General features: G+C 65.5%; 40 protein-coding genes, 3 pseudogenes and 1 riboswitch. Of the genes and pseudogenes, 27 read left to right on the top strand and 16 right to left on the bottom strand.

Features of this window, described 5'->3' with window-relative positions; translation table 11 throughout:
- A partial coding sequence (locus AC0GNR_RS16560; protein WP_472900050.1) for a helix-turn-helix domain-containing protein occupies window positions 1-178 on the bottom strand: 178 nt, incomplete at its 3' end.
- A gap of 54 nt (window positions 179-232) precedes the next feature.
- Window positions 233-1243, bottom strand: a pseudogene (locus AC0GNR_RS16555) (monovalent cation:proton antiporter-2 (CPA2) family protein); the annotation flags it as partial.
- Between the two features lie 81 nt (window positions 1244-1324).
- Between AC0GNR_RS16555 and AC0GNR_RS16550 the strand changes: the two are divergent.
- From AC0GNR_RS16550 to AC0GNR_RS16515, 8 genes are all read left to right on the top strand, one after another.
- Window positions 1325-2323, top strand: a complete 999-nt coding sequence (locus AC0GNR_RS16550) for a KpsF/GutQ family sugar-phosphate isomerase (RefSeq protein ID WP_472902003.1) — start codon at window positions 1325-1327, stop codon at window positions 2321-2323.
- 132 nt (window positions 2324-2455) lie between these two features.
- Window positions 2456-3022, top strand: a complete 567-nt coding sequence (locus AC0GNR_RS16545; protein ID WP_472902002.1) for a KdsC family phosphatase — start codon at window positions 2456-2458, stop codon at window positions 3020-3022.
- The gene (gene lptC / locus AC0GNR_RS16540) at window positions 3019-3681 is read left to right on the top strand and encodes an LPS export ABC transporter periplasmic protein LptC (protein WP_472902001.1); all 663 of its coding nucleotides are present in this window, start codon (window positions 3019-3021) and stop codon (window positions 3679-3681) included. The genes AC0GNR_RS16545 and lptC overlap by 4 nt, the downstream gene beginning before the upstream one ends.
- A gap of 29 nt (window positions 3682-3710) precedes the next feature.
- The gene (locus AC0GNR_RS16535) at window positions 3711-4520 is read left to right on the top strand and encodes an SDR family oxidoreductase (protein WP_472902000.1); all 810 of its coding nucleotides are present in this window, start codon (window positions 3711-3713) and stop codon (window positions 4518-4520) included.
- A gap of 124 nt (window positions 4521-4644) precedes the next feature.
- Window positions 4645-5607, top strand: a complete 963-nt coding sequence (locus AC0GNR_RS16530) for a sodium-dependent bicarbonate transport family permease (RefSeq protein ID WP_472901999.1) — start codon at window positions 4645-4647, stop codon at window positions 5605-5607.
- Window positions 5608-5621: 14 nt separating this feature from the next.
- Complete coding sequence (locus AC0GNR_RS16525; protein ID WP_472901998.1) at window positions 5622-5924, top strand: P-II family nitrogen regulator; 303 nt, start codon at window positions 5622-5624, stop codon at window positions 5922-5924.
- 134 nt (window positions 5925-6058) lie between these two features.
- Window positions 6059-6421 (top strand): c-type cytochrome, encoded by a 363-nt coding sequence (locus AC0GNR_RS16520; RefSeq protein WP_472901997.1) that lies wholly within the window; start codon window positions 6059-6061, stop codon window positions 6419-6421.
- Between the two features lie 7 nt (window positions 6422-6428).
- Window positions 6429-7691 (top strand): FCSD flavin-binding domain-containing protein, encoded by a 1263-nt coding sequence (locus AC0GNR_RS16515; protein WP_472901996.1) that lies wholly within the window; start codon window positions 6429-6431, stop codon window positions 7689-7691.
- 153 nt (window positions 7692-7844) lie between these two features.
- Here the strand turns inward: AC0GNR_RS16515 and AC0GNR_RS16510 are convergent, their stop codons facing one another.
- Both AC0GNR_RS16510 and AC0GNR_RS16505 read right to left on the bottom strand, forming a co-directional pair.
- The gene (locus AC0GNR_RS16510) at window positions 7845-8291 is read right to left on the bottom strand and encodes an RNA recognition motif domain-containing protein (RefSeq protein WP_472901995.1); all 447 of its coding nucleotides are present in this window, start codon (window positions 8289-8291) and stop codon (window positions 7845-7847) included.
- Window positions 8292-8579: 288 nt separating this feature from the next.
- Window positions 8580-11543 carry a hypothetical protein gene (locus tag AC0GNR_RS16505; protein WP_472901994.1) on the bottom strand — a complete coding sequence of 988 codons (2964 nt, stop codon included), beginning with the start codon at window positions 11541-11543 and terminating at the stop codon, window positions 8580-8582.
- A gap of 193 nt (window positions 11544-11736) precedes the next feature.
- Window positions 11737-11809: riboswitch (SAM riboswitch) on the top strand.
- A gap of 72 nt (window positions 11810-11881) precedes the next feature.
- Between AC0GNR_RS16505 and metX the strand changes: the two genes are divergently transcribed.
- Both metX and metW read left to right on the top strand, forming a co-directional pair.
- Window positions 11882-13057: a homoserine O-succinyltransferase MetX gene (gene metX / locus AC0GNR_RS16500; RefSeq protein WP_472901993.1), complete on the top strand. Its 1176-nt coding sequence runs from the start codon at window positions 11882-11884 to the stop codon at window positions 13055-13057.
- A 2-nt stretch (window positions 13058-13059) separates the two neighbouring features.
- Window positions 13060-13641: a methionine biosynthesis protein MetW gene (metW, locus tag AC0GNR_RS16495; protein ID WP_472901992.1), complete on the top strand. Its 582-nt coding sequence runs from the start codon at window positions 13060-13062 to the stop codon at window positions 13639-13641.
- A gap of 5 nt (window positions 13642-13646) precedes the next feature.
- On the opposite strand, the gene AC0GNR_RS16490 is transcribed toward metW, so the two are convergent.
- Window positions 13647-14348, bottom strand: a complete 702-nt coding sequence (locus AC0GNR_RS16490; RefSeq protein WP_472901991.1) for a transglutaminase domain-containing protein — start codon at window positions 14346-14348, stop codon at window positions 13647-13649.
- A 322-nt stretch (window positions 14349-14670) separates the two neighbouring features.
- On the opposite strand from AC0GNR_RS16490, the gene AC0GNR_RS16485 reads away from it, so the two are divergent.
- From AC0GNR_RS16485 to AC0GNR_RS16430, 12 genes and pseudogenes are all read left to right on the top strand, one after another.
- Window positions 14671-16404, top strand: a complete 1734-nt coding sequence (locus AC0GNR_RS16485) for a methyl-accepting chemotaxis protein (RefSeq protein ID WP_472901990.1) — start codon at window positions 14671-14673, stop codon at window positions 16402-16404.
- A gap of 20 nt (window positions 16405-16424) precedes the next feature.
- On the top strand, window positions 16425-16949 hold the full coding sequence (locus AC0GNR_RS16480; protein ID WP_472901989.1) for a chemotaxis protein CheW: 525 nt from the start codon (window positions 16425-16427) through the stop codon (window positions 16947-16949).
- Between the two features lie 19 nt (window positions 16950-16968).
- On the top strand, window positions 16969-18903 hold the full coding sequence (locus AC0GNR_RS16475) for a methyl-accepting chemotaxis protein (RefSeq protein WP_472901988.1): 1935 nt from the start codon (window positions 16969-16971) through the stop codon (window positions 18901-18903).
- A 171-nt stretch (window positions 18904-19074) separates the two neighbouring features.
- Window positions 19075-19452, top strand: a pseudogene (locus AC0GNR_RS16470) (transposase); the annotation flags it as partial.
- Window positions 19453-19778: 326 nt separating this feature from the next.
- On the top strand, window positions 19779-20288 hold the full coding sequence (locus tag AC0GNR_RS16465) for a hypothetical protein (RefSeq protein WP_472901987.1): 510 nt from the start codon (window positions 19779-19781) through the stop codon (window positions 20286-20288).
- 290 nt (window positions 20289-20578) lie between these two features.
- Window positions 20579-21100: a chemotaxis protein CheW gene (locus tag AC0GNR_RS16460; protein ID WP_472901986.1), complete on the top strand. Its 522-nt coding sequence runs from the start codon at window positions 20579-20581 to the stop codon at window positions 21098-21100.
- Window positions 21101-21137: 37 nt separating this feature from the next.
- Window positions 21138-23324 carry a methyl-accepting chemotaxis protein gene (locus tag AC0GNR_RS16455; protein WP_472901985.1) on the top strand — a complete coding sequence of 729 codons (2187 nt, stop codon included), beginning with the start codon at window positions 21138-21140 and terminating at the stop codon, window positions 23322-23324.
- Between the two features lie 30 nt (window positions 23325-23354).
- Window positions 23355-25097 (top strand): methyl-accepting chemotaxis protein, encoded by a 1743-nt coding sequence (locus tag AC0GNR_RS16450; RefSeq protein ID WP_472901984.1) that lies wholly within the window; start codon window positions 23355-23357, stop codon window positions 25095-25097.
- Between the two features lie 85 nt (window positions 25098-25182).
- Entirely contained in the window at window positions 25183-26622 is a 1440-nt protein-coding gene (locus AC0GNR_RS16445; RefSeq protein WP_472901983.1) for a methyl-accepting chemotaxis protein, read from the top strand.
- 46 nt (window positions 26623-26668) lie between these two features.
- Window positions 26669-28255 carry a methyl-accepting chemotaxis protein gene (locus tag AC0GNR_RS16440; RefSeq protein ID WP_472901982.1) on the top strand — a complete coding sequence of 529 codons (1587 nt, stop codon included), beginning with the start codon at window positions 26669-26671 and terminating at the stop codon, window positions 28253-28255.
- A gap of 209 nt (window positions 28256-28464) precedes the next feature.
- Complete coding sequence (locus AC0GNR_RS16435) at window positions 28465-29964, top strand: M20 family metallopeptidase (protein WP_472901981.1); 1500 nt, start codon at window positions 28465-28467, stop codon at window positions 29962-29964.
- A 61-nt stretch (window positions 29965-30025) separates the two neighbouring features.
- The gene (locus AC0GNR_RS16430) at window positions 30026-30877 is read left to right on the top strand and encodes an alpha/beta hydrolase (RefSeq protein WP_472901980.1); all 852 of its coding nucleotides are present in this window, start codon (window positions 30026-30028) and stop codon (window positions 30875-30877) included.
- A 104-nt stretch (window positions 30878-30981) separates the two neighbouring features.
- On the opposite strand, the gene AC0GNR_RS16425 is transcribed toward AC0GNR_RS16430, so the two are convergent.
- From AC0GNR_RS16425 to AC0GNR_RS16410, 4 genes are all read right to left on the bottom strand, one after another.
- Window positions 30982-31473 carry a YidB family protein gene (locus tag AC0GNR_RS16425; protein WP_472901979.1) on the bottom strand — a complete coding sequence of 164 codons (492 nt, stop codon included), beginning with the start codon at window positions 31471-31473 and terminating at the stop codon, window positions 30982-30984.
- An 83-nt stretch (window positions 31474-31556) separates the two neighbouring features.
- Window positions 31557-32732, bottom strand: coding sequence for an MFS transporter (locus AC0GNR_RS16420; protein WP_472901978.1), 1176 nt, complete (start codon window positions 32730-32732; stop codon window positions 31557-31559).
- Between the two features lie 72 nt (window positions 32733-32804).
- Window positions 32805-33548 (bottom strand): 16S rRNA (uracil(1498)-N(3))-methyltransferase, encoded by a 744-nt coding sequence (locus AC0GNR_RS16415; RefSeq protein ID WP_472901977.1) that lies wholly within the window; start codon window positions 33546-33548, stop codon window positions 32805-32807.
- Window positions 33549-33558: 10 nt separating this feature from the next.
- Complete coding sequence (locus AC0GNR_RS16410) at window positions 33559-34650, bottom strand: aminoglycoside phosphotransferase family protein (protein ID WP_472901976.1); 1092 nt, start codon at window positions 34648-34650, stop codon at window positions 33559-33561.
- Between the two features lie 237 nt (window positions 34651-34887).
- Between AC0GNR_RS16410 and AC0GNR_RS16405 the strand changes: the two genes are divergently transcribed.
- The 3 genes from AC0GNR_RS16405 to rsmA are packed head-to-tail and all read left to right on the top strand — an operon-like array spanning window position 34888 to window position 39551.
- Window positions 34888-37344, top strand: a complete 2457-nt coding sequence (locus AC0GNR_RS16405) for an LPS-assembly protein LptD (protein ID WP_472901975.1) — start codon at window positions 34888-34890, stop codon at window positions 37342-37344.
- On the top strand, window positions 37337-38722 hold the full coding sequence (locus AC0GNR_RS16400; protein WP_472901974.1) for a peptidylprolyl isomerase: 1386 nt from the start codon (window positions 37337-37339) through the stop codon (window positions 38720-38722). Before AC0GNR_RS16405 ends, AC0GNR_RS16400 begins: the two co-directional genes overlap by 8 nt.
- 34 nt (window positions 38723-38756) lie before the next feature.
- The gene (gene rsmA, locus AC0GNR_RS16395) at window positions 38757-39551 is read left to right on the top strand and encodes a 16S rRNA (adenine(1518)-N(6)/adenine(1519)-N(6))-dimethyltransferase RsmA (RefSeq protein ID WP_472901973.1); all 795 of its coding nucleotides are present in this window, start codon (window positions 38757-38759) and stop codon (window positions 39549-39551) included.
- Between the two features lie 264 nt (window positions 39552-39815).
- Here rsmA and AC0GNR_RS16390 read toward each other — a convergent pair.
- From AC0GNR_RS16390 to AC0GNR_RS16360, 7 genes and pseudogenes are all read right to left on the bottom strand, one after another.
- Window positions 39816-40211, bottom strand: a pseudogene (locus AC0GNR_RS16390) (barstar family protein); the annotation flags it as partial.
- Between the two features lie 52 nt (window positions 40212-40263).
- Window positions 40264-40698, bottom strand: coding sequence for a guanyl-specific ribonuclease (locus AC0GNR_RS16385; RefSeq protein WP_472901972.1), 435 nt, complete (start codon window positions 40696-40698; stop codon window positions 40264-40266).
- Window positions 40699-40918: 220 nt separating this feature from the next.
- The gene (locus tag AC0GNR_RS16380) at window positions 40919-43219 is read right to left on the bottom strand and encodes an NADP-dependent malic enzyme (protein WP_472901971.1); all 2301 of its coding nucleotides are present in this window, start codon (window positions 43217-43219) and stop codon (window positions 40919-40921) included.
- Window positions 43220-43389: 170 nt separating this feature from the next.
- Complete coding sequence (locus tag AC0GNR_RS16375; protein ID WP_472901970.1) at window positions 43390-44349, bottom strand: 1-phosphofructokinase family hexose kinase; 960 nt, start codon at window positions 44347-44349, stop codon at window positions 43390-43392.
- 40 nt (window positions 44350-44389) lie between these two features.
- Entirely contained in the window at window positions 44390-44965 is a 576-nt protein-coding gene (locus AC0GNR_RS16370) for an MOSC domain-containing protein (protein ID WP_472901969.1), read from the bottom strand.
- Between the two features lie 4 nt (window positions 44966-44969).
- On the bottom strand, window positions 44970-46376 hold the full coding sequence (locus AC0GNR_RS16365; RefSeq protein WP_472901968.1) for an aminopeptidase P N-terminal domain-containing protein: 1407 nt from the start codon (window positions 46374-46376) through the stop codon (window positions 44970-44972).
- A 72-nt stretch (window positions 46377-46448) separates the two neighbouring features.
- Entirely contained in the window at window positions 46449-47156 is a 708-nt protein-coding gene (locus AC0GNR_RS16360) for a nucleotidyltransferase family protein (RefSeq protein WP_472901967.1), read from the bottom strand.
- A 206-nt stretch (window positions 47157-47362) separates the two neighbouring features.
- On the opposite strand from AC0GNR_RS16360, the gene tkt reads away from it, so the two are divergent.
- Both tkt and gap read left to right on the top strand, forming a co-directional pair.
- Window positions 47363-49477 (top strand): transketolase, encoded by a 2115-nt coding sequence (tkt, locus tag AC0GNR_RS16355; RefSeq protein WP_472901966.1) that lies wholly within the window; start codon window positions 47363-47365, stop codon window positions 49475-49477.
- Between the two features lie 41 nt (window positions 49478-49518).
- Window positions 49519-50507: type I glyceraldehyde-3-phosphate dehydrogenase (gene gap / locus AC0GNR_RS16350; protein WP_472901965.1), on the top strand; the 989-nt coding region annotated here is incomplete at its 3' end.

The raw sequence follows: 50507 nt of genomic DNA, 5'->3' as shown, positions 1-50507 counted from the left end.
TCGCACCCCAGCCGCCAGCGTCAAACAGATCGATAGCCGTTCGCACTGTCGGGTAGCTCAGCCCCGTCATCGTGACGATCTGCATGATCTTGGTGCCTTGTCTGTACAGCCTCACGACCTGTTTGCGTCGTTCGTGAAGTTGCTCCAGTGTCTGACTTCTTGCGCTTTCTTTTTCCATGACACTCTGATCGCGAAAATCAGACAAAGTTCAGACTTTAACGGGCCTTATCTATAGGTACAAGCCCACGCGCAACGACACACCGGTGCTGGCACCAAACAGGCGGGTCAGGCCGGTGATGAGCGCGAGCTTGAAGGCGAGCGACAGTGTGAGCAACAGCAGCACCAGCGGCCAGCGCTCGATCACCAGCCACCAGTCCAGCATCATGCCGATGGTGATGAAGAACAGGCCGAGCAACACGTCGTGAAACGGACGGATGTCGGTTTCCACCTGGTGCTTGTATTCGGTTTCCGAAATCAGCATGCCCGCCACAAAGGCGCCCAGCGCCAGCGACAGGCCGGCGTGTTCGGTCAGCCAGGCCAGCCCCAGCGTGATCAGCAGCAGGTTGAGCATGAAGAGTTCGTCGCTCTTTTGCCGCGCCACCAGCGTGAGCCACCAGCGCATCACCCGCTGACCGCCGGTGAGCAGCACACCCAGCAGCACCACGGCTTTCACCAGCGCCCAGCCCAGCGCTGGCAGCAGGTCTTCGGGCGCCGCGGCCAAGGCTGGAATCAGCACCAGCAAGGGCACCACCGCCAAGTCTTGAAACAGCAAAATGCCCACCACGCGCTTGCCGTGCTCGGACTCCAGTTCCAGCCGCTCGGCCAGCAGCTTGATGACGATGGCGGTGCTGCTCATGGCCATCACGCCGCCCAGCGCGAGAGCGATCTGCCACGACACGTTCCACCAGGTGGGCAGCAGCAGCGCCAGGCCCAGGGAGGCGCCGGTGGTGATCAGCACTGTCAGCAGCACCTGCGACATGCCCAGCCCAAACACGTGGCGCTTCATGCTGCGCAGCTTGGGCAGGCTGAATTCCAGCCCGATCACAAACATGAGAAACACCACGCCAAACTCAGCCAGGTAGCGCACACCGCTGGAGTTTTGCGCCAGCGCCAAGGCGTTGGGGCCAATGATCACACCCACCACCAGGTAACCCAGCATGGGCGGCAGCTTCAGCTGGCGGCAGGCCACCACACCCAGCACAGCGGCCAGCAGGTACAAGAGCGTGATGTCGAGCGAATTCATACCTTTGAATGGTAACGGGCGCCGGAGGCCATCAACCCGCGCCGGCGGGCGCCTGGGCGGTGCGGCGGCGATAATCGCGCCATGAGTTCACCCACCCCGTTTGACCCCCTGCGCGCTCGAGCGCTGGCCATTGAGACCCTGACCATTGAGGCCCTGGCTGTGACCGCCATGGCCGAGCGACTGGGTGACGCGTTTGCCCAGGCCACCCAGCTGGTGCTGAACAGCCAGGGCCGCGTGGTGGTGATGGGCATGGGCAAAAGTGGCCACATTGGCCGCAAGATCGCCGCCACGCTGGCGTCCACCGGTACGCCCGCCATGTTTGTGCACCCGGCCGAGGCCAGCCACGGTGACTTGGGCATGATCACCGCCGCCGACGTGGTGCTGGGCATCAGCAACAGCGGCGAGAGCGAAGAGCTCACCGTGTTGCTGCCGCTCATCAAGCGCATGGGCGTGCCCCTGGTGGCGCTCACCGGGCGCCCGCAGTCCACCCTGGGCCGCCATGCCGACGTGGTGCTCGATGCCTCAGTGGAAAAAGAAGCCTGCCCGCACAACCTGGCGCCCACCGCCAGCACCACCGCCCAGCTCGCCATGGGCGACGCGCTGGCCGTGGCGCTGCTCGATGCGCGCGGCTTCAAGGCCGATGATTTCGCCCGCTCGCACCCCGGCGGCGCGCTCGGGCGCAAGCTGCTCACGCATGTGAGCGACGTGATGCGCGCCAGCGCCGATGTGCCGCGCGTGCTGCTGGATGCCGACCTGATGACGCTGATGCGCGAGATCAGCGCCAAAGGCCTGGGCATGAGCGCCGTGGTGGACGCGGACGACCGCGTGCTGGGCATCTTCACCGACGGCGACCTGCGCCGCTTGATCGAAAAAACCGGCAGCAGCGCCGACTTGCGCAGCCTCACCGCGCGCGACGTGATGCACGCCAACCCGCGCACCGTGCGGTCCGATGCGTTGGCCGTCGAAGCCGCCGGCCTGATGGAGGCCAGCCGCATCACCAGCGTGCTGGTGGTGGACGGGGCGGGCCAGCTGTGTGGTGCGCTCAACAGCAACGATTTGATGCGCGCGAAAGTCATCTGACCCCCCGCGCCGCGCTGCGCGCGTCACCCCCCCAGGGGGCGGCGCTGGCGGCCTGGCGGAGCCAGTTCCGCGGCGCCCTGGGTTGGCGTTTCTTCACTCGGTGCTTTTGTCCTCCCCGGTTAGCATTGCTACATGTCCCTTGATCTGCCGCCGCTGCGCCCCACCTTGAACTTCGACCCCGAGCTGTTGCTGCGTGCGCAGCCGGTGCGGGTGGTGTTTTTTGACGTGGACGGTGTGCTGACCGATGGGGGCCTGTATTTCACCGAAGCCGGTGAGACGATCAAGCGCTTTCACACGCTGGACGGCCATGGCCTGAAGCTGCTGCAGCGTGCCGGCATCACGCCGGCGGTGGTGACCGGGCGCGACTCGGCCCCGCTGCGCAAGCGCCTGGAGGCGCTGGGTGTGGTGCACGTGCGCTACGGCACCGAAGACAAGCGCCCAGCGGCCGAGTCCATCTTGACCGAACTGGGGCTGGACTGGTCGGCCGCAGCCGCCATGGGCGACGACTGGCCCGACCTGCCGATGCTGCGCCGTGCCGCGTTGGCGTGCGCCCCTCCCACCGCCCACGCCGAGGTGCTGGCGCTGGCCCATGTGGTCACGCAGTGCCTGCCTGGGGCTGGTGCGGTGCGCGAGCTGTGCGACCTGCTGCTGGTGGCCCGTGGCGCCTACGCCGGCGAACTTGAGGCAGCCGCCCGGTGAGCAGCCCTGCGCCACTGCAACCTCTCGGCCCCGCAGCGCCCAGCCGGTCTTCGGCCTGGCGGCCCGGGCGCGTCTGGGACCAGGTGTCCATTTACCTGCCGGTGTTGCTCATGGGCCTGATGGCGCTGGCTTCTTACTGGCTGCTGCGCGCCACGCCCGAAGCGGCCTTGCCTGCGGTTGCCCGGCCGGTTACGCACGAGCCCGACTATTTCATGCGCCGCTTTTCCGTCAAGGTGTTTGACGCCGACGGCGTGTTGAAGAGTGAAATTTATGGTGCCGAAGCGCGCCACCGTCCCGACACCGACTCGGTGGAGATTGACCAGGCCCGCATCCGCTCGGTGCAGGCCGACGGCTTGCTCACCACGGCCACCGCACAGCGCATCACCAGCAACGGCGCACAGACCGAGTTTGTGCTGGAAGGCGACGCCGTGGTGGTGCGCGAGGCCGGGCGCACGGCCGCCGGCGCGGTGCTGCCACGGCTGGAATTTCGTGGCGACCTGTTGCAGGTGTTCACCGAGCCGCAGCGGCTGGTGTCCGACCGCCCGGTGACTGTGGTGCGCGGCAACGACCGCATCAACGCCGACTCGCTCGACTACCAGGGCGATGACCGGGTGGTTTTGTTCAAGGGCCGGGTCAAGGCCCAGCTGTCCCCGCGCTGAGCCAGCGCCCTCCACCCCAAGCCGCTTCTATGCCCGACACGCCAGCGCTCACCCCAGCCCCTTTGGCGTTCATCACCGGCGCCTCCAGCGGCATTGGCCAGGCGCTGGCCGCCCGCTTTGCCCGTGCCGGTTACCGGCTGGCGCTGGTGGCCCGGCGCACCGCCGACATGCAGGCCTGGGCCGACGCGCAGGGCCTGGGCACCGAGCGCTGCCGCATCTATGGCGCCGACGTGGCCGATGTGGACAGCATCGTGGCCGTGGGCCACGCCTGCCTGGCCGCGCAAGGTGTGCCCGACGTGGTCATTGCCAACGCCGGCGTGAGCATCGGCATGGACACGGCCGAGCCGGACGACATCCACGTCAAGGCCCGCACCTTCGCGATCAACAACACCGGCCTGGCCGCCACCTTCCACCCCTTTGTGACCGCCATGACCGGGCGGGGCAGCGGTGCGCTGGTGGGCATTGCCAGCGTGGCCGCCATTCGCGGCCTGCCCGGGCACGGCGCTTATTGCGCCAGCAAGGCCGCTGTGGTGGCCTACTGCGAAAGCCTGCGCGGCGAACTGCGCGGCAGCGGTGTGGCGGTGGTCACCCTGCTGCCGGGCTATGTGGACACGCCGCTGACGCAAAAAAACCGTTACAGCATGCCGTTTCTGATGAGCGCCGAAGCCTTTGCCGACCGCGCGTTTGATGCCATACAGGCGCGCACCAGTTACCGGGTGATTCCCTGGCAAATGGGCGTGGTGGCCAAGCTGCTGCGCCTGCTGCCCAACCCGCTGTTCGACCGCCTGTTGTCGGGGCGCCCGCGCAAGCACCGGCAAGCCCCCAAACCCGGGTCGTGACCCCCTGAACAGTGGGCCATCGCGCACAATCGGGGTCCATGATCCCTGACACCCCCTTGGACCACAGCAACCCGACTGCGCCGGCCACGCAGCCCTTCCCCCTGTCGTTCATGGAGTCCGTTCCATGATCGATGTGGTGGTGCTTTTCTTCCTGCTCGGTGTTTTTGCCCGCCTGGTCAAGAGCGACCTCCGGCTGCCTGAAGCCCTGTACGAAACGCTGTCGATCTACCTGCTGCTGGCCATCGGCCTGAAGGGTGGCATCGAGCTGAGCAAGCAACCCCTGCTTGACCTGCTGCCGCAGATGTTGGCCTGCATGGCGCTGGGCTTTGTCATTCCGTTTGTACTCACGCCGGTGTTGCGTGCGCTGGGCCTGAGCCGGGTCGATGCGGCGGCCATGGCCGCGCACTACGGCTCGGTCAGCGTGGTCACCTTCGCGGTGGCCAGCGCCTACCTGGCCGCTCAGGGCGTTGAAACCGAAGCCCATGCCGCCTTGTGGGTGGCCATCATGGAAGCGCCGGGCATCGTGGCGGGCATTTTGCTCGCCCGGCTGGGTGCGCCCCCAGCGCCGGGCGGTGCCAAGGCCCGCATCAACTGGGGCGAGCTGGGTCACGACGTGTTTTTTGGCAAGTCGGTGCTGCTGCTGGCGGGTGGGCTGATGATTGGTACCGTCATGGGCGAAGCCGGCACCGCGCCCATTGCACCGGTGTTCATGGCGCCCTTCAAAGGCGTGCTGGCGCTGTTTCTGCTCGAACTCGGTCTGGTGGCGGGCGGCCGCCTGGGTGCCTTGCGCCAGTACGGCCTGCGCATCATTGGTTTTGCCCTGATCGCGCCGCCGCTGCTGGCGGTGGGCGGGGCGCTCACCGGGGTGCTGCTGGGTTTGAGCACCGGCGGCGTGGCCATCATGGCCACGCTGGCGGCCAGCGCCAGCTACATCGCCGCACCCACGGCCATGCGCATGGCCGTGCCCGAAGCCAACGCCGCCCTGTCCATCACCGCCGCGCTGGGCCTCACCTTTCCGTTCAACATCGTGCTGGGCGTGCCGCTGTACCTTGAGCTGGCGCGCTGGCTCCAAAACCTGTTCGCCTGAAGGCTGCACCCGCCATGGAAAAACACGCCCGAACCCTGCTGGTCATCATCACCGAGGCAGCCATTGAAAAGCGGCTGGTGGCCGACAGCCAACGGCTGGGAGCGCAAGGCTACACCGTGCACGATGTGCGCGGTGGCAGCCGCCTGAGCACGCGCGAAGCCCTGTGGGAGGCCGACCGCAGCATCGAAATGAAGCTCATCTGCTCCGCCGAGGTGGCCGATGCCATTGCGCGCCACGTGCTCGCCACCTACGCACCCCACTACAGCCTGACCTTGTTTTTCTCAGGCGTTGACGTGGTGCGAGCCGAAAAATTCTGAGCCTGCAGCCTGGCATGCGCCAGCCACTGGTCGCCTGACTGGCGGAGTTTGTCGGGCCGCGTTGTGCGGCCGGCTTGACATCGTGGCCGGGTGTTGCAACATGCAAACATCTGTCGTGCACACCCAGGTTTTACATGGCCAAGAACCACCAGCGCTTGATCGATCGCCCGCGTGAATGGGCAAAAAAGGGCCGGCGCATGGCGCTGATGGGCGCAGTGGCCTGGCCATTGGGTGCCTGGGCGCAAGCGCCAGCCTTAGACCCGGCCGCCTTCCAGGTCAAGCTGTGGGCCGCGAGCTGCATGGCTTGCCACGGCACCGACGGCCGTGCCGAGGGCACCGGCCTGACGATTGGAGGGCGCCCGGCCCAAGACCTGCTGGGCAAGCTGCTGGGCTACAAGAGCGGTAAATTGCCCGCCACGATCATGCACCAGCATGCCAAGGGCTACAGCGACGACGAGCTGTCGCGCATCGCGGACTATTTTTCCAGCCTGAAGTGAGACCGGCATGATCCAACGACGCGTTTTTCTCAAGGCTGGACTGGTTGCTGCTGCTGCAGTGGCGGCACCCCACGTGGCGGCGCAGGCCGGTGAGCGGGTGGTGGTCATTGGCGGTGGCTTCGGTGGTGCCACCGCGGCCCGGTATTTGCGCCGCCTCAACCCGGCGTTGCAGGTGACGCTGGTGGAACCCGCCGGTGAATTCGTCATGTGTCCCATGAGCAACCGGGTGATTCACGGTGGGCTGCAACTGCGTGATATTTCCCGGCCCTACAGCCGTTTTGTGGCCAACAACGGGTTGCGCTGGGTGCGTGCACGGGCGGACAGTATCGACCTGTCGGCGCGCGAGGTGCGTGCGGGTGCCGAGCGGCTGCCGTACGACCGGCTGATCGTTTCACCCGGTGTGGACTATGTGTACGACGGCATCGAGGGCCTGGGCACGCCAGCCCAGCAGGCCCGCGTGCCCCACGCCTGGAAGGCCGGCGAGCAAACCCAGCAGCTGCGCAACATGCTGCAGGCGCTGCCCGACGATGGCGTGGTGGCCATGACCATCCCCAAGGTGCCTTACCGCTGCCCGCCTGGCCCTTACGAGCGGGCCAGCCTGATTGCCCATTACCTGCAGACCCGAAAGCCCAAGGCCAAGCTGCTGGTGTTCGACGCCAATCCCGAGATTCAGGCCAAGAAGGGTCTGTTTGAAGCCGTCTGGAAAAGCCGCTACGGCGGCCGTATCGAATACGTGCCCAACGCCGACCTCAAGGGTGTGGACACCCAGGCGGGGGTTCTTGAATTTGACGTGCAGGGCAAGGTCAAGGCCCAGGTCATCAATGTGATTCCACCCCAGCGGGCCGGCGCCATTGCGCGCAGCAGCGGGCTGGCCAATGTGGCCAACCGGTGGTGCGGTGTCGATTTTCTCAGTTACGAGTCGACCGTGGCCCAAGGGGTGTACGTGCTGGGCGACTCGATTGCGGGTGCGCCGGGCATGCCCAAGTCGGGCCACATGGCCAACCAGGAGGGCAAGGTCTGTGCTGGCGCCATTGCCGCCCAGTCGCTCGGCATGGGCGTGCCCACGGAGCCCATCATTGCCAACACCTGCTACAGCTTTGTGTCGCAAAGCGAAGTGATCCATGTGGCGGCCGTGTACCGCTACGACGCCGCCAAGAAAATCATGGTGCCCGCCCCTGGGGCTGGCGGGGTGTCGGCCCAACCCAGCACCATGGAAGGCCTCTACGCCATGGCCTGGGCCACCAACATCATGAACGACACCCTGGGTTGAGCGGCCTGGTTGAGGGTTGGCTACGGATCGAGCCGGCCCCGCTACCCGACGCGCCATGAAAAAAGCCCCGCGGCATGCCGAGGGGCTTTTTTTCTTGCACCGACCGGCTGCGGGAGCTGGCTCGGTGCTGTTCAGAGCTGAGGCGCTGAGCGATTAATAACCGCCACGGCCACCGCCGCCACCGCCGTCACGACGGCCACCGCCACCGTAGGGGCTGCGGAAACCGCCGTCGCCGCCGGAACGGTCGCCACCGCCACCGTAGCCGCCACCGCCGGAACGGTCACCGCCACCACCAAAGCCACCGCCACCACCGCGGGGGCCGCCGAAGCCGCCGGTGCGGGGAGGACGTGCTTCCATCGGACGGGCTTCGTTCACCACCAGGCTGCGACCGCCCAGGGACTGGCCGTTCATGCCTTCAACAGCGGCTTGCGCTTCGGCGTCGTTGCCCATTTCGACAAAGCCGAAACCTTTGGAGCGGCCGGTGTCACGTTCCATCATGACCTTGGCGCTGTTGACAGAGCCGTAGGCGCTGAAAGCTTGCTGCAGGTCTTCGTCGCGGACGGTGTAGGGCAGGTTGCCCACGTACAGTTTGTTGCCCATGGTTGGGACTCCTAGTAACACTGATAAAAATAGCGATGGAGCCCCGTTAGCAAACAAAACCTGTAGCACGCGAAACCAACCGATCACTTGTCAAGCGAGCGTTTCGGACGCGCGCGCTGCGATTATGCGCGCAATGCCGCAGAAACAGGGACTATTTTTCGATGGCGATCGGCGCCCTTGTTGGCCGATGCGCCATAACAACACCCACGGTGCCAGGGCCCGGCAACGCGCCGGCGCCGGGCCTGTTTGGTCGCCGCGTTCAGCCCCGATCCTGGCGTGTGGGCGTGTTTATGTGCCGCTGGCTGTGACCGTGCAGCGCACCAAAAAGGTGAGTGCCGCCCCGGCCGGGAAGTTGCTCGCGATCACGCCCGACGGGCCCAGCAGGTCGGCGGGCGCGGCCGGGCAACTGGCTGCCACCGGGCCGCCGCCGCTGGCGCTGCAGGACGTGACGCTGCAACTGCTCAGGCCTGCGCCGGGCACATCGGTGAGCACGGCGCCGTCGGCGCTGGACGGGCCATTGTTGGTAAACACCACGCTGTAGGTGGTGGTGGTGCCGGTCACCACGGTGTCGGTGCCGTTGGTTTTACTCACGTTCAGGTTGGCGTTGCAGTTGAGCGTGGTGCTGGCGGTGCCGGTGTTGTTGGCGGGTGTGCTGTCGGCGTAGGGCGCCTGGAAACCGCTCACGGTGGCGGTGTTGATCACCGGTCCGCTGCAGGCGGTGTTGCTCACCCGCACGGTGCCGGTGATGGCCGCGAGATCGGTGCTGGCCGCGATGGGCAGTGGTGCGGTGCTGTCACAAGTGAGGGTCTGGCCAGCCTGCGAGCAGTTCCAGCCCATGGGCGCGACCGGGTTGGTGAGCGTGAGGCCGGCGGGCAGGGTGTCCACCACGCGCACCGCGCCGTTGGACAGCACACGGGTGGTGGTGCTGGTGTTGCTGGCTTCGGTGGCCTGGTTGGCGCTGAACGTCAGGTCGCTGATGGCGCGCCCGTTGTTGCGGGGTGTCAGCGTGTAGGTCAGCGTCTGGCCGGCGGTCACGCTGGCGGGTGCGGTTTTGGTGATCGACAGATCGCCCTGCAGGCACACGTCTTCCTGGCTCAAGCCGCTGGGCAGACCCGAATAGTTGCTGCCACCGACCGTGGTGCCTGGCCCGGGGTTGGTTTCGTAACCGGTGTTGGCGGTGCCGCCCACTTGGGCGCCATCCCGGTTGGCGGTGTTGTTCACCGCGGGCGTGATCTCGCGCCCGGCGGTGCTGCGCGTGGGGTCCAGGTACTTCACGCCGGCCGGATTGTGGAAACAACCCACCGGCGCGCTGGCCGGCACGTTGACGACAAAGCTCAGGGTGACGCTGCCGGGAATGTTGTTGGCCAGGCCAGGAAGGGTCAGGTTGGCCCAGACCGGAGCGCCGGCGGGGGCGCCGTTGGTGCTGAGGTTGGCTGTGGTGCCCGGACTGCCGGCCACCGCAGGCAGGCCCGGCGTGGCACCTTCCACAAAGCCGCCCCAGCTGCTGGCTGAAAGCGCGGGCGCGAACGTCAGCGCGCTGGTTTGGGCAAAGGTCCAGCCTGGCGGCAGCGTGTTGTCCACCAGGTCGGCACCCAGGGCCGCGCCGCCGCTGTTGCTCACCACAATGGTGTAGCTCACCGACGTGGCGCCGGCCGTGGTGACGGTGGGCGTGAGGGTGCGTTTGGTGACCGTGAGGTTGGGCAGGCACTGGGCGCTGGGCCGGGTACTGAACGAGCTGTCGCCCGGGGTGGTGTTGCTGCCGGGGGCGCCCGGGGTGGCGCCGTGGGCGGCACCGCCCACCGGGTTGCCGCCGGTGTTGGTGGTGCCGTTCAGCGCTCCGGGCACATTCACCGCCGTGGCGGCACCCGAACGAATGACCACGCCGCCCGCGCCGCCACCGCCGCCGGCGTGGGCCGGGCTGCCGCCCAGGTACGAGTCACCGCCCGCGCCACCGCTGGCATTGACGGTGACCCCGCCCAAGCCACCGCCCACGCTCATCAGCACCGCAGAACCACCCGCGCCGCCGCCGCCCGAGCCGTCGTTGAGGGGCTGTGTGCGGCCCGCAGCGCCGTTGGCGTTGACGGTGCCGGTACCGCTCATGCTGCCTGCGCGCACGACCACGATGCCACCGCCGGCCCCGCCGCTGGAGTTGATGGGGGTCGTACCGTCGTTGTTGCTGCCACCGGCGCCGCCACCGCCGCCCATCACCACCCGGTTCGGGGCTGCCGAGGCGAATGCGCCGCCGCCGATACCGCGCAGGTCGACGTCCGACGCGGTGAACACGCCGGCCCAGTCGGCGTTCTTCCAGCCATAGGCACCAAAGCCGCCGATACCGCCGTTGCCGCCACCGCCGCCGCCGCCGTTGTCGCGCCCGTTGTTTCGGTTGTCGCCGCCGCCGCCCGCGTTGCCGGGGGCGCCGCGACCCATGTCACCGTCGGCGTAGCCACCCCAGGTGTCGCCGAGGTCGCTGCGAACGCTGTTTTCCTGGTCAAGGACCCAGCGCGGCGTTCCCCCGATGCCTTCGCCTTTGGGTGCGTGCTGGTTGCTGGCAAATGTGGCCACGTAGTCTGGCGTGGCGTCGGTGTCCTGACCACCCGTCCACTGCACGCCGCCGCCGCCCCTGAAACCCCGCCCGGCCACATCCACCGTCTGGCCGTTCCAGTTCAGCGCGCCCGCCACGTCCAGCACCACCACGCCGCCTGTGCTGCCATTCCAATAGGGCGCGTTCACCGTACCGGTGAGGGTCAGCGCCGAATGCTGTGGCACGCGAATCACCTGGAACGTGCGGCGGTTGGTGGCGGTGGCGGCGTCCTGCACGTAGGCGGATGTGAGCGGGGAGCCGCGCAGGTCCAGCGAGGTGGAGGTGGTGCCTGCACCGGCGCGCACGTACTCGTAGCGCCCGGCCAGGCAGCTGCCGGCCGGGTCGGTGTAGCCGCGGCCGGTGCCGTTGCCTGCGCCGTAGTTGCTGGTGTTGGTGGTGTTCAGGTTGGCGCACTGCATCTGCATCACCACCACCAGGTCGCCGGGTGCCACGGCCGTGGCGGCGCCGCGTGACACGCCCAGCGCGATACTGGTGCTGGGCGCGCTGTAGCTGCCGGCGGCCGGCGGGTAGTAGGTGTTCACGGCGCCGCTGCTGGCGGCGGTACCGTCGCGGCCGGGCGCCGCACAGGTTTGGGCCTGTGCGCTCAAGGCGGCGCACAAAACCAGCGCCAATCCGGCGCGGGTCCATGCTGCTGGGTCGTAAAAATTCATGGTGGTGGGGTCTGGGGCAGCGGTGCCCCAAACGGGCGTCAGGCTAATACTAAATAGTGCGGATTGTTGCACTCAGGTCGGCGCCAAGCGGCTGGACGCGCCAGCCACAGCGCCGTTTGCGGGTTTTTCGCACGGCTTTGGCCATCCAGAGCCGCGTCTGCGCTGGGCTGCACGCGGCAGCGCTTCAATTTATACTCGCCCCAGCGCCGATTTGATCCAGATTGCGGGCGCTTTAGAAATGCCGCTAAAGGGGGGATTCCCGGCCTCGCCTTTGAAACACTCGTGTTGGGCGGCGCCGGGTTTTTGTTTTTTGGACCCTGCCCAGCAGGGAATGCCCAGTGATCGTCACGCCCCAAACGTTCCGATTTGACCAACCGCTGCCCTTGCGCAGCGGCGCCGTGCTGCCCTCCTACGAGCTGGTGGTGGAAACCTACGGCACGCTCAACGCCGACCGCTCCAACGCGGTGCTGGTGTGCCACGCGCTCAACGCTTCGCACCATGTGGCCGGCGTGCATGCCGACGCGCAGGGCCAGCCGCTGCCGCGCAGCGAAGGCTGGTGGCACAACATGATCGGTCCTGGCAAGCCGCTGGACACCGACAGCTATTTCGTCATCGGCGTCAACAACCTCGGCTCCTGCTTTGGCTCCACCGGCCCCACGCACACCAACCCCGCCACCGGCCAGCCCTGGGGGGCCGACTTTCCGGTCGTCACGGTGGAAGACTGGGTGGACGCGCAAGCCCGCCTGCTCGACGTGATGGGCATCCAGACGCTGGCCGCCGTGATGGGTGGCAGCCTGGGCGGCATGCAGACGCTGAGCTGGACGCTGCAATACCCCGAGCGCGTGCGCCACGCCGTGGTGGTGGCCAGCGCGCCCAACCTCACGGCCGAAAACATCGCATTCAACGAAGTGGCCCGCCGCGCCATCGTGACCGACCCCGATTTCTGCGGGGGCCACTACCTGCGCGAAGGCACTCTGCCCCGGCGCGGCCTGCGCATCGCCCGCATGATTGGGCACATCACGTATTTGAGCGACGACGTGATGAATGAAAAGTTTGGCCGCAAGCTGCGGGCGGTCGATGGTGAAGATCCTGTCGCGGTGGCCGAGCTGGCCTACCGCTACAGCACCCAGGACGTCGAGTTCCAGATCGAGAGCTACCTGCGTTACCAGGGCGACAAGTTCAGCGAATACTTTGACGCCAACACCTACCTGCTGATCACCCGCGCGCTGGACTACTTCGACCCCGCGCGCGAGCACGGCGGCTCGCTCAGCACCGCGCTGGCCCGCGCCAAGGCCAAGTTTCTGCTCATCAGCTTCACTACCGACTGGCGTTTTTCACCCGCGCGCAGCCGCGAAATGGTGAAGGCGCTGCTGGAAAACGGCCGCGACGTGAGCTACGCCGAAATTGACGCGCCCCACGGCCACGACGCCTTTTTGCTCGACGACCCGCGCTACCACCAGGCCGTGCGCGCTTACTTTCAGCACACCGTGCGCGCCAGCGTGGGAGGGAACTGACCATGGCCGAACACAGCGTGATGGAATCCATTGCCCGCCTGGTGCCGCCCGGCTCCCGCGTGCTTGACCTTGGTTGCGGTGACGGCGCCCTGCTGGCCCACCTGCAGGCCACCCGCGCCTGCACCGGCTACGGCGTGGAAATTGACGACGCCAAGGTGCTCGCCTGCGTGAAGCGCGGCGTCAACGTGTTGCAGCTCAATCTGGAAGGCGGGCTCACCATGTTTGGTGATGACGCGTTTGACGTGGTGCTGCAGATTGACACCTTGCAACACCTGCGCAACGCCCAGACCATGTTGCTGGAAACCGCCCGGGTGGGGCGCCTGGGCATCGTGGCGTTTCCCAATTTTGCCCACTGGCCCAACCGCCTGGCCGTGCTGCAGGGCCACATGCCGGTGACCAAACGCCTGCCCTACCAGTGGTACGACACGCCCAACATCCGCGTGGGCACCTACCGAGACTTCGAGGTGCTGGCGCGCCGCAACGGCCTCACCATTGAAGACAGCTTTGGCCTGCACGAGGGCCGCGAAGTGCGCAGCCTGCCCAACCTGCTGGCCAGTACCGCGGTGTTTCGCTTCAAGCGGTGAACCGGTCAGGGCGCGGCTGACGCAGCCCCTGTTTCGCGGGCGGCATCGGCAGCGAAGTCGCCGGTCACGGCGGAGCCGACCAGCAAGCCTGGATAAATTTCGGCAAACGTGGCCGCAATCTGTGCCAGCGGCAGATCGTCAAAAGGCCCACGCTCGGCCACGTACTCCATGTGCCGCTGGCCGCTGCGGTCAAACGGGTGGTAGAGCGAGTCGTGCACGCCGTCGAATTCCAGCGGCAGCAGCCCAAACTTGTCGCACAGCTCCACGTTGAAGGCGGGTGTGGCCTTGCGCCAGGCACCGTCCAGCCACAGCTCGGTGTAGCCGTGCCAGGCAAACACGTCGGTTTTCATGGTGTCGCGCAGCCGCTGGGTAGACAAATGGTTGCGCACATCGGCAAACCCCAGCCGCGCCGGTATGCCCGCCGCCCGCGCCACCGCTGCCAGCACCACCGCCTTGGGCACGCACCAGCCATGGCCTTGCTGCAAAGCCGTGCTGGCGCGCATGCCCTGGGCTGACAGGTCGATGCGGTAGGGGTCGTAGCGCAGCTGGTCGCGCACGGCCCGGTAGATCGACACCGCCTGGTCGCGCGCGGTGGCGCCCTGGGCGTGGGCTTGTGCAAACGCCACCACGGCGGGGTGTTGGCTGTCGATGCAGGACGTGGGGGCCAGGTGGCGCGCGTCGGGTTCGGTGTGGGGGGTGCTTGGCATAGCAAGCAAGGTACCAGAACGTGGCCGCCGAAGCGACACCCGCGCGACTGCCCGCGCGGGCCGTGCGCCACAGAAGATGCCAAAGGGGTGCCACCAAAGTGCCATTTGATTTGCATCAAGGTTTGGGAAATGCCTGGCCAAAGCGGGTCTTCTTTCTTATTTTCCGCACTTCAGTCCGCAGGGTTTGCGCCGATATTTTTTCCAGACAAACCGGAATTCAGGCCGCCAAGGCCCATGGGCATGCCGGTGCGTTGTGTGCGGGGCTTGGTGCCCGCCCGCTGCACACACCTTCACCTTCAGGCAGCTTCGGACAGGAAAAAACATGGGAAATGGTTCAACTTTTGGCATTGCCAAGCGCTTGTATGCGGTGAGCGTGGCGATTGCCGTGGCTTTGGCCGCCTTGGGCGCCTATGCCTACATCACGCTGCACAACGCCAGCGATCTGGCGGCGTTCACTGAAGAAAACCGGGTGGCCCAGCTCAATGCCATGGGCGAGCTTGAACTCAATGTGACCCAGGTGTCGCTGCAGATCCGCCACGCCATTTTGGCGCGCACCCCACAAGAGCAGCAGGAAGCGCTGGCTTACATCGCCAGCAAGCGCCAGAACATGGACGCGGTGCTGGCAGCCTTCGAGCAGCGCCTGTTTTCCCCCGAGGGCAAGGCGCATTTCGGCAGCTTGCCGCCGGTGTTGGCGGCTTTCTGGAAAGCGGGCGAAGCCAACGTTGCGCTGATCCAGCAAGGCCAGAAAGACGAGGCTTTTGCGTACCTGGTGGACGTGACCATTCCCGCTCGCAACGTGTTGCTCAAGGCCATTGTTGACGGCAAGGCGATTCAGGGCACGGGTTTGACGCAGGACATCAACCGCATTGAAAGCAGCGTGGTCATCACCTCCAACCTGATCACCGCTGCAGCGCTGGCCATTGCCTTGGCGCTGCTGGCTTTTTCGGCTTATGTGGCGGGGGTGTTGCGTGGCCGGGTGGCGTTGTCGCAGGCGGTGGCTGAGCGCGTGCGCGACGGCGATCTGAGTACCGACGTGCGCGACGACGCCCGCGACGAATTCACGCCCCTGCTGAGCGCCCTGCGCGATATGCAGGGCTCGCTGACCCGTGTGGTGTCTGGCGTGCGCCAGAGTGCTGACGGCGTGGCCACGGCCAGCGCCCAGATTGCCCAGGGCAACGCCGACCTCTCCAGCCGCACCGAGCAGCAGGCCAGCGCGCTGGAAGAAACCAGCGCCTCCATGGAAGAAATGGGCTCCACCGCGCGCCAAAACGCCGACAACGCCCAGCAGGCCAGCCAGTTGGCTACCAGCGCCAGCCATGTCGCCGTGCAAGGCGGCGAGGTGGTGAGCCAGGTGGTGCAGACCATGAAGGACATCAACGACAGCAGCAGGAAGATCAGCGACATCATTGGCGTGATCGACGGCATCGCGTTCCAGACCAATATCTTGGCGCTCAACGCGGCGGTGGAAGCCGCCCGCGCAGGCGAGCAAGGCCGGGGCTTTGCGGTGGTGGCGGGCGAGGTGCGCAACCTGGCGCAGCGCAGTGCCGAGGCGGCCAAAGAAATCAAGGGCCTGATCAACGCCAGCGTGGAGCGCGTGGCGCAAGGCACGGCGTTGGTGGACCGTGCGGGCTCGACCATGCAGGAAATTGTGGGCTCGATTCAGCGCGTGAGCGACATTGTGGGCGAAATCAGCAGCGCCAGCCGCGAGCAAAACGCGGGCGTGGGCCAGGTCAGTGAAGCCGTGACCCAAATGGACCAGGCCACCCAGCAAAACGCTGCGCTGGTGGAAGAAAGTGCGGCGGCCGCCGCTAGCCTGCAAAACCAGGCCCAGCAGCTGGTGCAGGCGGTCAGCGTGTTCAAGCTCTCGGGTGCGCCAGGCAGCATGGCCGCGGTGCGTGCTGCGCCGCAGCCCAAGCCGTTGCACGCCCAGCCCGCGGGCCGCACCCCGGCCTTGCCGCGCGCCACCCCAGCGCCGGCCCCTGCCGCAAAAGCCATCGAGTCCGCACGCGCCCCGGCCAGCAGCCGCCGCGACGCGGACGAGTGGGAAAGTTTCTAAACCCCAGCCCGGAGCACGCCATGGACATGCGTCACGAAGCCACCCACCTGGCCCAACAAGACAGCGCGCGCAAGGCCGCCGCTGCCACGGCCCAAAAAGCCGAATTCCTCACCCTGCGCCTGGGCGCAGAAGAGTACGGCATCGACATCCTGCGCGTGCAGGAAATCCGCTCCTACGAAGAGCCCACCCGCATCGCCAACGCGCCGAGCTTCATCAAAGGCGTGGTCAACCTGCGCGGCGTGATCGTGCCGGTGGTGGACCTGCGCATCAAGCTCGGCTGCAACACCGTCGAATACAACGGCCTGACCGTGGTGGTGGTGCTCAACGTGCACGGCCGCGTGGTGGGTGCGGTGGTGGACTCGGTGTCGGATGTGCTGGAGCTCAGCCAAGACCTGATCAAGCCCGCGCCCGAGATGAACACCACGGTAGACACCAGCTTCATCACCGGCATTGCCAGCGTGGGTGAACGCATGTTGATTTTGATGGACATCGACGCGCTCATGAGCAGCGCCGACATGGGCCTCATGGACACACACCACGCTTAATTTTTTCCAGGTTACTTTCATGCAACGCTTCATCGCCAACCTTCGTTTCGCCCACAAGTTCATCCTCATCGGCCTGGTGGCCCTGCTCATGGTGGTCGCACCCACGACGATCGCGGTGCGGGGTGAGATGAGCTACTTTCAAGCGGCCCGCAACGAGGCCAGCGGCATTGCGCCCGCGGGCGACGTGCTCAAGCTGCTGCAGCTGTCGCAGCAGCACCGGGGCATGTCGGCCGGTTACCTGGGCGGCAACGAAGGCGTGAAAGCGGCGCGCGAAGCCAAGCGCGGCGAGGTAGACGCTGCTTTGAACACGGCGCTGCTGTCGGTGGCCAGCCTGTCTTCCAGCCAGGCCAATGAACGGGCCCAGCGCATTCGCAGCGACTGGACCGCACTCGCCGACGCGGTGGGCAGCCGCGCGGTGGATGGTCCGCAGAGCTTTGCGCGCCACACGGCCCTGATCGCCCAGCAGCTGGACCTGCTGGAAGACGTGACCGATGTGTCGGGCATGACGCTGGACCCCGTGAGCGAAACCTATTTCATGATCCAGGCGGCGCTGTCTTATTTGCCGCAACTCACCGAAAGCCTGGGCCAGGCCCGTGCGCAAGGTGCCCTGGTGCTGGCGCGGGGTGAGGCCTCGCCCGAGCAGCGCGCCCGCCTCGCGGCGCTCAACAACCTGTCCCGCATGCACATGCGCAATGCCCAGAAAGACATGGAGAAAGTGTTTGCCGCCGCCCCCCACCTGCAGCAAACGCTGCAGGCGCCGGTGGCTGCTGCCTGGAAAGCCGCTGACGAAGCCTTTGCCCTGATCGATCAGCAGGTCGTGTTGGCTGAAACGCTCACCTACCCTTCAGCAGACTATTTCGCTGCCACGACCCGCCACATCGACGCGCAGTTTGCGTTGATCGACCGTGTGTTCAATGCGTTGTCGACCGAACTGCGCGACCGCGAAAGTGCCGCAGGTCAGAGCCTGTGGACGATGGCCCTTGCTTTGGCCGCGCTCGGCCTGCTGGGTGTGTGGGTCATGGTGCTGGTAGCCGGCACCACCACCCGCTCCATTGGGCAGGCGGTGCGCGTGGCCCAGGCCGTGGCCAGTGGTGACCTCACGTCGTCCATTGACACCAGCGCGCGGGACGAAACCGGCCAGCTGCTGCTGGCGCTCAAGGCCATGAACGACAGCCTGGTGCGCATCGTCTCCGAGGTGCGCCAGGGCAGCGACAACATCGTCACCGGCAGCAGCCAGATTGCCACCGGCAACGCCGACCTGTCGCAGCGCACCGAAGAGCAAGCCAGCAATCTGGAAGAAACCGCGGCCAGCATGGAGCAGCTGACCGCCACCGTGCAGCAAAACGCGGAAACCGCCCGCCAGGCCAGCGAACTGGCCCATGGCGCCAGCGCCGCCGCCGTGGCCGGTGGCGAGGTGGTGGGCCAGGTGGTGCACACCATGCAAGACATTGCCACCAGCTCGCGCCGCATCAACGACATCATTGGCGTGATCGACGGCATTGCGTTCCAGACCAACATCCTGGCCCTGAACGCCGCCGTGGAAGCCGCCCGAGCCGGCGAGCAGGGCCGGGGCTTTGCGGTGGTGGCCGGCGAGGTGCGCAACCTGGCCCAGCGCAGCGCCGCGGCAGCCAAGGAAATCAAGACACTGATTGGCGAAAGCGTGGAGCGTGTGGATGCGGGCACCGCCCTGGTGGAACAAGCCGGCCAGCGCGTGGGCAACATCGTGAGCCAGGTCAAGCGCGTGAGCGACCTCATCGGGGAAATCACCTCGGCCAGCGCCGAGCAGTCCAGCGGCATTTCGCAAGTGGGCGACGCCGTGGCCCAGCTGGACCAGGTGACCCAGCAAAACGCGGCCCTGGTGGAAGAAAGCGCGGCCGCTGCCGACAGCCTGAAGCACCAGGCCACCCAGCTGGCCGAGCTGGTGAGCGTGTTTCGGGTGGGTGCTGCGGCCTGACAAAGGCCCATTTGGGCAACGCGGAGCAAGTCCTTCGCTGTGCCCGCGCATCCCCCTTGGCGGTCGGCTGCGCTACAAATTTTTGCCATGGCCCCGCCCATGGCTTCGGTTTGCGCCATGCAATCCATCCCGATACGGAGCGCGTGAGCACCCGCGAAGACGCACTTTGAAGGCGTGATCGGGGGCATGCCGCCGGGGCGCGGCAACGCATGTGTGGAAGCCATGAATGGGCGGATGCAAAACGCCAAGCGCGCTGCACGCGGGTTCAGAACAAGCACGAACTTCAACGCGATTGCTTCCCTGCGTCTATTCAAGCTCAGGCACCTCACGGCCCACCCGCTTGAGCTCGCCGCACCACGTTTCGCGGGTGTGACCACGCGCAGCTGCAGAGGTCAAGCTCCATGCCATATGGCATGGATCCTCGCATGTGACCGTACCTCGCTAGCCCCGCTTTCATCTGAGCCTCGCTTCGTTGGTTCACCGCGAAGCATTCCCGTGTCGTTTGAGCATGGACAGGTGGGTCTCAGAGGGGGAAGCCATTGGCGCTGACTTCACCCGGTGGCGGGGTTGTGTGCAACAAGCGCTTCGGATCCATTTCGTCTTTTCACACCCGCGCCGCCGAGGTCTTGTCCTGCGATTTTTAAATGATAAAAATAATATATTGACATATTTAGGTATTTTATGTAAAGTGTCAACTTTTTAAGATATTAAAAATGCAATTGCAAACGCAAAACTCATCTATCGCCCGGTGGCTTTAATCCATATACCGGGTATTGAATCCCCGTCTTTGATAAGAGCAGCATTGCCCGCCAGGCATTCAAAAGATCTGGTTGTGGATTCATTTTTTCAGGTACCCAACGTGTGTACTTATTACGATGTTCGATTTAAATACCCGTGGCGTGGCGTGGCGTGGAGAGGGAATTTTTCCATCTGATGCGGTGGTGTTTGATCGGTTTACGGGGTACCGGCGCTTTTGTGTGGGTGTGAATGTGGATCACACTTTTTCGTACCTGAAAATTTATGATGAGCGCGGTGGGGTTCGTTTTGAAAGCGAGTTGTCCAATATTGAGTTGGCAGGTATTGAGTCCTTGATTCAATGGCGGCTCTCGACGCCAGCGGCTGTGTTGAACAGCATGGCTGTCGCTTGTCTGGGGCCTGAGTTGTCCATGGTGGGTGGCTCCAAACCAAAACGCGTTTCAAAGTTTTCAGTCAATGACGCCAGTTTTACCTTGCCCATGGCCCAATTGGGTCGTGATGCCTTGATTGAATCCGACTGTGTGGTGTTGATAGCGAAGTCATCACAAAAATGCGTCGCGCAAGCAGACAGGGGTCGAGAGTTGGTTGTTTTTGCCATGGCAGAGCAAGGGACCGACATGGTGCGCTGACTGCACAGGCAGGTGAGCGATGGGCATTCAAAAATGGAGACCGCCCGCAGATTCATTCCTGGCAACCGGTTCTCATTTTTTCCAGCACGTTTCGCCAAATCGACATCGGCAAGGTGGAGCCACCAGATCCTTCGGCGCGGGGTGAGGGGGCGTGGGCGGATGGTTCACTTTGGTACTCATGTCCTCTTAAGCTGGGGTAAGCCAGGGGTTTCGACTTTTTATTAGAGCTTCAGGTCTGGCGCGCCAAGCCGATAGTCCATGGACCAACCCGCTAATCGAGGACCCATCCCATGGACATGCGCAACGAGGCCACCCTGCAGGCCAACCACCACAGCGCGCGCGCTGCCGCCGCCAAAAAGGCCGAATTTCTGACCTTTCGCCTCGGCGGCGAAGAATATGGCATCGACATCCTGCGCGTGCAGGAGATCCGCTCGTTTGAAGAGCCCACCCGCATCGCCAACGCGCCGAGCTTCATCAAAGGCGTGGTCAACCTGCGCGGCGTGATCGTGCCGGTGGTGGACCTGCGCATCAAGCTCGGCTGCGACAAGGTGGAATACAACGGCTTCACCGTGGTGATCGTGCTCAACGTGCACGGCCGCGTGGTGGGTGCGGTGGTGGACTCGGTGTCGGACGTGCTGGAGCTGGCTGGCGACCTGATCAAGCCAGCGCCCGAGATGAACACCACGGTGGACACCAGCTTCATCACCGGCATTGCCAGCGTGGGTGAACGCATGTTGATTTTGATGGACATCGACGCGCTGATGAGCAGTGCCGACATGGGCCTCATGGACAGCTCGCAGAGCCTGCAGTAAGTCTGTTGAACCGCTCTGCCCCCACGAGAAGATCCGCATGAACACACCTCCTACCCGACACCGTTCGATTGCGCGTCGCGTCGCGCTCCAGGCGGTGGGCATGCTGGCCAGCGTGCTCTTGCTCATCAGCGTGGGCATGGCGGTGGTGGCCGAAGACCGTTCGCGCGAGCGCATCGTGGTGTGGGCCGGAGACAAGGCGCAGGCCGTGGCCGATTCGGTAGACGCCTTTGATGCCACCGCCCGCATGATGACCGACCGGGCCTACCGCCCGTTCCGTCAGAAGTTTGCGGAAAAACTGGAACTGGATGCCGAGGCTGGCCAGTTGAAAAGCTGGGGCATGTTGCTCAACAACGACTTTGCCGAGGTGGACACGTTTCACCAGCAAAACGGCGGTGTGGCCACCATCTTCATGCGCAAAGGCGATGACTTTGAGCGCATCACCACCTCGCTGAAAAAGGAAAACGGTGAGCGTGCCATGGGCACCCTGCTGGCGCGTGAGCACCCCGCCTACCCGCTCATGCTGCAGGGCAAAACCTACACCGGCCGCGCCGTGCTGTTTGGTAAGCCCTACATGACCCACTACGAGGCGGTGGCCAACGACGCCGGTCAGGTGGTGGGGATCCTGTTCATCGGGTTTGACATTGGCGACTTCCAGGCCTCGCTGACCCAGCTCGTCAACGAAGCGCGCTTTTTTGAAACCGGCGGCACCTATGTGATCGACCCGCGCAGTTCCAGCGCCGAGGCGGTGTTTGTGGCCCACCCCACAGCCGCAGGCAAAAAAGTGCTCGATGTGTTTGCCGATGCCGGTCCCGTGCTGGACCAGCTGCGCGATGCACCGCAAAACTTTGTGGACGGCGGTACGGCGCTCTTTCAGGCCGACATACCCAACCCATGGCGCGTGAAGCGCACCGCCAAGGCGGGCGGCTGGTGGGTGGTGGCCGAGGTGTCTGACGATGAAGCCATGGCCACGCACTGGGAAACCATCTACGCGTTCTGGGCCTTGCTGGCCGCCACCACGGTGGTGCTGGGGCTGGGTTTGTTCTGGCTGGTTCGGCGCAATGTCAGCCGTCCGCTGGCCGAACTGACCCAGGCCGTCACCAGCGTGGCCCAGGGCGACCTGACCCGCCCGTTCAGCACCGACCGCCACGACGACATTGGCCGCCTGGTGCTGGAGGTGGAAAGCATGCGCCAGCGCTTCCTGTCCATGATGCGCGAACTGCGCAGCGCGGCCGACAGCATCAACACCGCGTCGGCCGAAATTGCCAGCGGCAACCAGGACCTGAGCGCCCGTACCGAGCAAGCCGCCAGCAACCTGGAAGAAACCGCAGCCAGCATGGAAGAGCTCACCAGCACCGTGCGCCAAAGCGCCGACGCTGCGCGCCAGGCCAACCAGCTCGCGGCCAGCGCCTCTGAGATTGCGGTGCGCGGTGGCCAGGTGGTGGGCCAGGTGGTCACCACCATGAACGAGATCAACCACAGCAGCAAAAAGATCAGCGACATCATTGGCGTGATCGACGGCATCGCGTTTCAGACCAACATCCTGGCCCTGAACGCGGCAGTGGAAGCCGCCCGCGCCGGTGAGCAAGGCCGGGGCTTTGCGGTGGTGGCGGGCGAGGTGCGCAACCTGGCGCAGCGCAGCGCCGAGGCGGCCAAAGAAATCAAAGGCCTCATTGGTACCAGCGTGGACAAGGTCGAGACCGGCAGCCGCCTGGTGGCCGATGCGGGCCAGACCATGAGCGAGATTGTGGGCTCGGTGCAGCGCGTGAGCGACATCATTGGCGAAATCACGGCGGCCGCGGGCGAGCAAAGCGACGGCATTGGGCAGGTGAACACGGCGGTGAACCAGCTCGACCAGATGACGCAGCAAAACGCGGCGCTGGTGGAGCAAAGTGCGGCGGCCGCCGAGAGCCTGAAAGAGCAGGCCGCGCGCCTGTCGCAGGTGATCGCGATCTTCCGCACCGATGGCAGCGCCATGGTCAACGCACCCGCGCGCGCCGCGAGCACGTACGCCCACATCACGCCCACCCAGCGTGCGACCACCAGTTTCAAGCCCAGCGCCAAGCCCACTGCTGCGCTGGCCAAGCCGGCCGCACCGCGCATCGCGGCATCAGCGCCTGCTTCCGTTCCGGCTTCTTCTACAGCCCTCAAGCGGCCGCAGCCCGCCGCCAGCAAGTCCGCACAGTCCACCGCGGCCGGTGCTGAAGGCGACTGGGAAAGTTTCTGAATCCCACACCAATGCCCGTAGGTGAACACCATGCGATTCAACCAGCGCCTCTTGATAGCCTTCGTTGTGCCCTCGGTGCTGTTCGTGGGCGGTTTGACCGCCGCCATCGGCTCGCTGATCAACACGCAGCGTGAGTTTGATGGTTACTTTCAAACCGAAGCGGCCATTGCCAACGGCGTGCGTGAGATGTATGCCCAAGGCCTGCAGATGGGCCAGGCCATGCGCAACATCGTGCTGGACCCAGGCAACCTGACCGCTTACAAAAACCTGGACGGCGCCCGAGAGGCCTACGACAAGGCCTTTGACGAAAGCCAGCAGCTGGCCAAGGGGCTGACGGTTGAGCCAGCCATTTTGGCGCTGGGCGAGCTGCGAGCCACCCAGGGCCGCGCCCAGCAACAGGTGCTGGACACGCTCAAGACCGACCCGACCCAGGCCGGGGCCTTGCTTAACAAAGTCGAAACGCCGGCCTGGCGCCAGCTGCGCACCGCGCTGTTGAAGCTGCGCGATGACATGGGCGTGTTGTCGCATGCGACCCATGTCGCCGTCAACGCACGCGCCGACCGCATGCGTTGGATTTCCATGGGGCTGGCCGCGCTGGCCATGGCGGTTTCGGTGGTGCTGGGGATGCAATTGCGACGCACCTTGCGCCGTGAAATTGGGGGTGACCCGGCGGTGGTGCGAGCCACCTTGCAACAGATGGCCGGCGGTGATCTGACGGGCCATGTGCCGCCCACGCCGGAGCCGCAGAGCCTGGTGGGCGCACTGTCGTCCATGCAGGCGGCCATGCGCACCCTGGTGGCGCAGGTGCAGCAGTCGAGCGCCAGCATTGAAGTGGCCACCAGCGAAATTTCACTGGGCAACCACGACCTGTCAGCCCGAACGGAAGCGGCTGCAAGCAACCTGGAGCAAACGGCAGCCAGCATGGAAGAGCTCAACAGCACCATGCGCCAGAGTGCGGATGCGGCGCGCCAGGCCAGCCAGCTGGCGGTGGCCAACGCCGAAGTGGCTGCGCGCGGCGGTCAGGTGGTGGGCCAGGTGGTGGCCACCATGGAAGAGATCAACCAGAGCAGCAAAAAGATCAGCGACATCATTGGCGTGATCGACGGCATTGCGTTCCAGACCAACATCCTGGCGCTGAACGCGGCGGTGGAAGCCGCCCGCGCCGGCGAGCAAGGCCGGGGCTTTGCGGTGGTGGCCGGCGAGGTGCGCAACCTGGCGCAGCGCAGCGCCGAAGCCGCGAAAGAAATCAAGACGCTCATTGGCACCAGCGTGGACCGGGTGGAAGCGGGCTCGCGCCTGGTGGGCGAAGCGGGCAGCACCATTGGCGATGTGGTGGCCAACGCCCAGCGCGTAGCCGACATCATCGGTGAGATCACCGCCGCCAGCGGCGAGCAAAGCAGCGGCATTGGGCAGATCAACGCCGCGGTGAACCAGCTCGACCAGATGACGCAGCAAAACGCCGCGCTGGTGGAAGAGAGCGCTGCGGCGGCAGAGAGTTTGAAGGACCAGGCGGTCCGGTTGTCGCAAGTCATTGCGATGTTCCGCACCGGTGGCAGCAGCCCCACGCATCCGGTTGCCGCGCCGCGCGCCGGAGTGCCCAAAGCGCCGTTGTCCACCGTCCGCCCCGCTGCGCAAAAAACCGCGCCTCCCGTGTTGGCCGCACGACCGCCGGCGCGTGCCCTCCAGCGGCCGCCGGACCTGCAGACCGTTGCCTCCCAGCCAGGCAAGGCAGCTGTGGCCGCTGGCCATGAAGGCGACTGGGAAAGTTTCTGAACGGCCCGCTCGCAGGCGCTGGGGCTTGCCCCCGATGCCGGGCACTTTCTTTTCGACCAAATCACGATAAACCAGGGTTTTCGACATGAGCAACACAAACCAACGCAGACACGCCGACAACGGCCAGGCCCTTTTGGGTGACAAGGTGATGCTGGCCGCCATCGTGGTCAGCGCCATCGCCGCTGTGGTCATTGGCTTTCTGTATTACGAGCCTACGCTGGGCGTGATCGGTGCGCTGGCGTTTGCGGGCCTGGGCGCTGCGGTCTTCGCTGTGGCGCGCGGCACCATGGTCTCGCGCCTGGTGTTGGTGTTTGCGCTGGTGGCGCTGGTGGCGCTGCACATTCAACTGGCGCGCGGCGAAATCGAATACCACTTTGGCGTGTTCGTCACACTGGCGCTGGTGCTGGTGTATCTGGACTGGCGGCCCATCGTGTTCGCGGCGGGTTTGTTTGCGGTGCACCATGTGCTGTTTGACCGTTTGCAAGCCGCTGGCCTGGGCTTTTATTGCACCACCGAAGCCAACTTCTGGCGTGTGATGCTGCATGCCGGTTATGTGGTGATTCAGACCTCGCTGGAGGTGGTGCTGGCGGTGAGCATGGGGCGCACCGCCCGCGAAGGCGTTGAACTGGCCGGCATGGTGGCCGCGGTGGACCAGCCCGACGGCATTGCGCTGGACATGAGCGGCATGGACGTGACCACGCCGCGCGCGCAGGCCCTGAGGGCCGCGCTGCAGCGCATGCAGGTGGTGGTGGCGTCGGTGCAGGCCTCAGCCGTACACATCGAAGCCGCCAGCCGAGAAATTGCCAGCGGCAACAACGACCTTTCAGCGCGCACCGAGCAAGCGGCCAGCAACCTGCAAGAAACCGCCGCCAGCATGGAGCAGATCAACAGCACCGTGCGCCAGAGCGCTGACGCAGCCCGCCAGGCCAGCCAGATGGCGGTGGCCAACGCAGAAGTGGCCGCACGCGGTGGCCAGGTGGTGGGCCAGGTGGTGGCCACGATGCACGAGATCAACCACAGCAGCAAAAAGATCAGCGACATCATTGGCGTGATCGACGGCATTGCGTTCCAGACCAACATCTTGGCGCTCAATGCGGCGGTGGAAGCCGCCCGCGCCGGCGAGCAAGGCCGGGGCTTTGCCGTGGTGGCGGGCGAGGTGCGCAACCTGGCGCAGCGCAGCGCCGAGGCGGCCAAAGAAATCAAGACGCTCATTGGCAACAGCGTGGACAAGGTGGACGCCGGCTCGCGCCTCGTGGCCGAAGCGGGCAGCACCATTGACGAGGTGGTGGCCAACGCGCAGCGCGTGGCCGACATCATTGGCGAGATCACGGCGGCGTCTTCCGAGCAATCGGGGGGCATCAGCCAGGTGCACACCGCGGTGAACCAGCTCGACCAGATGACGCAGCAAAACGCGGCGCTGGTGGAAGAAAGCAGCGCGGCCGCCGAAAGCCTGAGAGAGCAAGCGCAGAACCTGGCCCAAGCCATTTTGGTGTTCAAGCCCAGCGGTTCGCTGCGCTTGGTCTGACTCTCGGTGCGTTGCCATCCAACCTCTGCTTGATCGGGACATTTCCATGGGACTCAACCACCTGATGCGTCAGTTTTCCATTCGCACCCGCATGCTCGGCGCCATCGGCGTGGTGCTGGCGCTGCTGGTGGTGGTGGGCGGTGCTGGCCTGTGGGGCATGCAGCGCTTGCACCAGCTGAGCCAAGAGTTTGTGAGCCATGCGTTTGAAGAAACGCTGATCCTCTCGCGCCTGCGCGTGGCCATGGCCGACCTGAGCCGCTACGAGAAGGACATGGTGATCCACTACGAATCGCCTGAACAACTGTCGCTGGCCAACATGCGGTGGGAAAAAGCCCGCGCCGAGATAGACAAGCAGATCGGCCACATGCTGGAAGGCGATGACGACGAGGACAACGCCTTGCTGCGCGAGATGCAACAACGGCTGGGCGTGTACGTGGCGGCGGTGGAGCCAGTGGTGGTGCAGATCAAGGCGGGTGGTTACGACAGCGCCACCGTGGCCAACCGCATGCTGGCACGCGCCCACGAGCAATACGCAACGCTGCTGGCCGACATGGCCCAGATTGAAAAAATCATCTTGGGCGAAGCGGCCAGCCTGCAGGCCGAGGAGCAGTCCACCAGCGACCAGACGCTGTGGCTGTTTGGCCTGGCGGTTGCGCTGGCGGGGCTGGTGGTGGTGCCCACCACGCTGGCCAACATGCAGAGCATTTGCCGCCCGCTGGACCACGCGCAGCGCCTGGCCACCGCCATCACACAGGGGGATCTGACCCAGACCATGGCCATCGATGGCAAAGACGAGCTTTCGCGCCTGATGCAGGCGCTGGGCGGTATGCAGGATGCCCTGGCGCGCATTGTGGGCGAGGTGCGCAGAAGCTCTGACGGCATTGGCACCGCCAGCGCGCAGATCGCTTCGGGCAACCAGGACTTGTCCACCCGCACGGAGCAAGCCGCCAGCAGCTTGCAGCAAACGGCCAGCAGCATGGAACAGATCAACGGCACCGTGCGCCAGAGCGCCGACGCGGCCCGCCAGGCCAGCCAGATGGCGGTGGCCAACGCCGAGGTGGCCGCGCGCGGTGGCCAGGTGGTGGGCCAGGTGGTGACCACCATGGAAGAGATCAACCAGAGCAGCCGAAAGATTGGCGACATCATTGGTGTGATCGATGGCATTGCGTTCCAGACCAACATCCTGGCGCTGAATGCCGCGGTAGAAGCCGCCCGCGCCGGCGAGCAAGGCCGGGGCTTTGCGGTGGTGGCCGCCGAGGTGCGCAACCTGGCGCAGCGCAGCGCCGAGGCGGCCAAAGAGATCAAGACGCTCATTGGCAACAGCGTGGACAAGGTCGACATGGGTTCGCGCCTGGTGGCCGAGGCGGGCAGCACCATCAGCGAAATCGTGGCCAACGCCGACAAGGTGTCGGCCTTCATCAGCGACATCACGACCGCCGCCAACGAACAGTCCAGCGGCATGGGCCAGGTCAGTGGCGCGGTCAGCCAGCTTGACCAGATGACGCAGCAAAACGCCGCGCTGGTGGAAGAAAGCGCGGCGGCAGCCGAGAGCCTGAAAGACCAGGCCGCCCGGCTCGCCGATGTGGTGCGCGTGTTCCGCTTGAGCGGCCGCACAGACCTGGCCACAGTCTGAGCGCCAGAGCGCTTTGAGCACTGCCCAAGGCGGCGTTTGAGGCGCTGCGAAGCCTGCCTTGACCCCATGACGGTGTCTGCGCACCTGCCAGCGGCACCGCATCGTGCCTATACTTGCGCCAGCTTCTGAAACCCCGGCCCGGTGGCTGCTGCCTCGGGACGCGGCCCGCCCGGTGCGCGCTGGGCTTTGATCCCCTGGAGACCGATGCCATGAACGCCCGCTTGCCCCAGCCCCTGCCGCTCGAACCCACGGCGCTGCAAAGCCATGTGAACGCCGCTTGGTCCAGCACCATCGTGCCCGAGCTGCAGCGCTACATCGAGGTGCCGGCCAAGTCGCCCGCGTTTGACGCCGACTGGGCCAGCCACGGTCTGCTCGACCGGGTGTTGCAGAGCGCCGCCGACTGGGTGCAGGCCCAGCGGGTGCCCGGCCTCACGCTCGAAGTGATTCGCCTCAACGATGCCCAGGGTGTGCCCCGCACGCCGGTGCTGTTTTTTGAAGTGCCCGCCAGCGCCGGGCGAGACGGCACGCCCGCCCCCGCTTCAGGCCAGACCGTGCTGATGTACGGCCACCTCGACAAGCAACCCGAATTCACCGGCTGGCGCAGCGACCTCGGCCCCTGGACGCCGAAAATTGTGGACGGCAAGCTCTATGGCCGTGGCGGCGCCGACGACGGCTACGCGGTGTACGCCAGCATCGCGGCGGTGCAGGCGCTCAAGGCCCAAGGCGTGGCGCACCCGCGCATCGTGGGTCTGGTGGAAACCTGCGAAGAAAGCGGCTCGGGCGACCTGCTGCCCTACGTGGACGCATTGCGCCAGCGGCTGGGCGACGTGGGCCTGGTGATCTGCCTGGACAGTGGCGCCGGCAATTACGACCAGCTGTGGCTGACCACCAGCCTGCGCGGCATGGCCAGCGGCGTGCTGAAGGTTGAGGTGCTGACCGAGGGCATCCACTCGGGCGACGCTTCCGGGCTGGTGCCGTCCAGTTTTCGCATCATGCGCCAGGTGTTGGACCGCCTGGAAGACAGCGCCACCGGCCGCCTGCTGCCAGCCAGTTTTCATTGCGAGGTGCCAGCCGAGCGCGTGGCACAAGCCAAAGCCACGGCCGCCATTTTGGGCGACGAGATTTACAAGCGCTTCCCCTGGGCACACCACGACTGCGGTGGCTCCACCGTGTTTGCCTTGCCCACCACCACCGACCCGGTGGACGCCTTGCTCAACCGCACCTGGCGGCCCACGCTCAGCGTCACCGGGGCCGACGGTTTCCCTGAGTTGCGCAACGCAGGCAATGTGTTGCGGCCTTACACCGCGTTCAAGCTCAGTCTGCGCCTGCCCCCGCTGGTGGACGCGCCCAGCGCCGTGCAAGAGCTCAAAGCCTTGCTGGAAGACAACGCGCCGTACCAGGCCCGCGTGACGTTTGAGGGCGAAGGCGCAGCCAGCGGCTGGAACGCGCCCACCACCACCCCGTGGTTTGAAGCCGCGCTGCAAGACGCGTCGCAAGCGCACTTTGGCGCAGGCTGCGGCACCATCGGCCAGGGTGGCACCATTCCGCTCATGAACATGCTCAGCAAAGGTTTCCCCACCGCGCAAATGATGGTGTGTGGCGTGCTCGGCCCCAAGAGCAACGCACACGGCCCCAACGAGTTTTTGCACCTGGACTACGCGCAGCGCCTCACCGCCTCGGTGGCCCAGGTGATTGCCCGCATGCCTTGACGGCAGGCGCGTTTCGCCAAAACCCGCGTACCCGGCCCCAACGCCTTCGCTTGCCCCCGCCATGTCCGACACCACCCAGGCCCCTTTCACCCTCGAAGACGGCCTGAACCTGGCCCTGTACGACTGGCCGCTGCCCATGCGCTGGCGCCCGCGTGGCGTGGTGCTGGTGGTGCACGGCCTGGGCGAACACGCCTGGCGCTACGACCCGCTGGCCCAGCGTCTGAATGAATGGGGCTTTTGCGTGCGCGCCTACGACCAGCGCGGTCACGGCGAGTCGGGTGGCGCCCGTGGCGTGATCCCGTCCGACACCGCTTTGCTGGACGACCTGGCCGAGGTGCTGGACGACACGCGGCGGCACATTGCGCGGCCCTGGGCCTGCCCGCTCATTCTCATGGGCCACAGCATGGGGGGGCTGGTGGCGTCCACCTTTGTTCAGCGCAACATCGCGCCGGTGGATGCGCTGGTGCTGTCGTCTCCCGCGCTGGACGCGGGCATCGGCCCCATGCAGAAAAAAATCATGCGGTTGCTTTACCGCTGGGCGCCCAACCTGGCGCTCTCAAACGGCCTGGACGCCAGCAAGATTTCACACAGCGCGGCGGTGGTGGATGCCTACGCGAACGACCGGCTGGTGCACGACCGCATTTCGGCCCGGTTGGCCCAGTTCATTGACAGCAACGGCCCCCGGGTGGTGGCCGCCGCACCGCGCTGGCATGTGCCCACCTTGCTCATGTATGCCGGGGCCGACCGCCTGGTGCGCCCCGAAGGCAGCCGCGCTTTTGCCGCCATGGCGCCGCGCGACAAGGTCACCAGCCATTGTTTTGAAGGGCTGTACCACGAGATCTTCAACGAGCAAGACCCGTCGGCTGTTTACGTTGCGCTCAAGGCCTGGCTGGACCAGCGTGCGCCCGCCTGAACGCCAACTGCCCCTGCACACGTTTCAAACAAAAACAGCCCCAAGCGGGGCTGTTTTCTTGCGGGTCGAAACGCTGCGTTCAATGGTCCAGCGGCCACACCCGATCAGCGTTTTTGCAACAGGCCGCCGAGCATACCCATCAGGTCGCCCGCGTTGCCGCCACCTTGGCCGCCCAGCAGGGCACCCAGAGCGCCCGTGCCGTTGTCGGTGGGCATCTGGCCTTGCGGTGTGAGTTTGTCGATCAGGCCCGGCAGCAGGTCGGCCATGGTGCCTGCGGCTTGCTGGGCGTTGCCGCCGAGTTGCTGGGCGATCATGCCCATGAGGTCGGGGCCCAGGGCGCCACCGAGCTGGTCGGCAGACACGGGCTGGTTGGCACCCGTGCCCACCCACGACTGGGCCGCTTCACCCAGGCCACCCTGTTGCAGCTTGGCCAAAATGCCTTGCAGGCCACCGGCGTTGTTCATCAGCGCACCCACGATGCCCATGAGCATCTGGGGGTCGAGCCCACCGGCTGCGCCCGTGGCGCCTGCCGACGCTTGGTTGCCCTGCAGCGAGCCCATCGCTGCGTTGGTGGCGGCGCCAATCAAAGAGTCCATCAAGCCCATGTCGTATCCCTTGTGTGAAGTGGAGCCGCAGCGGCTGCTGCGGCCCGGGCCCGGGTCAGTCGATGTGCCCCGGGTCAGGCCGCATTGTGGGCTTGGCGCCGCAGCCACGCAAGCCACGCCAGGGCCACGCCGGTGAGGGCTACAGGCACCAGCGAACCCACGTTCAGCCACTGCCAGCCCTGGGTGGTGACGAGGGCGCCCGAGGCGAACGACGTGACCGCCATGGTGGCAAAAACAAAAAAGTTGATGGCGGCCTGTGCGCGGTCTTTTTCCTCAGGTCTGTAGGCTTGAAGCGACAGCGTGGTGCTGCCCGTGAACAGGAAGTTCCAGCCCACGCCCAGCAAAAACAGCGCAATCAGGAACTGGTGCAGGTCCACACCCGAGAGCGCAATGGCAATGCAGGCGATGTTGAGCACCACGCCCACGCCCATGATGGTCAGCACCCCGAAGCGCTTGATCAGGTGGCCAGTGAAGAAGCCCGGTGCAAACATGCCGATCACATGCCACTCCAGCACCAGCGCGGCGTCGTCAAACTCAAAGCCGCACACCTGCATGGCCAGCGGCGTGGCCGCCATCAGCAGGTTCATCACGCCATAGCCCAGCGCCGCCCCTGCGGTGGCCACAATGAAAACCGGCTGGCGCATGATGACCGACAGCGGGCGCCCCGGGTCGGCATTCGCCTTTTTAGGTGGCAGCGGCGGAAATTTGAGGAACGACATGATCGCCATCGACAGCAGCGCCACCACGGCCAGCGCCAGGTAGGCACCGGCAAACGGAACGTCAAACAGGCTGCGTGTGCGGCTGGCCAGGTTGGGCCCCAGCACCGCGCCCACCAGGCCGCCGGCCAGCACCAGCGACACCGCTTTTTCGCGGAAATCGGGCGCGCTCAGTTCGGCCGCGGCAAAGCGGTACAGCTGGCCGTTGGCGCTGTAGTAACCCGCGATCACGGTGGCGCTCACCAGCAACCAGAAGTTTTTGTCAATGGCGGCCCAGAAACACAACAGGGCCGACGCAAACGCCACCAGCAAACCAATCTGGAACGAGCCCTTGCGGCCGTAGGCGCTTTGTGTGCGTGCCACCAGCGGTGTGGACAAGGCACCGCCCACCACATAGCCCATGACCGGCAAGGTGGCCATCCAGCCCAGCGGCGCCAGCGACAAGCCCACCAGCCCGTTGATGGCGATGAACACCACGTTGTTGGTGAGAAACAGGCCTTGCGCGGCGGCCAGCAGCCAGAGGTTTTTATTCATAAGCGGGTGTTTATACAGCGGCTGACCTGGGGGGGCTGTCCGGTGCGGGGCAGCCGCTTCAGGTGGGGCGCGTCAATGTGCTGCGAGCACCAGCGCAGCCAGCGCAGCGGTCTCGGCGCGCAGCACGCGCGGCCCCAGCGTGACCGGCACAAACCCGGTGGCCCGGGCCGCGGCGTCCTCGCTGGGGCTCAAGCCCCCTTCGGGCCCGCTGAGAAACAGCACCGGCGTTTGGGCCGGCTGGCTGGCCAGCACCGCCGCCAGCGGCTGAGAGCCATCAGCCAGCGACAGCACGCACCGCAGCAGGGGCGTTGCGGCGTCAACTGGGTCAGCGGGGTTGGCGGTCTTGAGCCAGGCGGTCAGTTCGGCCACCGGCATCACGGTGGGCACCCGGTTGCCGCCACACTGCTCGCACGCGGCGGTGGCCACGCCTTGCCAATGAGCCTGCTTTTTCGCGGCGCGCTCGCCGCTCAGGCGCAGCACGCTGTGGGCGGTGTGCAGCGGCTGCACGGTGGCCACACCGAGTTCGGTGGCTTTCTCCACCAGCCAGTCCATGCGGTCGTTGGCGGGCATGCCCACGGCCAGGTGCACGCGGCGGCTGGGCTCACATTCCCGGGTCTGGTGGCTGTCCACGCGCACCGCCACGTCCGAGCGGCCCATGCGCACAATGGTGGCGCTGTATTCGCCGCCGTCGCCGTTGAATAGCGTGATGATGCCACCGGGCTGCAGGCGCAGCACCTGCACATGGCGGGCTGCCGCAGCGGGCAGTTCCAGTTCGGTACCCGCAGCGAGCGGGACGGGGCAGTGAAAGCGCGGCATACCTGTGGCCTCAGACGCGGCCGAAGGCGTAGCCCGAGGCGGCTTCAAACCCTTCTACCTGGTCGATCACTTTGAGAAACGGACCCAGCTCGCGGTAGCGGTGTGTGGTGTTGCGGATGTAGTGGATGAAGCGGTGCGTGTCGGCTAGGTACTTGGGCTTGCCGTCGCGCAGGGTGAGCCGCGCAAAGATGCCCGCCACTTTCAGGTGGCGCTGCAGGCCCATCCATTCCACGGCGCGGTAGAAGGCGCCGAAGTCGCTGTGCCAGTCTTCAAAGTCCATCAGCCCGGCTTTGCGCGCCTTTTCCCAGTAACGAATGGTGATATCGATGACAAAGTCTTCCTCCCAGGTGAGGAAGGCGTCGCGCATGAGGCTCGCGATGTCGTAGGTGATGGGGCCGTACACCGCGTCCTGGAAATCCAGCACGCCGAGTTGCTGGGCCGGGGTGCTGCCGGGCTGGGCGGGGATCATCAAGTTGCGGGGCATGAAGTCGCGGTGCACATAGACGCTGGGTGCGGCCAGATTGCGCTTGACGATACTGTCAAACGCCTTGCTCAGCGTCTCGGCGTCTTTGCCCTGCAGTGTGGTCTGGCGGTGCTGGGCCAGGTACCAGTCGGGAAACAGCTGCAATTCGCGGCGAAGCAGCGGCTCGTCGTAAGCCGGTAGCACGCCGGGCTTGGAGGCGAGCTGCCAGGCCAGCAGCGTGTCCAGCGCCTGCAGGTAGCGGGCGTGGTTGGCGGCCGGGTTGTCGGGCTGTATTTGCTCCATCATGGTCTGCTTGCCCAGGTCGGGCAGCAGCATGAAGCCCAGCGGCTCGTCCCAGGCCAAAATCTGCGGCACCAGCAGGCCGGCGTCCTGCATCAGGCCGGCCACGTGCACGAAGGGCTGGCAGTTTTCTCTGTCGGGCGGCGCGTCCATGACGATGCGGCTCGCGCCATCCACCGTGTCCACCCGCAGGTAGCGGCGAAAGCTGGCGTCGGCCGAGGCCGGGCGCAGCGTGGCGGGCAGCAGGCCCTGGGCGCCGGCCAGGCTGTGCAGCCAGGCGTTGAAGGCGGTTTCGCGCTGGGGGTCGGCCCACGTAACAAGGGGTTGGATCGGGGTCATGGGAGTGGGCTGGTGCACAGCGACAGCCGCTGTGTGGGCATAGGATAATCGCCGCAGATTCTACAAACCCGCTTCGCGTGGCCCATGGGCGCCACAATGAGCGCTGCAACCCGCCTTTGTCTCACCAGCATCCCGCTGTTCTTTGTACTTTTCAGGCTCTGCTGCCGCGGGTCCGCCTCCTCACTCTCTGAGCCCTACGCCTTGAACCGCCGCCCCGCACCGCCGGTCCCTGCCCTTGTGGCCGGGAACCCCCTTGAACCCCGCTTCGTGCGGGCGCCGGTGGCGTGTGCCGTGCGCGGCTTGCTCGCCTGTCTGGCGCTGGGCGCGCTGGCCGCGCCCGGGCTGGTGTGGGCCCAGTCGGGCGATGGCGACGAAGCCTTGACCCCGGGCGCTCAGCTGCAGCCCAGCCCGCTGCTGCAAGAAAACCTGCCCAAATCGGTGCAAGGGCAGTTGCCCACCTTTGTGTCGGGTGATCGCCTGTCGGGCCAGACCGACGGGCTGGTGCTCATTGAAGGCGGAGCCGAGCTGCGCCGCCACGACACCGTGATCCGTGCCGACCGGCTGGAATTTGACCAGGCCACCAACGATGCCCGTGCCGCAGGCAACGTGCTCATCAACCGCAGCGGCAACCGGTACGAGGGCCCCGAGCTGCAGATCAACGTGGAAACCAGCCGCGGCACCTTTGTGCAACCGGCGTTTTCGCTGCTGAAAAACGGCGGTCAGGGCGACGCCAGCCGCATCGACTTTCTCGGCGAAGACCGCATGGCGTCGCACGATGCCCGCTATTCCACCTGCCCGCGCACGCCGGGCCAGAAATGGATGCCCGACTGGCTGGTGCGCGCCACACGGATTGATATCGACAACGTCGAAGAAACCGGACTGGCCACGGGGGGCGTGCTGGAGTTCAAAGGCGTGCCGCTGCTGGGCCTGCCGCTGCTGAGTTTTCCGCTCACCGACAAGCGCAAGTCTGGTGTGTTGCCGCCCACCATCAACATCGACAACATCAGCGGCCTGGAACTGACGCTACCGTATTACCTGAACCTGGCGCCCAACTTCGACGCCACGCTCTACCCCACCTTCATGAGCAAGCGCGGTGTGGACCTGGGCGGCGAATTTCGCTACCTGGCGCCGAGCTACAACGGTGAGGTGCGCGCGGCATTCATGCCGTCCGACCGCTTGCGCGACAGCAACCGCTGGGGTTATTCGGTGCAGCACAACCACCGCCTGCAAGAGCAGGCCGGCGTGCGCCTGCTCGGGCTGGACAGCCCGGTGGGCTTGCGGCTGAACCTCAACCGGGTGAGCGACGACGATTACTGGCGCGATTTCCCGCGTTCCAGCACCTCGCTCACCTCGCGCCTGCTGGCCAGCGAAGCGGTGCTGAACTGGGGGCGCGGCCCCTGGTCGGTGGAGGCGGGCGCTTACCAGTGGCAGACCCTGCAAGACGTGGAGGCACCCATCACGCCGCCTTACGACCGCCTGCCTTCCTTGGCCGTGCGTTATGCGCACAACGACGCCCGCATTGGCGGGCTCGGCGGCTGGGACTGGTCGGTACGCACCGAGATGACCCGCTTCCGGGCCGACGCGGTGGCGGCGGCACCGGACCGGCAAAACGGCACCCGCAGCCTGGCCGTGGGCGAGATCAGCCGCAACTGGCAGGCGCCAGGCGGCTACGTGAAACCACGCCTGCAGTTGCACGCCGCCCACTACCGGCTGGACGATGGGTTGATGGCCGGCAGCCAAAGCGCCTCGCGCGTGGTGCCCACCTTCAGCGTGGACAGCGGGCTGGTGTTTGAGCGCCAGGCCAGCTACTTCGGCCGCAGCTTCACCCAGACCCTCGAGCCACGGGCCTTTTTCAACTGGACGCCTTACCGCGACCAATCGCTGCTGCCCAACTACGACTCGGCCGCCAACGACTTCAACTTCGCATCGATCTACACCGAAAACGCTTTCGGTGGCAACGACCGCATTTCGGACACGCGTGCCCTCACTGTGGGCGCCAGTTCGCGCCTGCTGGACCCCCAAACCGGCGCTGAAGTGGTGCGCGTGGGCATTGCACAGCGCTATCTGCTGCGCGACCAGACGGTGGTGCTCCCCAATGCCGCTGGCTTGCCGGGTGGTGATCCCCTGCTGGAGCGTCTGAGTGACGTGCTGGTGGGCGGGCGCATTCAGTGGAATCCGCGCTGGTCCATGGAAGCCAACGTGCAGTTCAACCCCAAAGAGCGCGAATCGGTACGCACCACCTTAAGCGGGCGCTACACCCCAAGCAAATACCGCGTGCTCAGCGCCGCCTACCGCCTGCAGCGCGGCAGCAGCGAGCAGTACGACATTGGTTGGCAATGGCCGTTGAACGATCTCTGGGGCACCCCGGTGCGCGATGGTGTGCCCGGCCAGGCCCTGGGCGCCGGACAGTGGTACAGCGTGGGCCGCATCAACTACAGCGTGCCCGACCGCAAGGTCGTCGATCTGGTGGCTGGCTTTGAGTACGATGCGGGTTGCTGGCTTGGCCGCGTGGTGCTGGAGCGCTTGCAGCGCAGCAGCGCCAGTGCGAACCAACGCATCCTGTTTCAACTCGAATTCTCAGGCTTCTCACGCATAGGGTCCAATCCACTGAAGACGCTCAAGGAAAGCGTGCCCCGCTACCAGTACCTGCGAGAAGAAATCAACCCGCCGAGCCGGTTCCAACAATATGACTGATCACCTCCTGTTTCCAGCCCGCCCGTCCCGCCTGGCCGTCTTGCTGTTGTGCGCGCCTTTGGTGTTTGGCGGCGTGGCCACAGCGCAGACCTTGCGTCCCTCAACCCAGCTCAACTCGCTGCGCAGCGTGTTGCCCACCGGGCCACAGACCGCCGACTTCATCGTGGCGCTGGTCAACTCAGAGCCGGTGACCAACAACGAGGTGCGCCAGCGCATGTTGCGCGTGGAACAGCAACTGACCCAGCAGGGTGCCGCCATGCCAGCGCGCGACGAGTTGGCTCGCCAGGTGCTAGAGCAGCTGGTGAGTGAGCGCGCACAACTGCAACAGGCCAATGAAATGGGGCTGCGTGTGGACGAGGCCACGCTGCTGCAGGCCGAACAAGCCATTGCCGAGCAAAACCAGCTGAGCCTGGAAGACTTCCGCCGGCGTGTCGCGGCCCAGGGCATGGACCTCAACCGCCTGCGCAACGACTTGCGCAACCAGATCCTGCTGCAACGGGTGCGCGAACGCGAGGTCGAGTCCCGCGTGCGTGTGGCCGAGTCCGACATCGACGACTTCATCCGTGAAAAGCAAACCAACGTCGACCCCAGTCAGCTCACGCTGAACCTTGCGCATGTGCTGGTGCTGGTGCCCGAAGGCGCCAGCGAAGAGCGCGTGCGTGAACTGCAGGTGCGCGCGCAGGCCGTGGCCGACCGCGCCCGCAGCGGGTTTGACTTTGCTGCCCTGGCCCGCGAGTACTCGGATGCGCCCGAACGCGCCAACGGGGGCGTGTTTGGCATGCGCCCCGCCGACCGCTTGCCAGCCTTGTTTGTCGAAGCCGTTGCACCCGTGGCCGCTGGCGGTATTGCCGGACCGTTTCGCAGCCCGGCCGGGTTCCATGTGCTCAAAGTGCTGGAAAAGAGCCAGGCCGGTCTGCCCGACGTGGTGGTGACCCAGACCCGCGCGCGGCATATTCTTTTGCGCGTCAGCCCGCAACTCAGCCAGGACGCTGCCGTGGCGCGGCTCAGCCAGTTCCGCGAACAGGTCGTCTCGGGGCAGGCCAGCTTTCCAGCGCTGGCTCGCGAACACAGCCAGGACGGTTCGGCCCGAGAAGGCGGCGATCTGGGCTGGGCCAACCCCGGGCAATTTGTGCCCGAGTTCGAAGAAGCCATGAACGCCCTGCGCCCGGGAGAAATTTCGCAGCCGCTCGTGTCGCGCTTTGGCGTGCACCTGATCCGCGTGGACGAGCGGCGTGACAACACCCTGAGCCAGCGCGAACAGCGAGAAGTGGTGCGCGGCCTGGTGCGCGAGCAAAAGGCGGGTGAGGCGCTGCAAAGCTGGGCTCAGGATGTTCGCAGCCGGGCGTTTGTCGAATACCGCGAAGCGCCCCAGCTGTGATGCCCGTTGCCGGCAGGCGCATAGGTCGCACCGCATGAAACACATTGCCCGCAAACGCTTTGGCCAGCACTTCCTGACCGATCGCGCCATCATCGACGTCATCGTGGATGCCATCGGCCCGCAGCCTGGCGATGCCATGGTGGAGATTGGCCCCGGCCTGGCCGCCATGACACAGCCCCTGGTCGAGCGCCTGGGTCACCTCACCGTGATTGAGCTCGACCGCGACCTCGCTGCCCGCCTGCGCAGCCACGGGCAGCTGGAGGTGATCGAGTCGGACGTGCTCAAGGTCGACTTCACCGCGCTGTCTGTCCGCCTGAACCCCGAAGGCGGACGCAAGCTGCGTGTGGTGGGCAACCTGCCCTACAACATCTCCACACCCATCCTGTTTCACCTGCTCGACCATGTGGCCGTGGTGCAAGACCAGCACTTCATGCTGCAAAAGGAAGTGATCGACCGCATGGTGGCCAGCCCGGCTTCATCCGATTACAGCCGCCTCTCGGTCATGCTGCAGTGGCGCTACGCCATGGACAACGTGCTGTTTGTGCCGCCCGAGAGTTTTGATCCACCGCCCCGCGTCGACAGCGCCATTGTGCGCATGGTGCCGCTGGCCGAGCCGCCCGCGATCGACATCCGGCTCTACGGCGAACTGGTGCAAACGGCCTTCAGCCAGCGCCGCAAGATCTTGCGGAACACGCTGGGCAAATGGCTGGAAGCCCGCGGTTTTTCAGGCACGTTTGACGTGCAACGCCGCGCCGAAGAAGTGCCGGTGCACGAATACGTGGCCCTGTGCCAGGCCGTGCAGCAAAACACCCCCAACACCCAAGCATGAAAAAGCCGCTGCAAGCAGCGGCTTTAACCTCCCAAGGGCACAGCGGATCTGGCTCTGCCAAGCCGCCGGTGCCGCCCCCTTGGGGGCGACGCCGAATGCGGCGCGGGGGGGCAGCATTCAGGCTGCGGCCAGCCAGTACCCGGCGTTGAACGGGCTGCTCATGCGCAGCGCCATGGGGCTCACGTCGAGCAGCTTGTCCGTGGGCATCGGCTCTTCGCTTTCCACTTCGATCTGCTCTTCGCCCTTGGGTGTGCGGGCCACCGAGAACGAGTAGAAGCAGCGGAATGGAATCTTGCGGTCGCTCCAATAGTCGGCCGCGTCGCGGAAGATGTCGAGCAGTTGCTCGCGCGCTTCCTTGTCGAACTTGGTGTGGGCCGGAATGTGCTCCAGCACCACAATGAAACCCGTTTGCGGTCCCGACTTGTGGACCATGTCGGTCATGCAGTCGTAGAGCGCATCGAAATTTTTGCCAAAGTGTGCGGGCAAGGTGTATTGAGCTGCGATCAACTCCAGCACGTCCTGTTTGCTTTGGGCTTTCGCCAGGTTGGCATACAGGAAGTGATGGCCCAATTGCTCGGCCGAAGCCTGCAGGTCTTTCACGCCATAAGCGCGAATCGACTGAACGATATTGGGGCGTACGTTACGAAGTGGCATGTCCATCTCCGCGTCTCTTTCAAAGGTCAAAGTTAAAAATCCAATCGCCACCCAAGATTCACTGCACGATCAGCCGGAAGCTGTTGTAGTGGTCTTCGGTGTAATAACACGCATCAGGAACCCGGGGCTTCAGCCCTCCGCACACTATTCGCCTGGCACCCCGGTGACTCAGACCCGGGGTGGGTACGGTGTATTCACGGTAAAAACCCCGCTTCTGGGTTGGCAGCAAACGCTCGCGGTTGCCAAACACGGTGCCGTCTTTCTCGTACCGGAATGGCCCACCTTCGCGGATCTGTTCCATCACCTGCCGACCTTGCGGAGGCAAACCAGACCATGTCAGCACAGCCGTGTGGGTGTCGGACGGTGACGGGGGCACTGGTGCCCGGGCTTGCACCCATAAGGTGCTCAGCGTTCCTGTCAGCGCCACGGTCACCACGAGTCCCAAAACCCGTTTGACGCGCCAGCTGTGTGTCCGGATCTGTTTAAGACCCATGAAAATCCCTGCTCCTGATGCAATCAACCCGCCACCTACACCGGCCAAAAGTCGCTAAAAGCGGCTTTTAACCCCGTGTCGGATGGGCGGGTTAACCCTGAAATTCAAGTGTGCTAGTGTGCCTGAAGCGTTACAAAAATGCAAGCCGATGCTGAATAAACAGGCAGGGGTTCGGGTGAAAAATGTGTTGAAAAGTTAGCGCTTGCTTTTTCCCGAGCGATCAGCGGACCACGTTGGCTTCGGCCACGGTCAGGGCCGTCATGTTCACGATGCGGCGCACCGTGGCACTGGCTGTGAGAATGTGCACAGGCTTGGCCACGCCGAGCAACATCGGGCCAATGGCAATGTTGCCGCCGGCCGCGGTTTTGAGCAGGTTGTAGGCGATGTTGGCGGCGTCGATGTTGGGGCAGACCAGCAGGTTGGCGTCGCCCTTGAGGGCCGAGCGCGGCATCATGGCCAGCCGGGCTTCGGCGTCCAGCGCTACATCGCCGTGCATTTCGCCGTCCACTTCCAGCCAGGGTGCATCTTTTTGGAGAATGGCCAGCGTCTGGCGCATTTTGACCGCACTGGGCTGGTTGCTGGACCCAAAGTTGGAGTGCGACAGCAGGGCGGCTTTGGGCGTGATGCCAAAGCGCATCATCTTGCGCGCGGCCATCTGCGTGATTTCGGCCAGCTGCTCGGCGGTGGGGTCGTAGTTGATGTGGGTGTCCACCAGGAACACCTGGCGTCCGGGCAGCATCAGCGCGTTCATGGCGGCGTAGCAGTTGGCGTTTTCGCGTTTGCCAATCACCTGATCCACGTAGTCCAGGTGCAGCTGGGTGTTACCCCAGGTGCCGCAGATCACGCCGTCCACGTCGCCGCGGCGCAGCAGCATGGAGCTGATGAGCGTCAGTCGGCGGCGCATTTCGATCTTGGCCAGCTGCTCGGTCACACCACGGCGTTCCATGATCTGGTGGTAGGTTTGCCACAGTTCGCGGTAGCGGTGGTCTTGTTCGACGTTGACCACGTCGTAGTCCAGCTCTTCTTTCAGGCGCAGACCAAATTTTTCGATGCGCTCGGCGATGACGGCCGGACGCCCGATCAGCGTGGGGCGGGCCAGACCCTCGTCCACCACGATCTGGCAGGCGCGCAGCACGCGCTCTTCTTCGCCTTCGGCGTAGGCCACGCGCTTTCGGGTCGCGGTTTTGGCCGCCGCATAGATCGGCTTCATGATGGTGCCCGAGGCAAACACGAAGCTCTGCAGCTTTTCGCGGTAGGCCGCCATGTCCGTCACGGGGCGCAGGGCCACGCCGCTGTCGGCCGCAGCCTGGGCCACGGCGGGGGCAATCTTCATCATCAAGCGCGGGTCAAACGGCTTGGGAATGAGGTATTCAGGGCCAAAGGCCAGTTTTTCACCGGCGTAGGCGGCAGCCACCACTTCGCTTTGCTCGGCCTGCGCCAGCTCGGCAATGGCGTGCACCGCTGCAATCTCCATCTCGTCGGTGATGGTGGACGCGCCTGCGTCCAGTGCGCCGCGGAAGATGTAGGGGAAGCACAGGACGTTGTTGACCTGGTTCGGGAAATCGGAGCGACCGGTGGCGATGATTGCGTCGTCGCGCACGGCCTTCACGTCTTCCGGCTGGATTTCGGGGTTCGGGTTGGCCAGCGCAAAGATCAGCGGGCGGGCGGCCATTTTGGCCACCATGTCTTTCTTGAGCACGCCGCCGGCCGACAGGCCCAGGAACACGTCCGCGCCTTCAATCGCTTCGCTCAGCGTGCGCTGGTCGGTTTTTTGGGCGAACTGGATCTTGTCCTCGTCCATCAGCTCGGTGCGGCCCTCATAGACCACACCGGCCAGGTCGGTGACCCAGATGTTTTCACGCGGGATGCCCAGCTTGACCAGCAAGCCCAGACAGGCGAGCGCCGCAGCGCCGGCGCCGGAGGTGACGAGCTTGATGGTTTTGGGGTCTTTGCCGGCCACTTTCAGGCCGTTGAAGATGGCCGCGCCCACCACGATGGCGGTGCCGTGCTGGTCGTCGTGGAAGACCGGAATCTTCATGCGCTCGCGCAGCTTGCGCTCCACATAAAAACAGTCGGGCGCCTTGATGTCTTCCAGGTTGATGCCGCCGAAGGTGGGCTCCAGGCTGGCGATGATGTCGACCAGTTTGTCCGGGTCTTTTTCGTTGATCTCGATGTCGAACACATCGATGCCCGAAAACTTCTTGAACAACACCGCCTTGCCTTCCATCACAGGCTTGGCCGCCAGCGGACCGATGTCGCCCAGGCCCAGCACGGCGGTGCCGTTGGTGATGACGGCCACCAGGTTGCCGCGGCTGGTGTACTTGAAGGCGTTGTTGGGGTCGGCCACGATTTCTTCGCAGGGCGCGGCCACACCGGGCGAGTAGGCCAGTGCCAGGTCGCGCTGGTTGGTCAGCTGCTTGGTGGCCGCAATCGCCAGTTTGCCGGGGGTGGGGAACTCGTGGTATTCGAGCGCAGCCCGCTTGAGTTCGGCGCGCTTGTTCTCTTTGTTTTCCGGGGTCATGGGCTTGTCTCCTGACGAATCAATTTATTGCAATGTGAAAGCGTGTTGCGCATTCTAAATCTTCAGGGGGAAAAACCCCAGTCCGTAGAAGCGCGTAGCGGTTGATGCGGCCGTGACATTTTCGGTGGGAATCGCCTGTCCGGTGGAAACGGTGCGGGATTCAGGGCCGTTCACAAGGGGGTTGTCTGCACCTGGGCAAACAGCTGTTGCGCATCTTCTTTGCAGCACAAACCCGTGCTGACGCTGAGCAGCGCCGCTGACCCGGCTGCCACACCCCAGGCAAAGGCATCGGTCAAGGGGCGGTGGTGTTGCAGCGCCCAGACCATGCCACCCACAAAGCTGTCGCCCGCGCCCACCGCGCTGGCCACCTGGATGGGCAGTGGGGGGGCATTCCAGGCGCCGTCGCGCGTGACCAGCAGCGCACCCAGATGCCCCAGCGTGAGCGCCACCACCTCGGCCTGGCCACGCGCCACCAGGGCAAGCGCGGCGGCGTGCCACTGCGCTGGCGTGTCCAGCGTTTGCCCGCACAGCTCGGTCAGTTCGCGCAGGTTGGGTTTGACGAGGTACACGCCTTCGGCCAGCGCGGCAGCCAGCGCGGGGCCGGCGGTGTCGAGCACCAGGCGTGCGCCGCGCTCACGGCACAGGCGCGCCAGCCGGGCGAAAAAGTCTGTGGGCACGCCGGGGGGCAGGCTGCCGCTGGCCACCAGCAGGTCGGGAAAGTCGGGCATGGCTTCCAGGTGGCTCAGGCAGGCTTGCCATTCGGCGTCGCTCAGCGTGGGGCCGGGCATCACAAAGCGGTATTCGGCGCCGGTGGCGTGTTCGTGCACGGTGAAGCTGACCCGGGTTTCACCCGCAATCGGCAGGAACACGCCGTGCATGCCTTCTTGCGCCATGCGGGCCTGCAGCCACTGGCCCGACGAGCCACCGGTGGGGCACAGCGCGGTGCACTGGCCGCCCATGCGGGCGAGCACGCGTGCCACGTTGATGCCGCCGCCGCCGGCGTCGTGCAGCGTGTCGGTGCAGCGCAGTTTGTGGGTGGGTACCACGCGCTCGGTCTCGGTTGACAGGTCAACCGACGGGTTCATGGTGAGGCAGAGGACGCGCAGGGGTGGGGAGGTTGGGGCAGACATGCGGTGTTTCTACCGCAAAACACCGCGCGGGCGGGCGGATTCAGCGCAGGTGTTTGAGGCGCTTGGCCGCAAAGGCGTCCAGCACGCTCAGGCCGCGCACGCCGGGCGCCAGCGTGAACGGCTGGCCAGCTTCCACATGGCCGGGTTGCACCACCGACAGGTAAAAGCCGGGGCAGGCGTGTTCCATCATCAGCCGCCCCGCGTGGGGCAGCCCCATGACGGCGTTGAACTTGAAGCAGGGTTCGCGCGGTGCCGTCACGCGCAACACGCAGTCGGGGAAATGCAGGGTGTCGCCGATCCACACCTCGCGTTCCAGCAGCCCGGCCAGGCTGAGGTTTTCGCCCATGAAGCCGGGCGGCAGTGCTTCGTTGAAGAGGCTGGCACCGTGGTCAAGCCGCTGCGCCTGCCAAAAGGGCAGGTGTTCGGTGGGGTAGGCGTACACGGCCTTGTCCAGCCCGCCGTGCACGCTGGGGTCGGCCTGCTCGTCGCCTTGCAGCCCGAGCCGGCCCACGCTCACACAGCCCGGCACAGCGGTTTTGCCAATGGCCGACAAATAGTTGCGGCTGCCGATACGCAGTGGCCGCGCGCTGCCGGTGTTGACGCTGAGAACGCGCACCGCTTCAGCCGCGCATCAGTGCTTCGATCTCATCGGCTTTCACCGGCACGTCGCGGCTGATGAGTTCGCAGCCGGTTTCGGTCACGATGGCATCGTCTTCGATGCGGATGCCTATGTTCCAGAATTCGCGTGGAATGCGGTCGCTGGGGCGCACGTACAGGCCGGGCTCGATGGTGAGCGCCATGCCGGGGCGCAAGATGCGGCTGGGTCGGTCTTTGATGGTTTCACCGCTCAACGGGTCTTTGCGCTCGTTTACTGTGCCCAGCTCGGAGGGCTCCACGTAGCTGCCGCAGTCGTGCACGTCCATGCCCAGCCAGTGGCCGGTGCGGTGCATGTAGTGGGCGAAATAGTGGCGGTGTTCTATGGCGTCTTCCAGCGTGCCGACCTGGTTTTTGTCGAGCAGGCCCAGGTCGAGCATGCCCTGGGTGAGCACCTTCACCGTGGCTTCGTGGGGGTCCACAAAGCGGTTGCCCGGTTTGGTAGCCGCAACGGCTGCGTCCTGGCTGGCCAGCACCAGGTCGTACAGCGCGCGCTGCGGCCCGGTGAAGCGGCCGTTGGCCGGGAATGTGCGGGTGATGTCGGAGGCGTAGCCGTCGAGCTCGCAGCCGGCGTCGATCAGCACCAATTCGCCGTCGCGGATGGGTGCGTTGTCGGCCCGGTAGTGCAAGACACAGGCGTTGGCGCCAGCGGCCACGATGCTGCTGTAGGCCGGGTATTGCGAGCCGTGCTGGCGGAACTCAAACAGCAACTCGGCGTCCAGGTGGTATTCGCGCACGTCTTGACCGGCACGCAGCATGGCGGCACTGCGCTGCATGGCGCGCACGTGAGCGCGTGCGCTGATCTGCGCGGCGCGCTTCATGATGCCCTGCTCGTGCGCGTGCTTGATCAGCCGCATTTCGTCGAGCACGCCGCACAGGTCGCGCTGCACGTCCGGGCACAGCGCGCCGTAGCGCACGCGGGAGCGCACGCTCTGTAGCCAGCCGTCGACCCGGCCTTCCAGCCCCTTGTGGGTGGCAAACGGGTACCAGACGGTGTGGCGGTTTTCCAGCAGCCGGGGCAGGCGCTGGTCCAGTTCGGTGACCGAAAACGCCTGGCTCACGCCCAGGTGGCTGGGCGCTGCTTCGGGGCCCATGCGGATGCCGTCCCAGATTTCGCGTTCCAGGTCTTTGGGCTGACAAAACAGCGTGGTTTCGCCGTCGGCGGTGATCACCAGCCAGGCGTTGGGCTCGGTGAAACCGGTCAGGTAATAGAAGTAGCTGTCGTGGCGGAACAGGAACTCGCTGTCGCGGTTGCGCGAGCGCTCGGGCGCGGTGGGCACGATGGCAATGCCGCCGGCACCCAGTTGGGCGGCCACGCGGGCGCGGCGTTCGGCGTACAGATGGAAGTGGGTGGTGGTGTCCATGGCCGACATTGTGCGGCTTTTGGATCGCCCTTGCCCTGCCTGGGACGTGCCTCTGGGTCGGGTGCCGTGGTCCGGCCCGGGTCAGCGCGCCGGCGCGTTCAGCTCGGCAAGCCGCTCGGGTGTGCCCACGTCGGTCCAGGCGCCGGTGTAGAGCTCGGCGCTCACCCGCCCGGCGTCCATGGCCTTGCGCAGCAGGGGCGCCAGCGGCTCGGCGGTGCCCTGTGGGTTGCCCGGAATGGTGTCGCACCACGGGGCTTCAAACAGCGCGCGCCGGTACAGACCGATGGTGCTGTAGGTGAATTTCTCTTCGGCCTCGTTCAGGGCGAGGCCGTCAGCGATGAGGCCAAAGTCACCGCGCGGGTTGTGTGGCGGGTTGGGCACCAGCCAGATGTGGGCCAGCTGCTCACTGGCGGCGAAGCGGGCCACGCTGCCTTCGGTGAAGGCGAAGTCGGGCGCAAACACGTCACCGGCCAGCACCCAGAACACATCGCCTAGTAAGGGCAGCGCGCGCGAAATGCCGCCTGCGGTTTCCAGCGCGTAGCCAAAGTCCTGGCCTTCGTGTGAAAACGCAATCTCGGCGCCCGGCTGTTGCTGCGGCCAGTCGGCATACCGCTGCGCAATCTGTTCACCCAGCCATTCGGTGTTCACCACCACGCGAGAAAAACCGCCCCTCAGCAGCGCTTCCATGGGCCACTGCATCAGCGGTTTGCCCCGCACCGGCAGCAAGGGTTTGGGCGTGTGGTCGGTCAGCGGGCGCATGCGCATGCCGCGCCCGGCGGCCAGCAGCATGGCAGGAACGGAGGGGGGTGAGGTGCGCAACATAGGGTGTCCAGCGGTGGGGTGATCCAGACGAGCTGGAGCGGTTGAATTATGTGCGAGGGCTGCGCTTTGCAGGCATGCCCGGCCGCCGTTTGGGTGAGGGGGCTCAACGGCCCGATAAAATCAGCGGTTTGGCGCATTTGCGCCGCCATCCCCACCACCCATTGGTCCTCCCCATGTCCGACGCCGCCAGCACCCCTTCCAGCACCGCCCCTGTTGAAGCCCCGATTGCCGCCCCCGTGGCTGCAGCCGCGCCCAGCGTGTCGGCCCAGACCCAGGCCAACGCCATCCGCGCGCTTGCCATGGACGCGGTGCAGGCCGCCAACTCGGGCCACCCCGGCGCACCCATGGGCATGGCCGACATGGCCGTCGCGCTGTGGGGCCGCCACCTGCGCCACAACCCGACGAACCCGCAGTGGGCCAACCGCGACCGCTTCGTGCTGTCCAACGGCCATGGCTCGATGCTGATCTACGCGCTGCTGCACCTGACCGGCTACAAGCTGCCCATGCAGGAGCTGAAAAACTTCCGCCAGCTGGGCAGCAAGACCGCTGGCCACCCCGAAGTTGGCCACACGCCCGGCGTGGAAACCACCACCGGCCCGCTGGGCCAGGGCATCACCAACGCGGTCGGCATGGCGCTGGCCGAGAAGCTGCTGGCCAGTGAGTTCAACCGCGAAGGCCACACGGTCGTTGACCACCACACCTACGTGTTCCTGGGCGACGGCTGCCTGATGGAAGGCATCAGCCACGAGGCCGTGGCCCTGGCCGGCGCCTGGAAGCTCAGCAAACTGGTCGCCCTGTACGACGACAACGGCATCTCGATCGATGGACAGGTCGCGCCCTGGTTTATTGACGACACGCCCAAGCGTTTCGAAGCCTGCGGCTGGAACGTGATCCGCGCGGTGGACGGCCACGACGCCGACGCTGTGGACGCCGCCATTGCCGCCGCCAAAAACAGCGCCGACAAGCCCACGCTGATCTGCTGCAAGACCGCCATCGGCAAGGGCAGCCCGAACCGGGCCAACACCGCCAAGGCCCACGGCGAGCCGCTCGGTGCCGAAGAGATCAAGCTCACCCGCGAAGCGCTGGGCTGGCCGCACGCCCCGTTCGTGATCCCGAAAGACGTGGCCGCCGCCTGGGACGCCAAGGCCGCAGGCAAGGCCTTTGAGGCTGCCTGGAACACCCAGTTCGCCGCTTACAAGGCCGCCTTCCCTGAGCTGGCCAAAGAGTTTGTGCGCCGCATGAAAGGCGACTTGCCCAAGCAGTTTCACCAAGTGGCTGTCGACGCCGTGCTCGCGGCCCACACCAAGGGTGAGACCGTGGCCAGCCGCAAGGCCAGCCAGATCGCGCTGGAAGCTTTCACCGCCGCGCTGCCCGAGCTGCTGGGTGGTTCGGCCGATCTGACCGGTTCCAACCTAACCAACACCAAGTCCACCCCCAACCTGCGCTTTGACCTGGCGGGCAACGTGGTGAAGAACGAGGCTGGCCAGGGCGGTCGCCACATCAACTACGGCGTGCGCGAATTCGGCATGGCAGCCATCATGAACGGCGTCGCGCTGCACGGTGGTTTCATCCCTTACGGCGGCACCTTCCTCACGTTCAGCGACTACAGCCGCAACGCCATCCGCATGGCCGCGCTGATGAAGCAGCGCGTGATCCACGTGTTCACGCACGACTCCATCGGCCTGGGTGAAGACGGTCCGACGCACCAGTCGGTCGAACACGCCGCCAGCCTGCGCCTGATCCCCAACCTGGACGTCTGGCGTCCGGGCGACACGGCCGAGACCGCCGTCGCCTGGGCCGTGGCCCTGCAAAACAGCAACAAGCCGACCGCGCTGCTGCTGAGCCGCCAGAACCTGCCCTACGCGCCCAAGCACGAGCTGGGCGACATCAGCCGTGGCGCCTATGTGCTGGCCGAGCCCAGTGAAGTGGGCCTGAAAAAGAAGGCCCAGGCGGTCATCATCGCCACCGGCTCTGAAGTGCAACTGGCCCTGAAAGCGCAAGAGCTGCTGGCCAAAGAACACAAAATTGCCGTGCGCGTGGTGTCCATGCCCAGCACCACCACCTTTGACCGCCAGGACACCGCCTACAAGGCCGGTGTGTTGCCCAAGGGCCTGCCCCGCATCGCGGTGGAAATGGGCTCGACCGATGGCTGGTGGAAATACGGCGTGGCCGCTGTGGTGGGCCTCGACACCTACGGCGAGTCGGCCCCGGCGCCGGTGCTGTTCCAGCACTTTGGTTTCACGCCTGAAAACGTGGCCGATACGGTTCGCACCGTGTTGGCGAAGTGACCCGCTTTCTTTAACTTTTTGACACCTCAGGAGTACAGGATATGACCATCAAGATCGGTATCAACGGTTTCGGCCGCATCGGGCGCAACGTGCTGCGCAGCGCGATCCAGAACTTTTCGGACATCGAAGTCGTCGCCATCAACGACCTGCTGGAGCCCGATTACCTGGCCTACATGCTGCAATACGACAGCGTGCACGGCCGCTTCAAAGGCACCGTCAAGGTGGAAGGCGGCAACATTGTGGTCAACGGCAAGACCATCCGCCTGACGCAAGAGCGCGACCCCGCCAACCTGAAGTGGAACGAAGTCGGTGCCGACATCGTGGTCGAGTCCACCGGCCTGTTCCTGGACAAAGTCACCGCCCAGAAACACCTGGACGCCGGCGCCAAAAAAGTCATCCTGTCTGCGCCCTCCAAAGACGACACCCCCATGTTCGTGTTTGGCGTGAACGACAAAACCTACGCCGGCCAGGCCATCATCAGCAACGCCAGCTGCACCACCAACTGCCTGGCCCCTGTGGCCAAGGTGCTGAACGACAAATGGGGCATCAAGCGCGGCCTGATGACCACCGTGCACGCAGCCACCGCCACGCAAAAAACCGTGGACGGCCCGAGCAACAAAGACTGGCGCGGTGGCCGCGGCATTCTGGAAAACATCATTCCCAGCAGCACCGGTGCCGCCAAGGCCGTGGGCGTGGTCATTCCCGAGCTGAACAAGAAGCTCACCGGCATGTCTTTCCGCGTGCCCACCTCCGACGTGTCGGTGATCGACCTGACCGTGGAGCTGAACACCGAAGCCACCTACGCTGAAATCTGCGCCGAAATGAAGGCCCAGAGCGAAGGCGCCCTGAAGGGCGTGCTGGCCTACACCACCGACAAAGTGGTGGCCACCGATTTCCGTGGCGAAACCTGCACCAGCGTGTTCGACGCTGATGCCGGTATCGCGCTGGACAGCACCTTTGTGAAGGTGGTGGCTTGGTACGACAACGAGTGGGGTTACTCCAACAAGTGCCTGGAAATGGTGCGCGTGGT

Source organism: Hydrogenophaga sp. LT287, assembly GCF_055702805.1.
Note: the sequence above shows the minus strand (reverse complement) of the source record. Positions and strands in the feature narration are given on the sequence as shown.

Coding starts and splice junctions, on each gene's coding strand:
- AC0GNR_RS16550 (WP_472902003.1), top strand. CDS start 1,325: ATGAGTTCACCCACCCCGTTTGACCCCCTGCGCGCTCGAGCGCTGGCC.
- AC0GNR_RS16545 (WP_472902002.1), top strand. CDS start 2,456: ATGTCCCTTGATCTGCCGCCGCTGCGCCCCACCTTGAACTTCGACCCC.
- AC0GNR_RS16535 (WP_472902000.1), top strand. CDS start 3,711: ATGCCCGACACGCCAGCGCTCACCCCAGCCCCTTTGGCGTTCATCACC.
- AC0GNR_RS16530 (WP_472901999.1), top strand. CDS start 4,645: ATGATCGATGTGGTGGTGCTTTTCTTCCTGCTCGGTGTTTTTGCCCGC.
- AC0GNR_RS16525 (WP_472901998.1), top strand. CDS start 5,622: ATGGAAAAACACGCCCGAACCCTGCTGGTCATCATCACCGAGGCAGCC.
- AC0GNR_RS16520 (WP_472901997.1), top strand. CDS start 6,059: ATGGCCAAGAACCACCAGCGCTTGATCGATCGCCCGCGTGAATGGGCA.
- AC0GNR_RS16515 (WP_472901996.1), top strand. CDS start 6,429: ATGATCCAACGACGCGTTTTTCTCAAGGCTGGACTGGTTGCTGCTGCT.
- AC0GNR_RS16510 (WP_472901995.1), bottom strand. CDS start 8,291: ATGGGCAACAAACTGTACGTGGGCAACCTGCCCTACACCGTCCGCGAC.
- AC0GNR_RS16505 (WP_472901994.1), bottom strand. CDS start 11,543: ATGAATTTTTACGACCCAGCAGCATGGACCCGCGCCGGATTGGCGCTG.
- metW (WP_472901992.1), top strand. CDS start 13,060: ATGGCCGAACACAGCGTGATGGAATCCATTGCCCGCCTGGTGCCGCCC.
- AC0GNR_RS16490 (WP_472901991.1), bottom strand. CDS start 14,348: ATGCCAAGCACCCCCCACACCGAACCCGACGCGCGCCACCTGGCCCCC.
- AC0GNR_RS16485 (WP_472901990.1), top strand. CDS start 14,671: ATGGGAAATGGTTCAACTTTTGGCATTGCCAAGCGCTTGTATGCGGTG.
- AC0GNR_RS16480 (WP_472901989.1), top strand. CDS start 16,425: ATGGACATGCGTCACGAAGCCACCCACCTGGCCCAACAAGACAGCGCG.
- AC0GNR_RS16475 (WP_472901988.1), top strand. CDS start 16,969: ATGCAACGCTTCATCGCCAACCTTCGTTTCGCCCACAAGTTCATCCTC.
- AC0GNR_RS16465 (WP_472901987.1), top strand. CDS start 19,779: ATGTTCGATTTAAATACCCGTGGCGTGGCGTGGCGTGGAGAGGGAATT.
- AC0GNR_RS16460 (WP_472901986.1), top strand. CDS start 20,579: ATGGACATGCGCAACGAGGCCACCCTGCAGGCCAACCACCACAGCGCG.
- AC0GNR_RS16455 (WP_472901985.1), top strand. CDS start 21,138: ATGAACACACCTCCTACCCGACACCGTTCGATTGCGCGTCGCGTCGCG.
- AC0GNR_RS16450 (WP_472901984.1), top strand. CDS start 23,355: ATGCGATTCAACCAGCGCCTCTTGATAGCCTTCGTTGTGCCCTCGGTG.
- AC0GNR_RS16445 (WP_472901983.1), top strand. CDS start 25,183: ATGAGCAACACAAACCAACGCAGACACGCCGACAACGGCCAGGCCCTT.
- AC0GNR_RS16440 (WP_472901982.1), top strand. CDS start 26,669: ATGGGACTCAACCACCTGATGCGTCAGTTTTCCATTCGCACCCGCATG.
- AC0GNR_RS16435 (WP_472901981.1), top strand. CDS start 28,465: ATGAACGCCCGCTTGCCCCAGCCCCTGCCGCTCGAACCCACGGCGCTG.
- AC0GNR_RS16430 (WP_472901980.1), top strand. CDS start 30,026: ATGTCCGACACCACCCAGGCCCCTTTCACCCTCGAAGACGGCCTGAAC.
- AC0GNR_RS16425 (WP_472901979.1), bottom strand. CDS start 31,473: ATGGACTCTTTGATTGGCGCCGCCACCAACGCAGCGATGGGCTCGCTG.
- AC0GNR_RS16420 (WP_472901978.1), bottom strand. CDS start 32,732: ATGAATAAAAACCTCTGGCTGCTGGCCGCCGCGCAAGGCCTGTTTCTC.
- AC0GNR_RS16415 (WP_472901977.1), bottom strand. CDS start 33,548: ATGCCGCGCTTTCACTGCCCCGTCCCGCTCGCTGCGGGTACCGAACTG.
- AC0GNR_RS16410 (WP_472901976.1), bottom strand. CDS start 34,650: ATGACCCCGATCCAACCCCTTGTTACGTGGGCCGACCCCCAGCGCGAA.
- AC0GNR_RS16400 (WP_472901974.1), top strand. CDS start 37,337: ATGACTGATCACCTCCTGTTTCCAGCCCGCCCGTCCCGCCTGGCCGTC.
- rsmA (WP_472901973.1), top strand. CDS start 38,757: ATGAAACACATTGCCCGCAAACGCTTTGGCCAGCACTTCCTGACCGAT.
- AC0GNR_RS16385 (WP_472901972.1), bottom strand. CDS start 40,698: ATGGGTCTTAAACAGATCCGGACACACAGCTGGCGCGTCAAACGGGTT.
- AC0GNR_RS16380 (WP_472901971.1), bottom strand. CDS start 43,219: ATGACCCCGGAAAACAAAGAGAACAAGCGCGCCGAACTCAAGCGGGCT.
- AC0GNR_RS16375 (WP_472901970.1), bottom strand. CDS start 44,349: ATGTCTGCCCCAACCTCCCCACCCCTGCGCGTCCTCTGCCTCACCATG.
- AC0GNR_RS16365 (WP_472901968.1), bottom strand. CDS start 46,376: ATGTCGGCCATGGACACCACCACCCACTTCCATCTGTACGCCGAACGC.
- AC0GNR_RS16360 (WP_472901967.1), bottom strand. CDS start 47,156: ATGCTGCTGGCCGCCGGGCGCGGCATGCGCATGCGCCCGCTGACCGAC.
- tkt (WP_472901966.1), top strand. CDS start 47,363: ATGTCCGACGCCGCCAGCACCCCTTCCAGCACCGCCCCTGTTGAAGCC.